This is a genomic window from Salmonella sp. 32070601201500089SM, from assembly GCF_017573605.1.
Lineage (GTDB): Bacteria > Pseudomonadota > Gammaproteobacteria > Enterobacterales > Enterobacteriaceae > Salmonella > Salmonella enterica.
In genome coordinates this window covers 1-56867 of the sequence record NZ_JAGETK010000018.1, presented here as the reverse complement: position 1 = coordinate 56867, position 56867 = coordinate 1, and the positions used below count along the sequence as shown (strand labels likewise).

General features: G+C 53.0%; 58 protein-coding genes, 6 tRNA genes, 1 rRNA gene and 3 pseudogenes (1 of these 68 running past the window's edge). 18 read left to right on the top strand and 50 right to left on the bottom strand.

Annotated features, from left to right (window positions below; all coding sequences use genetic code 11):
- Positions 1-340: the 5' end (the start) of a phospholipase A gene (gene pldA, locus J4728_RS21570; RefSeq protein WP_001201692.1), read on the bottom strand. 530 nt of this gene lie to the left of the window's left edge; 340 of the gene's 870 nt are visible here — the first part of the coding sequence; it begins with the start codon at positions 338-340; its stop codon lies beyond the left edge, outside the window.
- 164 nt (positions 341-504) lie between these two features.
- On the opposite strand from pldA, the gene yigI reads away from it, so the two are divergent.
- Genes yigI through yigF form a run of 4 tightly spaced genes read left to right on the top strand, consistent with a single transcriptional unit; the run spans position 505 to position 2789 of the window.
- The gene (gene yigI, locus J4728_RS21565) at positions 505-972 is read left to right on the top strand and encodes an acyl-CoA thioesterase YigI (protein ID WP_001277136.1); all 468 of its coding nucleotides are present in this window, start codon (positions 505-507) and stop codon (positions 970-972) included.
- 43 nt (positions 973-1015) lie between these two features.
- A complete protein-coding gene (gene rarD, locus J4728_RS21560) occupies positions 1016-1900 on the top strand; it encodes an EamA family transporter RarD (protein ID WP_208212377.1) in 885 nt (294 codons plus the stop codon).
- A gap of 34 nt (positions 1901-1934) precedes the next feature.
- On the top strand, positions 1935-2393 hold the full coding sequence (locus J4728_RS21555) for a membrane protein (RefSeq protein ID WP_001538085.1): 459 nt from the start codon (positions 1935-1937) through the stop codon (positions 2391-2393).
- A gap of 15 nt (positions 2394-2408) precedes the next feature.
- Entirely contained in the window at positions 2409-2789 is a 381-nt protein-coding gene (yigF, locus tag J4728_RS21550) for an inner membrane protein YigF (RefSeq protein WP_000356594.1), read from the top strand.
- A 48-nt stretch (positions 2790-2837) separates the two neighbouring features.
- On the opposite strand, the gene corA is transcribed toward yigF, so the two are convergent.
- The 8 genes from corA to lptM form a co-directional block, all read right to left on the bottom strand.
- A complete protein-coding gene (gene corA, locus J4728_RS21545) occupies positions 2838-3788 on the bottom strand; it encodes a magnesium/cobalt transporter CorA (protein WP_000947139.1) in 951 nt (316 codons plus the stop codon).
- A gap of 155 nt (positions 3789-3943) precedes the next feature.
- Positions 3944-4000 carry a YsgD/CorL family protein gene (ysgD, locus tag J4728_RS24045; RefSeq protein ID WP_212723238.1) on the bottom strand — a complete coding sequence of 19 codons (57 nt, stop codon included), beginning with the start codon at positions 3998-4000 and terminating at the stop codon, positions 3944-3946.
- 259 nt (positions 4001-4259) lie between these two features.
- Positions 4260-6422, bottom strand: a complete 2163-nt coding sequence (gene uvrD, locus J4728_RS21540; protein WP_208212375.1) for a DNA helicase II — start codon at positions 6420-6422, stop codon at positions 4260-4262.
- 133 nt (positions 6423-6555) lie between these two features.
- Complete coding sequence (yigB, locus tag J4728_RS21535) at positions 6556-7272, bottom strand: 5-amino-6-(5-phospho-D-ribitylamino)uracil phosphatase YigB (protein ID WP_001213560.1); 717 nt, start codon at positions 7270-7272, stop codon at positions 6556-6558.
- On the bottom strand, positions 7272-8174 hold the full coding sequence (gene xerC / locus J4728_RS21530; RefSeq protein ID WP_000132874.1) for a tyrosine recombinase XerC: 903 nt from the start codon (positions 8172-8174) through the stop codon (positions 7272-7274). Before xerC ends, yigB begins: the two co-directional genes overlap by 1 nt.
- On the bottom strand, positions 8171-8878 hold the full coding sequence (locus J4728_RS21525; RefSeq protein ID WP_208212373.1) for a DUF484 domain-containing protein: 708 nt from the start codon (positions 8876-8878) through the stop codon (positions 8171-8173). Before J4728_RS21525 ends, xerC begins: the two co-directional genes overlap by 4 nt.
- Complete coding sequence (gene dapF, locus J4728_RS21520; protein WP_001160671.1) at positions 8875-9699, bottom strand: diaminopimelate epimerase; 825 nt, start codon at positions 9697-9699, stop codon at positions 8875-8877. The genes J4728_RS21525 and dapF overlap by 4 nt, the downstream gene beginning before the upstream one ends.
- 36 nt (positions 9700-9735) lie before the next feature.
- Positions 9736-9939 carry an LPS translocon maturation chaperone LptM gene (gene lptM / locus J4728_RS21515; RefSeq protein ID WP_000799903.1) on the bottom strand — a complete coding sequence of 68 codons (204 nt, stop codon included), beginning with the start codon at positions 9937-9939 and terminating at the stop codon, positions 9736-9738.
- A gap of 185 nt (positions 9940-10124) precedes the next feature.
- On the opposite strand from lptM, the gene J4728_RS21510 reads away from it, so the two are divergent.
- The 4 genes and pseudogenes from J4728_RS21510 to cyaY all read left to right on the top strand — a co-directional run bounded on the left by J4728_RS21510 (position 10125) and on the right by cyaY (position 11415).
- Positions 10125-10376 (top strand): hypothetical protein, encoded by a 252-nt coding sequence (locus tag J4728_RS21510; protein ID WP_001621231.1) that lies wholly within the window; start codon positions 10125-10127, stop codon positions 10374-10376.
- Positions 10346-10648: pseudogene (locus J4728_RS21505) on the top strand (hypothetical protein); the annotation flags it as partial. The gene J4728_RS21510 and the pseudogene J4728_RS21505, both read left to right, overlap by 31 nt.
- Positions 10636-11025: a DUF3021 family protein gene (locus tag J4728_RS21500; protein ID WP_079825823.1), complete on the top strand. Its 390-nt coding sequence runs from the start codon at positions 10636-10638 to the stop codon at positions 11023-11025. The pseudogene J4728_RS21505 and the gene J4728_RS21500, both read left to right, overlap by 13 nt.
- 69 nt (positions 11026-11094) lie before the next feature.
- Positions 11095-11415 carry an iron donor protein CyaY gene (gene cyaY, locus J4728_RS21495; RefSeq protein ID WP_000999922.1) on the top strand — a complete coding sequence of 107 codons (321 nt, stop codon included), beginning with the start codon at positions 11095-11097 and terminating at the stop codon, positions 11413-11415.
- Between the two features lie 70 nt (positions 11416-11485).
- On the opposite strand, the gene J4728_RS21490 is transcribed toward cyaY, so the two are convergent.
- The 4 genes from J4728_RS21490 to cyaA form a co-directional block, all read right to left on the bottom strand.
- Positions 11486-11848, bottom strand: coding sequence for a hypothetical protein (locus J4728_RS21490; RefSeq protein WP_031607578.1), 363 nt, complete (start codon positions 11846-11848; stop codon positions 11486-11488).
- 11 nt (positions 11849-11859) lie between these two features.
- The gene (locus J4728_RS21485) at positions 11860-12402 is read right to left on the bottom strand and encodes an STM3941 family protein (RefSeq protein ID WP_001727010.1); all 543 of its coding nucleotides are present in this window, start codon (positions 12400-12402) and stop codon (positions 11860-11862) included.
- 185 nt (positions 12403-12587) lie between these two features.
- Positions 12588-12941: a membrane protein gene (locus tag J4728_RS21480; protein ID WP_000752579.1), complete on the bottom strand. Its 354-nt coding sequence runs from the start codon at positions 12939-12941 to the stop codon at positions 12588-12590.
- Between the two features lie 107 nt (positions 12942-13048).
- A complete protein-coding gene (cyaA, locus tag J4728_RS21475; RefSeq protein WP_000281718.1) occupies positions 13049-15595 on the bottom strand; it encodes a class I adenylate cyclase in 2547 nt (848 codons plus the stop codon).
- 376 nt (positions 15596-15971) lie between these two features.
- Here cyaA and hemC point away from each other — a divergent pair, with 376 nt between their 5' ends.
- Genes hemC through hemY form a run of 4 tightly spaced genes read left to right on the top strand, consistent with a single transcriptional unit; the run spans position 15972 to position 20040 of the window.
- The gene (hemC, locus tag J4728_RS21470) at positions 15972-16913 is read left to right on the top strand and encodes a hydroxymethylbilane synthase (RefSeq protein WP_001521319.1); all 942 of its coding nucleotides are present in this window, start codon (positions 15972-15974) and stop codon (positions 16911-16913) included.
- Complete coding sequence (hemD, locus tag J4728_RS21465) at positions 16910-17650, top strand: uroporphyrinogen-III synthase (RefSeq protein WP_000025498.1); 741 nt, start codon at positions 16910-16912, stop codon at positions 17648-17650. The genes hemC and hemD overlap by 4 nt, the downstream gene beginning before the upstream one ends.
- A 21-nt stretch (positions 17651-17671) precedes the next feature.
- On the top strand, positions 17672-18841 hold the full coding sequence (gene hemX / locus J4728_RS21460) for a uroporphyrinogen-III C-methyltransferase (RefSeq protein ID WP_000138962.1): 1170 nt from the start codon (positions 17672-17674) through the stop codon (positions 18839-18841).
- A gap of 2 nt (positions 18842-18843) precedes the next feature.
- Positions 18844-20040 (top strand): protoheme IX biogenesis protein HemY, encoded by a 1197-nt coding sequence (gene hemY / locus J4728_RS21455; RefSeq protein ID WP_208212383.1) that lies wholly within the window; start codon positions 18844-18846, stop codon positions 20038-20040.
- A 581-nt stretch (positions 20041-20621) separates the two neighbouring features.
- Here the strand turns inward: hemY and J4728_RS21450 are convergent.
- The 20 genes from J4728_RS21450 to trxA form a co-directional block, all read right to left on the bottom strand.
- Positions 20622-20698, bottom strand: a tRNA-Pro gene (locus J4728_RS21450).
- A gap of 42 nt (positions 20699-20740) precedes the next feature.
- Positions 20741-20827 (bottom strand) — tRNA-Leu (locus J4728_RS21445).
- A 20-nt stretch (positions 20828-20847) separates the two neighbouring features.
- Positions 20848-20923, bottom strand: a tRNA-His gene (locus tag J4728_RS21440).
- Between the two features lie 54 nt (positions 20924-20977).
- Positions 20978-21054 (bottom strand) — tRNA-Arg (locus J4728_RS21435).
- A 102-nt stretch (positions 21055-21156) separates the two neighbouring features.
- Positions 21157-22542 carry a bifunctional threonine/serine APC transporter ThrP gene (thrP, locus tag J4728_RS21430; RefSeq protein ID WP_000818378.1) on the bottom strand — a complete coding sequence of 462 codons (1386 nt, stop codon included), beginning with the start codon at positions 22540-22542 and terminating at the stop codon, positions 21157-21159.
- A 206-nt stretch (positions 22543-22748) separates the two neighbouring features.
- Positions 22749-23489, bottom strand: a complete 741-nt coding sequence (gene wecG, locus J4728_RS21425) for a lipopolysaccharide N-acetylmannosaminouronosyltransferase (protein ID WP_000183623.1) — start codon at positions 23487-23489, stop codon at positions 22749-22751.
- Positions 23486-24844: an ECA oligosaccharide polymerase gene (gene wzyE / locus J4728_RS21420; RefSeq protein ID WP_000055605.1), complete on the bottom strand. Its 1359-nt coding sequence runs from the start codon at positions 24842-24844 to the stop codon at positions 23486-23488. Before wzyE ends, wecG begins: the two co-directional genes overlap by 4 nt.
- Complete coding sequence (locus J4728_RS21415; RefSeq protein WP_017442080.1) at positions 24841-25920, bottom strand: TDP-N-acetylfucosamine:lipid II N-acetylfucosaminyltransferase; 1080 nt, start codon at positions 25918-25920, stop codon at positions 24841-24843. Before J4728_RS21415 ends, wzyE begins: the two co-directional genes overlap by 4 nt.
- The gene (gene wzxE, locus J4728_RS21410; RefSeq protein WP_208212371.1) at positions 25917-27167 is read right to left on the bottom strand and encodes a lipid III flippase WzxE; all 1251 of its coding nucleotides are present in this window, start codon (positions 27165-27167) and stop codon (positions 25917-25919) included. The genes J4728_RS21415 and wzxE overlap by 4 nt, the downstream gene beginning before the upstream one ends.
- Position 27168: 1 nt before the next feature.
- Positions 27169-28299, bottom strand: coding sequence for a dTDP-4-amino-4,6-dideoxygalactose transaminase (gene rffA / locus J4728_RS21405; RefSeq protein ID WP_001749238.1), 1131 nt, complete (start codon positions 28297-28299; stop codon positions 27169-27171).
- A gap of 4 nt (positions 28300-28303) precedes the next feature.
- Positions 28304-28981, bottom strand: coding sequence for a dTDP-4-amino-4,6-dideoxy-D-galactose acyltransferase (rffC, locus tag J4728_RS21400; RefSeq protein ID WP_001145154.1), 678 nt, complete (start codon positions 28979-28981; stop codon positions 28304-28306).
- A complete protein-coding gene (locus J4728_RS21395; RefSeq protein WP_225321145.1) occupies positions 28959-29273 on the bottom strand; it encodes a sugar phosphate nucleotidyltransferase in 315 nt (104 codons plus the stop codon). The genes rffC and J4728_RS21395 overlap by 23 nt, the downstream gene beginning before the upstream one ends.
- Entirely contained in the window at positions 29216-30283 is a 1068-nt protein-coding gene (gene rffG, locus J4728_RS21390; RefSeq protein WP_000822154.1) for a dTDP-glucose 4,6-dehydratase, read from the bottom strand. Before rffG ends, J4728_RS21395 begins: the two co-directional genes overlap by 58 nt.
- Positions 30283-31545, bottom strand: a complete 1263-nt coding sequence (gene wecC, locus J4728_RS21385; protein ID WP_000011225.1) for a UDP-N-acetyl-D-mannosamine dehydrogenase — start codon at positions 31543-31545, stop codon at positions 30283-30285. Before wecC ends, rffG begins: the two co-directional genes overlap by 1 nt.
- Positions 31542-32672: a non-hydrolyzing UDP-N-acetylglucosamine 2-epimerase gene (gene wecB / locus J4728_RS21380; RefSeq protein WP_000866685.1), complete on the bottom strand. Its 1131-nt coding sequence runs from the start codon at positions 32670-32672 to the stop codon at positions 31542-31544. The genes wecC and wecB overlap by 4 nt, the downstream gene beginning before the upstream one ends.
- 55 nt (positions 32673-32727) lie before the next feature.
- A complete protein-coding gene (gene wzzE / locus J4728_RS21375; RefSeq protein WP_000193413.1) occupies positions 32728-33774 on the bottom strand; it encodes an ECA polysaccharide chain length modulation protein in 1047 nt (348 codons plus the stop codon).
- A gap of 11 nt (positions 33775-33785) precedes the next feature.
- The gene (wecA, locus tag J4728_RS21370) at positions 33786-34889 is read right to left on the bottom strand and encodes a UDP-N-acetylglucosamine--undecaprenyl-phosphate N-acetylglucosaminephosphotransferase (protein ID WP_000771937.1); all 1104 of its coding nucleotides are present in this window, start codon (positions 34887-34889) and stop codon (positions 33786-33788) included.
- Between the two features lie 229 nt (positions 34890-35118).
- Positions 35119-36378, bottom strand: a complete 1260-nt coding sequence (gene rho, locus J4728_RS21365) for a transcription termination factor Rho (protein ID WP_001054532.1) — start codon at positions 36376-36378, stop codon at positions 35119-35121.
- 87 nt (positions 36379-36465) lie between these two features.
- Positions 36466-36549: a rho operon leader peptide gene (locus J4728_RS21360; RefSeq protein WP_134820045.1), complete on the bottom strand. Its 84-nt coding sequence runs from the start codon at positions 36547-36549 to the stop codon at positions 36466-36468.
- Between the two features lie 247 nt (positions 36550-36796).
- On the bottom strand, positions 36797-37126 hold the full coding sequence (gene trxA / locus J4728_RS21355) for a thioredoxin TrxA (RefSeq protein ID WP_001280776.1): 330 nt from the start codon (positions 37124-37126) through the stop codon (positions 36797-36799).
- Positions 37127-37269: 143 nt separating this feature from the next.
- Here trxA and rhlB point away from each other — a divergent pair, with 143 nt between their 5' ends.
- On the top strand, positions 37270-38535 hold the full coding sequence (gene rhlB, locus J4728_RS21350; protein ID WP_000047525.1) for an ATP-dependent RNA helicase RhlB: 1266 nt from the start codon (positions 37270-37272) through the stop codon (positions 38533-38535).
- 136 nt (positions 38536-38671) lie between these two features.
- Positions 38672-40153, top strand: coding sequence for a guanosine-5'-triphosphate,3'-diphosphate diphosphatase (gene gppA, locus J4728_RS21345; RefSeq protein ID WP_208212369.1), 1482 nt, complete (start codon positions 38672-38674; stop codon positions 40151-40153).
- Between the two features lie 39 nt (positions 40154-40192).
- On the opposite strand, the gene rep is transcribed toward gppA, so the two are convergent.
- The 3 genes and pseudogenes from rep to J4728_RS24220 all read right to left on the bottom strand — a co-directional run.
- Positions 40193-42217 carry a DNA helicase Rep gene (gene rep, locus J4728_RS21340; RefSeq protein ID WP_208212367.1) on the bottom strand — a complete coding sequence of 675 codons (2025 nt, stop codon included), beginning with the start codon at positions 42215-42217 and terminating at the stop codon, positions 40193-40195.
- A gap of 99 nt (positions 42218-42316) precedes the next feature.
- A pseudogene (locus J4728_RS21335) lies at positions 42317-42454 on the bottom strand (nicotinamide riboside transporter PnuC); the annotation flags it as partial.
- Positions 42406-42561: pseudogene (locus J4728_RS24220) on the bottom strand (Crp/Fnr family transcriptional regulator); the annotation flags it as partial. The pseudogenes J4728_RS21335 and J4728_RS24220, both read right to left, overlap by 49 nt.
- A gap of 193 nt (positions 42562-42754) precedes the next feature.
- Here J4728_RS24220 and ppiC point away from each other — a divergent pair.
- Positions 42755-43036, top strand: coding sequence for a peptidylprolyl isomerase PpiC (ppiC, locus tag J4728_RS21330; protein ID WP_001096806.1), 282 nt, complete (start codon positions 42755-42757; stop codon positions 43034-43036).
- 91 nt (positions 43037-43127) lie between these two features.
- Here the strand turns inward: ppiC and ilvC are convergent, their stop codons facing one another.
- Entirely contained in the window at positions 43128-44603 is a 1476-nt protein-coding gene (gene ilvC / locus J4728_RS21325; RefSeq protein ID WP_000024946.1) for a ketol-acid reductoisomerase, read from the bottom strand.
- Positions 44604-44767: 164 nt separating this feature from the next.
- Here ilvC and ilvY point away from each other — a divergent pair, with 164 nt between their 5' ends.
- Complete coding sequence (gene ilvY, locus J4728_RS21320) at positions 44768-45655, top strand: HTH-type transcriptional activator IlvY (RefSeq protein WP_208212365.1); 888 nt, start codon at positions 44768-44770, stop codon at positions 45653-45655.
- 2 nt (positions 45656-45657) lie between these two features.
- On the opposite strand, the gene J4728_RS21315 is transcribed toward ilvY, so the two are convergent.
- From J4728_RS21315 to ilvL, 9 genes are all read right to left on the bottom strand, one after another.
- On the bottom strand, positions 45658-45999 hold the full coding sequence (locus J4728_RS21315; RefSeq protein WP_000560824.1) for a helix-turn-helix domain-containing protein: 342 nt from the start codon (positions 45997-45999) through the stop codon (positions 45658-45660).
- The gene (locus tag J4728_RS21310) at positions 45996-46313 is read right to left on the bottom strand and encodes a type II toxin-antitoxin system RelE/ParE family toxin (protein ID WP_000535852.1); all 318 of its coding nucleotides are present in this window, start codon (positions 46311-46313) and stop codon (positions 45996-45998) included. The genes J4728_RS21315 and J4728_RS21310 overlap by 4 nt, the downstream gene beginning before the upstream one ends.
- Positions 46314-46595: 282 nt before the next feature.
- Positions 46596-48140 (bottom strand): threonine ammonia-lyase, biosynthetic, encoded by a 1545-nt coding sequence (ilvA, locus tag J4728_RS21305; protein ID WP_001518457.1) that lies wholly within the window; start codon positions 48138-48140, stop codon positions 46596-46598.
- Positions 48141-48142: 2 nt separating this feature from the next.
- A complete protein-coding gene (ilvD, locus tag J4728_RS21300) occupies positions 48143-49993 on the bottom strand; it encodes a dihydroxy-acid dehydratase (RefSeq protein WP_001127428.1) in 1851 nt (616 codons plus the stop codon).
- Positions 49994-50152: 159 nt separating this feature from the next.
- Positions 50153-51082 carry a branched-chain-amino-acid transaminase gene (ilvE, locus tag J4728_RS21295; protein WP_000208532.1) on the bottom strand — a complete coding sequence of 310 codons (930 nt, stop codon included), beginning with the start codon at positions 51080-51082 and terminating at the stop codon, positions 50153-50155.
- Between the two features lie 17 nt (positions 51083-51099).
- On the bottom strand, positions 51100-51363 hold the full coding sequence (ilvM, locus tag J4728_RS21290; RefSeq protein ID WP_000983260.1) for an acetolactate synthase 2 small subunit: 264 nt from the start codon (positions 51361-51363) through the stop codon (positions 51100-51102).
- A complete protein-coding gene (ilvG, locus tag J4728_RS21285; protein WP_001012561.1) occupies positions 51360-53006 on the bottom strand; it encodes an acetolactate synthase 2 catalytic subunit in 1647 nt (548 codons plus the stop codon). The genes ilvM and ilvG overlap by 4 nt, the downstream gene beginning before the upstream one ends.
- A 2-nt stretch (positions 53007-53008) precedes the next feature.
- Entirely contained in the window at positions 53009-53059 is a 51-nt protein-coding gene (ilvX, locus tag J4728_RS21280; RefSeq protein WP_192930503.1) for a peptide IlvX, read from the bottom strand.
- 86 nt (positions 53060-53145) lie between these two features.
- Positions 53146-53244 (bottom strand): ilv operon leader peptide, encoded by a 99-nt coding sequence (gene ilvL / locus J4728_RS21275; protein WP_001311244.1) that lies wholly within the window; start codon positions 53242-53244, stop codon positions 53146-53148.
- A gap of 351 nt (positions 53245-53595) precedes the next feature.
- Here ilvL and J4728_RS21270 point away from each other — a divergent pair, with 351 nt between their 5' ends.
- Complete coding sequence (locus J4728_RS21270) at positions 53596-55116, top strand: YifB family Mg chelatase-like AAA ATPase (RefSeq protein ID WP_208212363.1); 1521 nt, start codon at positions 53596-53598, stop codon at positions 55114-55116.
- Positions 55117-55140: 24 nt separating this feature from the next.
- Here J4728_RS21270 and maoP read toward each other — a convergent pair whose 3' ends face one another.
- Complete coding sequence (gene maoP, locus J4728_RS21265) at positions 55141-55479, bottom strand: macrodomain Ori organization protein MaoP (RefSeq protein ID WP_000840996.1); 339 nt, start codon at positions 55477-55479, stop codon at positions 55141-55143.
- 106 nt (positions 55480-55585) lie between these two features.
- On the opposite strand from maoP, the gene hdfR reads away from it, so the two are divergent.
- Positions 55586-56434: an HTH-type transcriptional regulator HdfR gene (hdfR, locus tag J4728_RS21260; protein ID WP_001541181.1), complete on the top strand. Its 849-nt coding sequence runs from the start codon at positions 55586-55588 to the stop codon at positions 56432-56434.
- Positions 56435-56535: 101 nt separating this feature from the next.
- On the opposite strand, the gene J4728_RS21255 is transcribed toward hdfR, so the two are convergent.
- From J4728_RS21255 to rrf, 3 genes are all read right to left on the bottom strand, one after another.
- Positions 56536-56611, bottom strand: a tRNA-Trp gene (locus J4728_RS21255).
- Positions 56612-56619: 8 nt separating this feature from the next.
- A tRNA-Asp gene (locus J4728_RS21250) sits at positions 56620-56696 on the bottom strand.
- 53 nt (positions 56697-56749) lie between these two features.
- Positions 56750-56865 (bottom strand): 5S ribosomal RNA (rrf, locus tag J4728_RS21245).
- Positions 56866-56867 lie beyond the last annotated feature (2 nt).

The following is a 56867-nucleotide window of genomic DNA, read 5'->3' as shown; positions in this document are numbered from 1 at the left end:
GCGTATAGGAAGCGCCCAGTACCGAGTTCGGCCCCAGTATTCCGCGCCACAGCGGAAACGCCAGGCTCAACTGAAATTTCACTTCATCTTTACGTGCGTTTTCAGACCAGTTGTAGGTACTTATGGCCTCTTTGTTCAGATCGCTGGTGTTCGTGTAGATCAAGTAGTTCGTGTCATAAGGGTAAAGCGTAAAAGGGTTATCATGCTCCTGTAGCATGTTAGCGATGATACTTCCCCGTACTGCAGGCGCATCATGAACCTCTTTTATCGTAGCTTCTTGTGCATATGCCGCTAATGGCAGTAGCGTGGCTGGCAACAACCCTCTCAAAATCGCCCGCATTCTTGACGTTCTCCTGACGAAGTATTTTCAGCTTGAATCATTCTCTGCCAACCATTTTTACATATTTACACACATAGCCGTTAGTTATCCCTTCTTAAAGTAGAAAACAACAATTAAGAAGCATAATATCAACATTTCATTAACCAATGAGGTGTCAGGAATCTATGTCCGCTGTACTTACCGCTGAACAAGCTCTGAAATTAGTGGGTGAAATGTTTGTCTACCACATGCCGTTTAATCGGGCGTTAGGGCTGGAGCTGGAACGCTATGAAAAAGCGTTCGCCCAACTGGCCTTCAACAACCAGCCGATGATGGTCGGCAACTGGGCGCAAAGCATTTTACACGGCGGCGTGATCGCCTCTGCGCTGGATGTCGCCGCCGGACTGGTATGCGTCGGCAGCACGCTAACTCGCCACGAAACCATCAGCGAAGATGAACTACGCCAGCGCCTGTCGCGGATGGGAACGATTGACCTGCGCGTCGATTACCTGCGTCCGGGCAGAGGCAACCGCTTTACGGCCACCAGTAGCCTGCTGCGCGCAGGGAATAAAGTGGCCGTCGCCCGCGTGGAATTACACAATGAAGATCAGCTGTACATCGCCAGCGCCACCGCTACTTATATGGTGGGATAAAAGCAGGTAAACTGTTGTTACACTTCAGATACGAGTTTTCCGGATGGACGCAAAACAAACACGGCAGGGCGTATTACTCGCTCTTGCCGCCTATTTTATTTGGGGGATCGCCCCCGCGTATTTCAAGCTGATCTATTACGTTCCCGCAGATGAGATCCTGACGCACCGCGTGATTTGGTCATTTTTCTTTATGGTGGTGCTGCTTAGCGTCAGCCGGCAGTGGCGACAGGTTAAGCGCTTACTGAAAACGCCAAAGAAGATTTTCCTGCTGGCCCTGTCCGCCGTACTGGTCGGCGGTAACTGGCTATTGTTCATTTGGGCGGTAAATAATCACCATATGCTGGAGGCCAGCCTGGGTTATTTCATTAATCCGCTGGTTAACATCTTGCTGGGGATGATTTTTCTTGGCGAACGCTTCCGTCGAATGCAGTGGCTGGCGGTGATTCTGGCGGTGTGCGGCGTGCTGGTGCAACTCTGGACCTTTGGCTCGCTGCCGATTATCGCGCTGGGGCTGGCGTTTAGTTTTGCGTTTTACGGCCTGGTGCGTAAGAAGATCGCCGTTGAAGCGCAGACGGGTATGCTGGTCGAAACGCTATGGCTGTTGCCGGTCGCCGCGATTTATCTGTTTGGCATCGCCGATAGCGCCACCAGCCATATGGGGCAAAACGCACTATCGTTGAACTTGCTGTTAATGGCGGCGGGTGTGGTCACTACGATTCCGCTGCTGTGCTTTACCGGAGCGGCTATGCGTCTGCGTCTTTCTACACTGGGCTTTTTCCAGTATATCGGCCCAACGCTGATGTTTTTACTGGCGGTGACGTTTTATGGCGAAGTGCCGGGCGCGGATAAGATGGTGACATTTGCGTTTATATGGGTCGCGCTGGCGATTTTCGTGATGGATGCGATTTATACGCAGCGTAAAAAATAACGCGACTATTATTCTAAATATAATCTGAAAAAATATGCCTCCCCTTGTAAGGGGGGTAGCATATTGTCATGCTAACGACGTAACCCAACATATGGATGTGAAATTAATGTTAAGTGTTTTTATTCCTTCATCTGAGAGATGTGTTTCCAGATGTCGTTATTTATTATCATTCGCGCTAATAAATATAATATTTTCCATTTTGGTTGGGGTTTTATTACATTTAAGCTTTGTGATACTGGCAATTTTATTCACAATTTTACTACATTATCTCGTCATTAATTTAAACTGTCAGCGATTCAGAGACAGTGGCTTTGAATATATAAAATTCTATGTATGGGGTACGCTTGTAATCTATATTGCCTCCTTCGTGATAATGGTTGCTGAAGATTTCGCTTGCGATGGCTTTGGTATGCCTCTTTTTCTAATCTGGTATTTTGCAACCTTTTCTCTGCTACTTCTGGCCCCCCCGGATTCGAATTCACTCAACAAGTAATTTAATGGAGTTTACATGGACAAGGATTATATTAATGATGGTTCGCTATCTGAAAAATGGAAATACCGTTTTTCATTTTACGATCAACATGGTTTCCCTGGATTTTGGAAAGTAAGCCCAGAATATAAACAGGCATTTAAAGCATTAAAGCCCCGACAACGGTTGACTATTCAAATAAACTTTATTGCCTTTTTCTTCTCATGGATTTATTTGTTTGTACTGGGTCTGTGGAAAAAAGCAATTATAGTTATTTTATTAGGGATCGTTGCAATATTTATTGGAGCATTAATCGGCGTTAACATACTTGGACTTGTTGTCGCAGCTTATGTCGGCGTCAATACAAATAAGTGGTTCTATGAAAAAGAGGTTAAAGGTATCAATACCTGGAGCCTGTAACTTTTCAGGGTGGTTCAGCCGCAGCTGAATCACCCTGGCCTTAATGCTTTACAACCAGTTCTTGCGCTTAAAGTACAGATACGGCGCAAGCCCCGCCAGAATCATAAAGATAATCGCGCCTGGATAACCAAAGCTCCACTTCAGTTCCGGCATAAACTCGAAGTTCATCCCATAGCTGGAAGCGACCAGCGTCGGCGGCAGGAACACCACGGAAACCACCGAGAAGATTTTGATAATGCGGTTCTGCTCGATGTTGATGAACCCCATCGCCGCCTGCATCAGGAAGTTCACCTTCTGGAACAGCGATTCATTGTGCGGCAGCAGAGACTCGATATCGCGCAGGATCTCACGCGCCTGCTCCAGCTGTCCGCCCGGTAAGCGCGCCTTGCGCACCAGGAAGTTCAGCGCGCGCTGGGTATCCATCAGACACAGGCGTACCTTCCAGCCGATATCTTCCAGCTCCGCCAGCGTGGAGAGCGCTTCGTCGTATTCATCGCCCTGATGCCCTTCCATAATGACGCGGCTCAGTTTTTCCAGATCGCTGTAGATGTTTTCGATTTCATCCGCCAACTGTTCAATTTTGGTTTCGAACAGATCGAGCAGTAGTTCGTAAGCATTACCATCGACCATCGCCTGGCTGCGGGCGCGCATACGATACAAACGGAAGGCGGGCAGTTCGCGTTCACGCAGCGTAAACAGACGGCCATCGCGAATAGTGAATGCCACCGTAGAGTTACCGGCATGATCTTCCGCATCTTCGAAGAAGAAGAAGGAGTGGATATGCAGTCCGTCTTCGTCTTCAAAGAAGCGCGCGGATGCTTCGATATCTTCCAGTTCAGGACGCGTCGCCAGACTCTGGCCCAGCTCAGATTGTACGCGCAATCGCTCGTCGTCGTCCGGTTCGACCAAATCGACCCATACGGCATCAATCAGGCTTTGTGACTCCTCGACTTCCAGCCGGGTCAGTCGGTTTTTTTCCAGTTGAAATGCGCTCAGCATGACCGGGACTCCCAATGCGTAAAAATATCGGACAGTTCAGATGGGCACACAGAAACAAATTGGGTTTCAGACCATTAAACAGCCTGACTCAACGCGACGGGAAAAAATGAAAGGTCGCTGACAACCGCTAAGGCTATCAGCAAAAAGGGATAGCCTTAGGAGTTGATCCTGGATGACAGGATAATGAGCCAGTATCTACTGGGTGTGTCCAAGGCGAATGTCCTCTTAGCGTAATCGTGGGCGCATGTTACGCCAGCAAAAATTTGCCGTCAACACGCAACGAAACGCGAAAAAGCAATAATTTCCCCTTATGCAGAAAGGTTAGCAGAGTGAGAGTATTTATCTATGATTTCAGAATATTAACATCAATATATCGCCGGATGGCGGCTTCGCCTTATCCGGCCTACAAATCAAAATGTTAGCCAGCGCGTAGGCCGGATAAGACGCGCCATCCGGCACTATGAGAGTCGGTCAAACCGTTTCCAGCTTCGCATACGCGGCAACCAGCCATTTGATCCCTTGCCCCTGAAAAGCCACCTGCAACCGGCTATGCTCGCCGCTGCCCTCCAGGTTGACAATAGTTCCCTCGCCGAACTTCGCATGGCGCACGCGTTGGCCGAGTTTGTAGCCTGTGTCGTTTTCCGCCAGCGGCGTTCCCATTCGTTGATGGCTCACCGGACGGCTGACGGTGGCGCGCAGACGTACCTCTTCCACGCACTCTTCCGGCAACTCGCCGATAAAACGCGACGGGCGATGGTAGACCTCTTTACCGTACAGACGACGCGTTTCCGCATAGGTTAGCGTCAGTTTCTGCATGGCACGGGTAACGCCGACGTAGGCCAGACGACGCTCCTCTTCCAAACGCCCGCCCTCATCCAGCGACATCTGGCTGGGGAACATGCCCTCTTCCATGCCGACAATAAACACCTGCGGAAACTCCAGGCCTTTGGCCGAGTGCAGCGTCATCAGCTGTACCGCATCCTGCCAGGTATCCGCCTGCCCCTCGCCCGCTTCCAGCGCCGCGTGAGAGAGGAAGGCCTGCAACGGCATCAAATCTTCATCTTCGTCGTTGTAGCTGAACTGCCGCGTTGCCGTCACCAGTTCCTCTAAGTTTTCGATGCGCGTCTGGCCTTTCTCGCCTTTTTCTTGCTCATACATGGTGCGCAGGCCGGAATCTTTGATCACCCGGTCAGTCTGCACATGCAGCGGCATGTCGGCGGTTTCCTGCGCCAGGGCGTCGATCAGTTCCATAAAGCGTTGCAGCGCGCTGGCCGCACGCCCGGCCAGGGCTTTTTCCTGTAACAATTCACGGCACGCCTGCCACAATGTTAGCTGGCGATCGCGCGAGGTCTGACGCACCACGTCCAGCGTGCGGTCACCGATGCCGCGCGTTGGGGTATTCACCACGCGTTCAAAGGCGGCATCATCGTTGCGATTGGCAATCAAACGCAGATAAGAGAGCGCATCTTTGATCTCCTGGCGTTCGAAGAAGCGCATACCGCCGTAAATGCGGTACGGCATACTGGCCTGTAATAACGCTTCTTCCAGCACGCGCGACTGGGCGTTGCTGCGATAAAGGATGGCGCATTGCGCAAGCGCGCCGCCGTTGTCCTGCCAGGTTTTGATACGGTTAACCACAAAGCGCGCTTCATCCAGTTCGTTGAAAGCGCAGTACAGCGATATCGGTTCGCCGTCAACGCCGTCAGTCCACAGCTTTTTACCCAAACGCCCATTGTTATTCTCAATCAGAGCGTTCGCCGCGCTAAGGATGTTGCTGGTCGAGCGGTAATTCTGCTCCAGACGAATGGTCTGCGCGCCGGGGAAATCATTGAGGAAGCGCTGGATGTTCTCTACCTGGGCCCCGCGCCAGCCGTAGATCGACTGGTCATCGTCGCCAACGATCATCACCTTACCGGTATCGCCCGCCAGCAGACGAACCCAGGCGTACTGAATGTTGTTGGTATCCTGGAATTCGTCCACCAGGATGTTAGTAAACCGCTCGCGATAGTGTTGCAGGATGTGCGGCTTGTTCAGCCATAGTTCATGAGCGCGCAGCAGTAGCTCGGCAAAATCCACCAGACCAGCGCGATCGCACGCTTCCTGATAGGCCTGATACACCTTCTGCCAGGTCTGCTCCACCGGGTTGCCATAGCTTTGGATATGGTGCGAGCGTAGCCCTTCGTCTTTCTGGCTATTGATGTACCACATCGCCTGACGCGGCGGCCACTGCTTCTCATCAAGATTCATCGCCTTAATCAGGCGTTTAAGCAAACGCATCTGATCTTCGCTGTCGAGAATCTGGAAATCCTGCGGCAAATTAGCGTCCATATGATGCGCGCGCAGCAGGCGGTGCGCCAGACCGTGGAACGTCCCTACCCACATTCCGCCCTGGCTGGTCCCCATCAACTGGCCAATACGATGGCGCATTTCCGCCGCCGCTTTGTTGGTAAAGGTCACCGCCATGATGGAGTATGGCGAGTTGTTTTCTACGCTCAGTAACCAGGCGATACGGTGCACCAGCACGCGGGTTTTCCCGCTTCCCGCGCCCGCCAACACCAACATGTTGCTACGTGGCGCGGCCACCGCTTCGCGCTGTTTATCATTAAGGCTGTCGAGCAGGTAAGAAACGTCCATTGGCACCGCCGCGTAAAAACATGAAAACTAAAAACGCCCGGGGGCTTCGCTTACCGGGGCTACTTATCGTAGGGCGGATAAGCATAGCGCCATCCACCAGAATAACTGGGAATTTATACAGAACTACTGGTGATTATATCAGCGAGGTGAGAGATGCCAACCGCGAAATTTCGATATGCGGCAGTAAACGGCTGTCCTGCGTCCGCATCAGGTCGGCATTTTCAGGTTTAATCCAGCAGGCCTGCATCCCACAGCGAATAGCGCCAGCCACATCGGTAGTCAGATCGTCGCCGACATGCAGGATCTCGCCGATCGGCACATGCAGCTTTTCCGCCGCCAGGAAATACATGTCGCTAAACGGCTTGGAACGTCCATCCGGGCCGGCGCGCAGTACAAACTTAAAGTAATCGCCGAGGCCAAACAGTTCCGGCTGGGCGTTGCCGTTAGTGATCGCCACCAGCGGCCATTTTTTCGCAAGCTGCTGTAACGTCTCATGGGTAGCCTGCGGAACCTCAATCTGGCTGCGCCATTTGGCAAAATGCATCATCGCCGCATTCGCGCCGGCAATGGCCTCCTGCGCCGATAATCCCGCATCCCGCATGGCCTGCTCTATCGCACGATGGCGCCAGCGGGTAACGTCATGATAGATTTCCGGCTCCGCTTCACGCACCGCCTGCCGTATCCGCTGTAAATCGACGTTTTGAAACGAACGTAGCGACGGGTGATAATTTTGCATAAAAGCGAGCGCTTCCTGCTCAGTACGCAAAATCACCGGACGGTTATCATAAAGGGTATCATCCAGGTCAAAGGTGAGCGCGGCAATACGCCCCAAAGGCCGGTAAAAACGCATTATTTCCCCCGTTTAGCGCGCGGATGCGCCGCGTCGTACACTGAAGCAAGATGTTGAAAATCAAGATGAGTATAAATTTGGGTGGTGGAAAGGTTGGCATGACCCAGCAGCTCTTGCACGCCGCGCAGATCGCCGCTCGATTCCAGCATATGGGTCGCGAACGAATGGCGCAGCTTATGTGGATGCACGTGGCTGTTTAGCCCCTGCTTTATGCCCCATTCGGCGAACCGTTTTTGGACATTGCGCGCGGAGATACGCTTGCCGAGCTTCGACAGGAATAACGCCTCTTCGTCGCTGGCGAACAGGCCGCGCAGATCCAGCCAGTGCTCAATCCACGTCACCGCGTTACGGCCAATCGGCAGGCGTCGCTCTTTGCTGCCTTTACCCATTACCCACACTTCGCCGGTATCAAGATCGAGGTGCTTTATATCCAGGCCAACCAGTTCGGATAAACGCAGTCCCGCGCCGTACATGACCTCCAGCATCGCCCGGTCACGTACGGCGAGCGGATCGTTAAGATCGATGTCCAGCAGGCGGTTAACGTCGTCGACATCAATATTTTTCGGCAGATGACGCGGCGCTTTCGGTGCGGAGACGCCCTTCGCCGGGTTAGCTTTCAATTCGCCCTGACTGACTAACCAGTCAAAAAAGCTTCGCAATGCCGAGAGACGTAGCGCCAGACTGGCAGGGCCAAGCCCTTTGCGCCGACTGCGCACCGCAAAACTGCGCACAATCGCAGCGTCACATTGTTGCCAGCTTTTCAGCCCGGTTTCTCCGGCTAAAGCGATAATGGCATCAAGCTGACGCTGGTAGTTCAGCAGGGTAATGGGGCTAAGCTGGCGCTCCACGCCTAAATAGCGCAGGAACCGCGAGACGTCCTGAGAAAGCGCGACATCCGTCATACGCGTTTAATCCAGCGTTCCAGCAGTTCCGGCAGCATCAGCGCAATCTCCTGTAAAAGCTGCGTCCCCTGTCCCGGCTGATAGTGGTGCGGGTCACGGCTGCTGAAGAGAATCACCCCGAGGTCGCCATCGCTGCCCATCATCGACATGGCTACCGAGCCCACAGCCTTCGCCTCCGGCAAGACCACCAGCAGTTCCGGGCCGTTTAGCGGGCCAAGATAATGCTGCGACTGTCCCAGTCGTTGAATACGCAGCGGCTCGAAGGCCTGACGGTTTAAAGCCAGATGCGTATAGCGCGATGGCGCGCCAAGACGCCACCGATCCGGGAACAAACGCAGCGTCGCGCCGGCAAGCTCCAAATCGCGCGCCCAGCGGTGAAACCGCATCAGCATCTCATCCAGACTATCCGCGGCGACCAGACGGCTTTGCAGATGCAGCAAGCGATAAAACAGGCTTTCATTGGCATGAGCCTGTTCCATCAGCAGCGTCATATTTTCTTCAAGCACATTGATGTGATTACGCGCGCGGGCCATATGCCACTCAACGAGCGAAACCGTTCCCCGCACGGGATGTGGAACACGCATCGCTTCCACGGCATGGGCGTTACGGATAAAAAACTCAGGGTGATGGCGCAGGTAATCGACGACCGCTCGATCGTCCAGTTCCGTGAGCGTTTCCTGTAGTTCTTCCTCTGGTTGCTTCATAAATGGATAAATCCGTCGTAGATATGTGCCGCCGGACCAGTCATGTATAACGGATGACCCGGACCTTTCCAGGCGATATCCAGCCGACCGCCCGGTAATTCCACGCGTACTTCTTCAGCCAGCAGCCCCTGCTGAATCCCCACGGCAACGGCAGCGCACGCGCCGCTGCCGCACGCGCGGGTCTCCCCTGCGCCGCGTTCATAGACTCGCAGCCGGATATGCTCACGTCTTACAACCTGCATAAAACCAATGTTGGCACGTTCCGGAAAACGCTCATGGCTTTCCAGAACCGGCCCCAGTGTTTCAACGGCCGCCGTGTCGACGTTATCAACCTGAATGACACAGTGCGGATTACCCATTGAAACCACGCCGCACAATATGGTCTGTTCCGCCGCTCGCATAATATACGTCTTTTCCGCTTTGTTGGCGCGAAAAGGCACCTGCGCGGGTTCAAAGTTTGGCTCGCCCATATTGACGCGTACCAGTTCATCTTCCGTGACGCTCAGTACCATCCGGCCATTCGCGGTACTGACCCGAATGTCGCGTTTATTGGTTAGCCCTTTCAGGCGAACAAATCGCGCGAAACAGCGCGCGCCATTGCCGCACTGCGAGACTTCACTGCCGTCGGCGTTGAAGATGCGGTAATGAAAGTCCAACTCAGGATCATAGGGCGGCTCAACCACCAGCAGCTGATCGAACCCTACGCCCAAGTGTCTGTCGGATAGCCGACGAATCAGTTCCGGCGAAAAAAAGACATTCTGCGTTACCGCGTCGACGACCATAAAATCGTTGCCAAGGCCATGCATTTTAGAGAATTGCATCATTCACTCCGTTCACGCGGGGACAGAAAACTATCCTCAGTAATTGACCTGGGACGGGCCATCTCCCGTTGCGCGATCGTTCTTATCGGGCATCGTGGACTGCGTTTGCGAATCGACTTTTTTCGTCGGCGGCGGCGCATTTTTATCGGCTGGCGGGAAATAAAGCGGCCCTTTCAAACCGCAGCCCGTCAGGCTGAACAGAGTCAGAAGTACAGCGAGTGTCTTAAACACGTTTTTCATTATGGATTGCCTGTAAGTTCATGCTTTCTATTTTCTATCATCGCAGGAGAAGGCGTAAAAGCAAGCGTTTAGGGGCTCTTTATAAAATCTGAAAAGCGGCGCGTTGCCATGATTATTGCGCATTTACATCAGGAAACATGCTTTGCTCATCACTTTAGGTTTACGTACCACGTCCGGATGACCTTATGCAATATCGTAATTTGTTTTGCCTTTTTTCGCTTTCACTTCTGCTACCTCCCGCCTGGGGATGCCGGCTGAGTGAATCTCCGCACAATGTTTATCAACGGCAAGGCAGCGGCGTGGTTTATCTCCAGCCAGAAGAGGAGAACAATCTTTCGTTGCCGGAGGTGAATTTCAAACGCCTGCGTCGGTTACCCAATTCATTGATTAACCCGGCAACTCAGGGCTGGAACTGGATAGCCCAGCCCCCTTCCTGAACCGGGAAATTAACGCCGGAAAAGAGCATGGCTATTTTATGCGTGATAGCCAGCAAGGTCAGGGTATTCATGTCTTTAGCATCAATGGGCCGCTAAAAGTCACCGAGCGTTTTGCGTATGACAACCGCTATGTTTATACGTGGATTGGCAGCCAGCTTTACCGAACAGCATCCCCCTGCCCGGATAAGACGCATACTCTGAATAGGAACGTCATGTACACCAACAATAAAGACATCATCATCATAACGCAGGCACCGGAATGCCAAAAATGACGCCGCTAAACCGTTTTGCGCGCTTGATTAAACATTTGAAAAACGCCCTTCGGGGAGTGGGGATCGGTTCATGCATTTACGTCATTATTGAAAGCATTATGCACGGCACGATAAACGGTGTTGAAGCTGCCGGAGTCCTGACGATAAGCGCGGTACTCGGTCTGCTTAGCGCTCTTTTGGATATCAAAGCAAAGCCGCGCGCCCCCTTAATCCTGTTGCATTTTCTCCTCTGCGGCGGCTGCGTCGCACTGATGGTGGCAATGCTGTCGGCTCTGAACCATTTCCCGGTTAATGCGTCCGTCATACTTATCACCAGTGCGCTATTTATCGTCATTTATCTACCGCTGAGTTTTATCCTTTACCGCTCACAACGGTAATTCGTATCGGTTCCAGAAGCTGACGCTTCCCCTTATACTGGCGCTATCACTCAATAGCGAGATAAAACAATGAACGACAGTGAATTTCATCGCCTGGCTGACGCCCTGTGGCTCACCATTGAAGAACGCCTCGATAACTGGGACGGCGACAGCGATATCGACTGCGAAATCAACGGCGGCGTGCTGACCCTCAGCTTTGAGAACGGCAGTAAGATCATTATTAACCGCCAGGAGCCGTTGCACCAGGTATGGCTGGCGACCAAACAGGGCGGCTATCACTTTGACCTGAAAGATGACGAGTGGGTTTGCGATCGCAGCGGCGAAACCTTCTGGGAGCTGCTGGAGCAGGCGGCGACGCAGCAAGCGGGTGAAAAGGTGAGTTTTCGCTAAGTTTTAATTCCGCAGGAGAGCCAGAAGAATAGCGCTTTCCTGCGTATATTTAACGAGATATGCGGTCGTATTACCAACCCCGAAATGTGAAATACAGCCAGGTTGCCAGAAACAGCGCGGGCCATACACTCAACCAACCAACCCAAAAGCCGTAGCGTTGCCAAAAGGTTAGGTTAAATAGTGGCTTCTGCTCGTTAAAAAGTTGACGTAACGCTGGTGACCAACGTTTTTCCTTGATTTCATTGCTGCAATGCTTGCATATCGCTAAACCAAACTTATCTCTTTTTCTCGCTTGAGACAAACCACATGTACGGGTCCTTTTTTGGCGAATAATCAACCATACATCCTGATTATTACAATAAGGGCATGTTTCATGTGTGGGTAGGGTTGCCAGAGGCAGCACATCAATATGGTGAGTAATAACAAAAAACATATATCTCTACCCTATTGTTCCAGGTTTCTGGCAACAGCCATTTTAAAAATATCCTGTAACTCATCCGAGTCATAATCGAGATCGTTTAGAGAGATATTCATCACGCGATTACTTTCATGCTTATTCAATAATGACAGAAAATTATTACGCATTTTCTCATTAGTAATTCGCTGACAATAAAGCTCAACATCTTTGACAAAAACGGCCAGCACAGGCGTATTATCGCTAACACGCTCACCAACATAGTCGATTTCATGCCAGTAAACTATTGGTAGCCTGGTTGTGTGTAATGTTACTCCCTCCTGGTTCAACGTTAGCTGTGGCTTTCCTGAAAAGGCGGAGTACCAGTAAGCACTTGCGCCTGCTATCATGAGGAGTATTAAAAAAACACACACCATCTTTAGCATAATACTATAATTTAGAAAGAGGCTCATCATAAGAGCTATAGCTACCACTGAATAAAACAGAGCTAATTTTATTTGTCGTTTCTTATTCACGTAAATAAGAATAGGGTTGTTTATTGACATATAATATCCTTTTATAAAAACATCCATAAGAAACCATTAAAGAGCTTTTGTTTCTAATATGGTTTTTCAAAACATATTTACGAAAACAATGAAAGACGCGATAGCGTTTTGAACGGTCTGGATATTACTACATAAATTGTATAAGAAAAAATATTGTCTAAACCTTGTTCCGCTCAATGAGCATTCTTCGAATGTAGGCTGGATAAGGCGTATTAGCGCCGCCATCCGGCACAGTATCGCTCTAAAGCCATAATCATATTGATAAGAATAATGGCCGCACATGTGAGCATTAACGCGGTAAAGAACAAAAAGGCGATACCGTACAATTCCCATCCCAGATCATAGAGAAAATGGTAATTGTCGCAGGAGATGATCACATCCAGACCGGGACATACTTTTCCCCATCGCCCCCAGTAAGACGCATCCCAGAGTTGAAAACTGGCCATGCTGGCGCATAGCGAGAGCAGGCACCCAGCAGATATAAAACAGAATAACTTATTTATAAGAATGAAGCCGAGGCTGACCATCGCCATGACTATCCCTAACAAAATGAACGCATCTGCCACCTCAAACCTCCTCCTGTAAACCAAATGCGGAGGTCACGGTAACGAAGTTGGGTGAAGTTAATGTGAAGCGGTGAACGCCGGCCGGGCAGCTTTGCCCGGCGCAGCACTTACGAAAAATACTGCTGCAATAGCGGCGCGTCATGATCCTGGTTTGCTGGCGGCACGGTGTTGATAGGCTGCGTACGGAATGGGATCACCTGCGCGCGGCCATCGGTTTTCACTATCTGGTAGAACTGCGGCAGGTTAAAGTTGATAAAACTGGAGCCATACGTGAAGCGATCGTGCGATGACGAATAGAAGCGACTGACGTCGCGCACCAGTTCTTCCTTGCTACCCTCGCAGTGGTGATACACTTCCGCCCGGTTACTTTCATCCAGAATATAAATATTAAAGCCTTTCTCATCGCCCGTTTCTTCAAAGAAGAACTGGATAATCCCTTCGCTGGCGAAGCCATCCACCACTGACGGCAATTTCACCTGGTTGGTTTCCACCTGTACCGACAGCCCGTGCAGCTTGTTATGCGAAATCGCGCCGTAGAATTCGATAGCGTTCTCCAGCTTCTGCACCGAGACATTCAAGCGTTCGAAGAATAGCCCCCACGTCTGCCCGGAAACCCGCAGCGCCTTGAAGCGACCGGTCTCCTGACGGGTGCTGGAAAGACGTAGCTCGATACATTCGGAGACCAGTTGCTGCACGCGGGTGCGAATCAGACCGCGAAGATGTTGACTGTAGCAGAACACTTCGACGCTATCCGGCGGCGCGGCATCCTGGTGCATTTTCCCCAGAATCGTTTTCAGCGCTTCGATCATCGCCTGCTCGCCGTTAAAGTGCAGAGTACGCACTTCGTTCCACGAGTTGCGATATAACAAGTCGATACTGCCTATCAGACAGTTTTGCTCTTCGCCAAAGCTGAAAACGTCCAGCTTACGGAAGTCAAAATGAACCACTTTATTGCGAAACGCCGCCGTCGGGTCATATTCGAGGTTAACGATAATCGCCAGATGGCGAATTTCACAGGGGCTGTAGAGCGCTTTCGGCGTCGGAGCAGGCAAGCGCAGCGGGAAATGGTGCGAAACATCGGCGACCATCTCCTGCAACTTAGGCAGGTCGACAATACCGTTGCCCTTAATAAACAGATGCGTTCGCGACGTCAGCAGGCCGTTGAACCACGCCCACGCGACCAGCTTATTAAGATAACGGTTATATTCCAGCGGCTGATGGCTGATGATGGAATCCATGTTCGGCGCGCGGTTGTAGAGATACCAGCCTGAACGGTTGGCGCGTCCCGGCGGCACATGGATAAAGGTTAAATTCGGCTCGGACAGATCCGGCGATATCTGCGGGTTCACCAGCGTGACTTTACCCGGCAACGCTTCAAAAGCCGCGTACAGCTTACGCGTCAGTACGCCGATATCCTGCGGGCTGGCACTCACGCTGAGGTTGTTGCGCCGCGCAAAGCGAATCAGATTACGATAGCTCTGCATCATGGCGTCGAGCAATTCGTTGTGAGCTTCCCGCACCTGATCGATTTTCCAGTTTGCGCGATTATCGAGCATGGTCAGACGCGCGTCGTCCCATCCCCACTCGCTGACTAACTGGCTTAATACTTCCCGACGCCAGCCTACGCAGGCACGCTCGCGACTTAATTTCTCGCACACTTTCAGGTAAAAGCAGCGGCGGACTAAATCCAGCCGCGTCGGATCTTCAATCGCCGTCAGGTATTCAGTGACCCGTTCCAGCATCATGCAGTAGGGATCGAGTCCAAACGATACGATTTCACCGTCATGCAGACGTTGTTTAATATCTTTCGCCAGCAGACGTGGGTTGGGATATTCCCATGAGTAGGCTTCCAGCAGCAGCGTTTTCAGCACCGCTTTGTACGGCGAGTCAATGCTCTTGTATAGCTGCCACAGGCTGGCGCCAAAGTACTCTTCGGCGGAGAGCGAGCTTAAGCCCCCCAGATCCAGCCATTCGTTTGGCGTTAATACGCCCTGCGCGTAGAGCGTCATGACATAGTCGTCGTAATGCTCTTCTTCGTCGCACGGCACCATGCTCCACAGGATACGCTTCCCGGCCAGGCGCACAGCGGTACGATAAAACTCATCAAGCAACAGGATATGCTGCGTAGAACCACAGTCTTCCCCGCCCAGACTGCCGCTTTCGTTATGGCGGAAACGGTTCTCGTCGATCAGGAAGAAGCTCACCTCAACGCCAAGCGAGGCGGCCCAGCTTTCCAGCAGGCTACACTTACGTTGCAGCAACTGACGCTCTTCGCCGTCGAGCCAGGACTGATGGCACACCCAGATATCCAGGTCGGACGAGCAGCTCTGCCCGACCGAGGAGGTGCTGCCCATGGTGTAAACGCCGGTAATCGGCAACTCGCCCTTCGGCGGATCCTGCGGCGTCATACCGCGGTACAGCTCAAGTTCGTTCAGATAGTGGCGTTGGGTTTCATCAGGCGTGTAGAAGCAAATACCGCTGGGAACGTTACCATCAAGGTAACCCGGCATCAGTGGATGGTGATAGTGCAATAATGTCGGCAGAAGACTGTAAACCTGCTGAAAAGCGGGTCCCATGGCAGCAAGCGCGCGATCCACACGCAGTTGATTTATGGCATCCAGTCTCTGTTTCAGAGTCTCAATATAGAGGTACAAGACGTATCGCCTGATGTTGCTACCCGTCATGGTGCAGGTCAGTACTTGACCGTCGCCATTCGGGATAAACCGTATGTCAAAAATAACCGTTACCCTTTCTCGTCTGCATATTTTTATCTAATACCGACGAAAAAATGGTCTAAAACGTGATCAATTTAACACCTTGCTCATTGACCGTAAAGAAAGATGCGCTACATACAAGTGTAGCACCGTTCGCTGCGTGTAAATTCTTAAATACGGGCTGGCGGTTTCTCGTCATTATTCACTGTCCTTGACGACACTGCGCCTTATCCTCTCACTCACGGTGACCGGAAAACTAACATACTCTCTATAAGGATGTTAGGATGGTCAATGATTGATAATGACGGTAACAAGCATGTTAGACAATGTTTTAAGAATTGCCACACGCCAAAGTCCCCTTGCGCTTTGGCAGGCACATTATGTCAAAGACGCATTGATGGCAACCCATCCGGGACTGACGGTAGAACTGGTGCCGATGGTCACACGCGGCGACGTGATTCTCGATACTCCCCTGGCGAAAGTGGGCGGTAAGGGACTGTTTGTTAAAGAGCTTGAAATCGCGCTGCTGGAAAAGCGCGCTGATATCGCCGTGCACTCTATGAAAGACGTTCCGGTGGCCTTCCCGGACGGTCTCGGTCTGGTGACCATTTGCGAGCGCGAAGATCCGCGCGACGCGTTTGTCTCGAATAAATATCACAGTCTGGACGATCTGCCCGCGGGTAGTATCGTCGGGACGTCCAGTTTGCGTCGTCAGTGTCAACTGGCGGAACGCCGTCCGGACCTCATTATCCGTTCGTTGCGTGGCAACGTTGGCACACGTCTCGGCAAGCTGGACAACGGCGACTATGACGCCATTATCCTGGCCGTGGCCGGTCTGAAACGCTTAGGTCTGGAGTCGCGCATTCGCACAGCCTTGCCGCCCGACGTTTCACTTCCTGCCGTAGGCCAGGGCGCCGTCGGGATTGAGTGTCGTCTTGACGACGCGCGAACACAGGCGCTGCTCGCACCGTTGAATCACTCGCAAACCGCGCTACGCGTAACGGCGGAACGCGCTATGAACACCCGCCTGGAAGGCGGATGTCAGGTGCCGATTGGCAGCTATGCAGAAATCATCAACGGTGAAATTTGGCTACGCGCGCTGGTTGGCGCGCCGGACGGTTCGGTGATGGTGCGCGGCGAACGTCGTGGTTCTCCCGAGCAGGCGGAGCAAATGGGCATCTCGCTTGCAGAGGAACTGCTGGAAAACGGCGCGCGCGCGATTCTGACGGAAGTTTATAACGGCGAGACGCCCGCATGAGTATTCTGATCACCCGCCCCTCTCCCGCAGGGGAAGCGTTAGTGAGCCGTCTGCGCGCACTGGGGCAGGTGGCCTGGAGTTTTCCACTGATTGAATTTGTCGCCGGTCGGGAGCTACCCACCCTAGCCGACCGCCTGGCGACGCTGACGGAAAACGATCTAGTTTTTGCCCTTTCACAGCACGCCGTCGCCTTTGCTCACGCCCAGCTCCAGCGGGATGGTCGAAACTGGCCTGTGGCGCCGCGCTATTTCGCGATTGGCCGCACCACGGCGCTCGCCCTTCATACCGTTAGCGGGTTCGATATTCGTTATCCATTGGATCGGGAAATCAGCGAAGCCTTGCTACAATTACCTGAATTACAAAATATTGCGGGCAAACGCGCGCTGATTTTGCGTGGCAATGGCGGCCGCGAACTGCTGGGCGAAACCCTGACAGCGCGCGGAGCCGAAGTCAGTTTTTGTGAATGTTATCAACGATGTGCGAAACATTACGATGGCGCGGAAGAAGCGATGCGCTGGCATACTCGCGGCGTAACAACGCTTGTTGTTACCAGCGGCGAGATGTTGCAACGGCTCTGGTCGCTGACTCCCCAGTGGTATCGTGAGCACTGGTTACTACGCTGTCGGCTATTGGTCGTCAGTGAGCGTCTGGCGCACCTCGCCCGGGAACTGGGCTGGCAAGATATTAAGGTCGCTGATAACGCCGACAACGATGCGCTGTTGCGCGCATTACAATAACTCTCATAATGGGATGCCATAATGACGGAACAAGAAAAATCCTCCGCCGTGGTTGATGAGACCAGGGAGAGCGTGGAAACCACGCCACAGCCAGTTAATACCGAGAAAAAAAGTAAGAACGGCGCCGCGCTGGTATTAAGCGCGGTGGCGATTGCGATTGCCCTGGCGGCAGGTATTGGGCTTTATGGCTGGGGAAAACAGCAGGCAACCGCGCAAACGGAAACCAGCGATGCGCTGGCGACGCAACTAACCGCCTTGCAAAAGGCGCAGGAGAGCCAAAAAGCGGAGCTGGAAGGGATTATCAAAAAACAAGCGGCGCAGTTAGATGACGCAAATCGCCAACAGGCGGCGCTGGCGAAACAGCTTGATGAAGTACAACAAAAAGTCGCCACCATTTCCGGCAGCGATGCTAAAACCTGGCTGCTGGCGCAGGCTGATTTCCTGGTGAAACTCGCCGGACGCAAGCTATGGAGCGATCAGGACGTCACTACCGCCGCTGCGCTGCTCAAAAGCGCTGACGCCAGTCTGGCGGACATGAACGACCCCAGCCTGATTACCGCACGACGCGCGATTACTGACGATATCGCCAGCCTGTCATCCGTTGCGCAGATCGACTACGACGGCATTATTCTCAAGCTCAATCAGCTCTCTAACCAAATCGATAACTTGCGTCTGGCGGATAACGATACCGATGGTTCGCCGATGGATTCTGACAGCAGCGAGCTGTCCAGCTCGCTAAGCGAATGGCGCGTTAACCTGCAAAAAAGCTGGCAGAACTTTATGGACAGCTTTATTACCATTCGCCGCCGCGATGATACCGCCGTACCGCTGTTGGCGCCCAACCAGGACGTCTATTTACGCGAAAATATTCGCTCCCGCCTGTTAGTCGCCGCGCAGGCCGTGCCACGCCATCAGGAAGAAACATACCGTCAGGCGCTGGATAACGTTTCGACCTGGGTTCGCGCTTATTACGATACTGACGACGCCGCGACAAAAGCCTTCCTGGAGGAGGTCGATAAATTAAGCCAGCAAAATATTACGATGGATCTGCCGGAAACCCTGGGAAGCCAGGCGATTCTTGAAAAACTGATGCAAACCCGCGTGCGTAATCTGCTGGCGCAACCGACAGTCTCTACGGCAGCGCCTGCCACGCAGACAGACGCTCCGGCAGCCGCGCCGCAAGGAGAATAATGATGCTAAAAGTATTATTGCTCTTTGTGTTGTTGCTCGCGGGTATCGTGGTCGGCCCGATGATAGCCGGTCACCAGGGCTATGTGTTAATCCAGACCGATACCTACAACATTGAAACCAGCGTCACCGGCCTGGCGATCATTCTCATCGTCGCTATGGTGGTGCTATTCGCCATTGAGTGGTTACTACGCCGTCTGTTTCGTACCGGCGCGCACACCCGCGGTTGGTTTGCCGGCCGTAAACGCCGTCGCGCCCGCAAGCAGACCGAACAGGCGCTGCTGAAGCTGGCGGAGGGCGATTATCAGCAGGTTGAAAAGCTGATGTCAAAAAATGCCGACCATGCTGAACAACCGGTGGTAAATTATCTGCTGGCGGCAGAAGCGGCGCAGCAGCGCGGCGATGAAGCGCGCGCTAATCAGCACCTTGAACGTGCGGCAGAGCTGGCGGGGAACGACACCATCCCGGTCGAGATCACGCGCGTGCGCTTACAGCTGGCGCGCAATGAAAATCACGCAGCGCGTCACGGCGTGGACAAACTGCTGGAGGTCACGCCGCGTCACCCGGAAGTTCTGCGTCTGGCGGAGCAGGCCTATATTCGCACCAGCGCATGGAGTTCGTTACTGGATATCATCCCATCCATGGCGAAAGCGCACGTCGGCGATGAAGCGCATCGCGCCATGCTCGAACAACAGGCGTGGATAGGACTCATGGATCAGGCGCGTGCCGAGCAGGGCAGCGAAGGATTACGCACCTGGTGGAAAAACCAAAGCCGTAAAACCCGCCATCAGGTGGCGCTGCAGGTCGCGATGGCCGAGCATCTAATCGAGTGTGACGATCATGATATGGCGCAGCAGATTATCATCGACGGTCTGAAACGCCAGTATGACGATCGGCTGGTGCTGCCCATTCCTCGCCTCAGAACCAATAATCCGGAACAACTGGAGAAAGTGCTGCGCCAGCAAATCAAGACGGTAGGCGATCGCCCGCTGTTATGGAGCACGCTCGGCCAGTCGCTAATGAAACACAGTGAATGGCAGGAGGCGACCCTGGCTTTCCGCGCCGCGCTGAAACAACGCCCGGACGCGTATGATTATGCCTGGCTTGCCGATGCGCTTGATCGACTGCATCAACCGGAAGAGGCCGCCGCCATGCGGCGCGACGGCCTGATGCTGACATTACAGAACAATCCCCCGCAGTAATTCCCTCTTGCCCGGTGGCGCTTCGCTTACCGGGCTTACCGCCTACACAAAATCATTCGGGATGCATAAAAAAACGCCTGCCCGGTTAAGGGGCAGGCGTCAAAACAGGTCTGTATGACAACATAAAGGGGTGCTTCACTCAACGTTGTGTCCAGGGTGTTTGATGAGACGTAAGCGACATCTGTCAGTGGACGATAAGCACCGTAAACGGCTCTGCATCATTCCTGAGTTTATGAGGCCAGAAGGCGAACATAAGAGATGGAATGAGCATCTACCCGTACATTATTGCACATAACGTGCCATCTTTGCACCGCTAAAAAACAGGCGCAGGCATTAAAAAAACGTAGAGAATTCACGCGATTGTCATCCCCCCGCCGCTGGCGAGGTTTTAGCGTGTCGCCCGGTGGAGACAGAACAGGATGCTTTTTACAAAGTGATTATAAATCAATAGATTACTCGTCACCGAATAGCGACAAATGAAGCCTGGGATATCGCCAACAAATCATAATGGCAACACGTGCGGGATAAGGGGTTGAAAAGGAACAGAAAACAAAAAACCCCGCCGAAGCGGGGTTCAAAATTGGTCGGCGAGAGAGGATTCGAACCTCCGACCCACTGGTCCCAAACCAGTTGCGCTACCAAGCTGCGCTACTCGCCGATATACTGCTTTTTTGAATTTTTAGTTCAATTCATTGAGTCGTGGTGCGAGGGGGGGGACTTGAACCCCCACGTCCGTAAGGACACTAACACCTGAAGCTAGCGCGTCTACCAATTCCGCCACCTTCGCGTTTCACAACTCTATATTAATGGGGTGGCTAATGGGATTCGAACCCACGACAACTGGAATCACAATCCAGGGCTCTACCAACTGAGCTATAGCCACCACTGAAACTTTTTACGCGGTATTAAACCACCGCAGCTCAAGCACCTAAATAAATGGTACGCCCGACAGGATTCGAACCTGAGACCTCTGCCTCCGGAGGGCAGCGCTCTATCCAGCTGAGCTACGGGCGCTTAGCGCCGTTGCGGGGGTGGATAATACGGACTTCACACCCCGCTGTCCAGTGCCTTTTTAAATAAAATGCGCGTTTGGTTATGCTTTGCGCATTTTGGCGCTTATTCCCCCACCTTGTGGGCGGTTCCGTGACGATTCAGACCGAAAACTTTGTAGACCAGCGTGACGGCCAGCAGGAAGATGACGCCGACAAACAGCGACATGCGCGTATCTTCATTAAAGTACATGCCGATTAAAACGCAAACCAGAAACGCCATCGTCAAATAGTTCGCCCACGGAAACATAATGGAACGAAAAGGATGATCCGCAATCGCTTCTTTATGCGCCCGACGAAAGCGCAGTTGGCTAATCAGAATGACAAACCACGGCACCATCCCCGGCAGTACGCTGGCGCTATAAACGTAAACAAAGACGCGCTGCGGATTGGGGATAATGTAGTTCAGGCAAGAACCTACCAGCAAAATCAAAATAGAGAGCGCCACGCCCGCGACCGGCACGCCGTGGCGAGAGACTTTCGCGACTGCCGCCGGCAGTTGACGGTTTTTCGCCAGCGCGTAAAGCATACGCCCACAGCTATACATTCCGCTGTTACAGCCGGAGAGCGCCGCCGTCAGCACGACAAAGTTGATAATGCCTGCCGCGGCGGTGATGCCGATTTTCGCGAAGGTGAGCACAAAGGGACTGCCGTTGCTGCCAATCTCATTCCACGGGAAAATGGTGACGATCACGAAAATCGCGCCAACATAAAAAATCAGGATACGCCACAGCACTTTACCCACCGCGCTACGCAACGTCACCTGCGGATTCTTCGCTTCACCGGCGGTAATACCGATCAACTCAACCCCTTGATAAGAGGCCACTACAATACATAATGCGGTCAGAAAGCCTTTCCAGCCGCCGGCAAAAAAGCCGCCATGCTCGGTCAGATTACCAAAGCCAATCGCCTGGCCGCCGTTACCAAAGCCGAAGAAAATCACCCCCAGACCGATGATGATCATCACAATAATCGTGGTGACTTTGATCATCGCAAACCAGAACTCTATTTCACCATACAGGCGCACCGCAGCCAGATTCGCCAACGCGACCAGTCCGACGGCAATCAGCGCCGGTATCCACTGCGCCATCTCCGGAAACCAGAACTGGACGTAGACCCCAATGGCGGTAATTTCCGAGATCCCGACCGCCATCCACATAAACCAGTATGACCAGGCGGTAAGATAGCCAAAAAAAGGACTCATATACCGGTGGGCGTACACGGCAAAGGAGCCGGTAACAGGTTCCAGAAAGAGCATCTCCCCCATCGAGCGCATGATGAAAAAGACGAACAATCCGGCGATGATATACGCCAGCAGCACTGACGGGCCCGCCCATTTCAGCGTACTGGCGGCGCCCATAAAGAGTCCGACGCCGATGGTGCCCCCGAGGGCAATCAATTCAATATGACGAGCTTCCAGCCCACGCTGTAGCTCCGGTTTTTTCTCTGCCATAAATCCTCATGTCGTGTTTGCAACGGTTCCGGTAGTACCGGTTATTGTTATGGGTACATCGATTGTTGCGAATATTTTCTTAAATTTGGACAAATGGCAAATGGAGCATTAAAAAAATGCATTTATTGTGTAAGAAATCATCGATTATGTTGTAAATGAGCAGCGCCATAAGCACAATCCGCTGCTCAAGTCATCAGAAGGGAGAATTAGAGATCGCCAGTATAGTGCCAGCGAAGGTAGCGCAGCAGACGCATCTGGCGGGTAATACGCTTCGGTTGCGAAAGCAGACGATACAACCACTCCAGCCCCAGGTTCTGCCATATTTTTGGGGCGCGTTTGACGTGACCGGTAAACACATCATAGGTCCCGCCCACCCCCATATATAACGCATGGGGATGTACTTCCCGACAATCGCGCATGAGTAATTCCTGTTTTGGCGATCCCATCGCGACGGTGACAATTTTCGCGCCGCTGACATGGATACGCGCAAATAGCGCCTGACGCTGCTCCGGCGTAAAGTAACCATCCTGGCTACCCACAATATTGACGTTCCACTGCGTCCGCAGTTTTGCTTCCGTCTGCGCCAGCACCTCAGGCTTGCCGCCGACAAGAAATACCGGCGTGCCTTCTTTCCCCGCGCGCGCCATTAACGCTTCCCAAAGGTCGGCGCCAGCCACACGAGAAACCTGCGCCTGCGGAAATTTTTTACGTATTGAACGCACCACGCTGATGCCATCGGCATATTTAAATTCCGCCGCCGCTATCAACGCGCGGACTTCCGGATTATCTTCCGCCGTCAGCAGCTTTTCGGCGTTGATCGCCACCAACGTGCCTTGCTTCAGTTGACCATCGGCAAACAGATAATTCAGCGCATGTGACATGTCGCGCCAGCCAATCAGAGGTAACCCGCGCAGCGAGTAAAGGGGCGCAGCGGCATTATTGGTCATAGTTTTCCTTCCACCTGTGCCTGAGGGAGCGAAGTTGTACGTTTATGAATCAGTCCGGCGCTATCAAATAACCAGAACAGAAGCTTAGCGACCAGCAGGCTGGCGCCAAAAACCACCAGGAAGAAAACCACGCGCGAAACAAACGAATCCAGCCCTTCTCGCGCCAGCACAATCATATTAAAGATGGCACCAAAGCAGAAACTGTGCAGAATCGCCGCCTTATAGCGATTGGGCTCCCGGTTACCCAGCTCATACAGCCAGTCGAACCATTTGATAATCAGCCCGACGACGATCGCGCCGAGCGGAATAAACAGCGCCCCGCCCATGACCACCAGCGATCCGATAAGCGTTGGCGATATCGCCAGGCCAGAATGGTTGTTCAGGACTTCCCAGGTGAAGTAATTCGCAGAGTTCAGCACAATACTGGGTCGTCCCGGCCATAACCAGGTAGGAATAAAGACGTAGAAATCACGCACGATAGGGGCCAGCCCCTGAAAATCGATATTGTGGTAATTTTGCAACAGCAGCGCCAGATTCTCCCACGGCGAAAAGGTATCGCGCGTCAGATAAAGAAACGTATAGAACGCCTCATCGCCGCTCACATTTAATCCGTAGCGTTTGAGCGCCAGCCAGAACATACCGACAATCCCCAGCACGCCCGCCGCCGCCAGCATCCACAGGCTGATCCAGCCCCGAATAATGCCGATAAACAGGAAGATAGCAAACGCAATAATGATGTTAGCGCGCGTGCCGCCGACAATCATGTAGGTCAACAGACCAAACGCGACGGTGCTCACCAGAAAGAACAGCCACGCTTTGCTGTCCTGGCGCAGGAAATAGACCACCAGCATCGCCGGAATGAAGAAATAGAAGAACCGTTTTAACGCCACGCCGGAGACTTCGCTGGAAAAGATCTGGCTGTAGGAGTGCAGCCGGAACAGCAAAAAGCCGTTATGCATAAAGAAAATCGCCACGCTCACCAGCGCGATGCCCATCAGGATCACCCAGGTAAGGTGGGTTTCCACCCGGTTCATGGTAAATAGCGGCTTGCGTGGTACATCCACAACGCGTTTGCGTAAACGCGTTTTATAGGTCACGTAATACACGCCGTAGAAACAGGCGGCGGATAATAGAGCCTGCAATAAGATTTCCGGCGGCGCGACGCCAACGTCGAAACGAAATACCAGCACGCTGGTTAGCGGAAAACCAAAAAAGAAGGTCAACAAAAACAGCAACGAAAAGAAAACGTTGAAGTTAAAACGCACGCGGCGGAATTCAAACCAGGTCAGCGTGGCGATAAACAGCGTAGAGAGCAGCCAGACCACCAGCAGCCCGCTGAATTGCATTAAACTCATTCGGCTTCTCCTGCGGCGATTCTCAACGCATTATGCCACGGTTGCAGGTAGTTGGGGCTAAAGAAGGTGATGCCGCTTTTATCTACCGATGCGAGCTGACGCTGCGCCTCGCGCACGACCTGCTCATTAAGATCGTCCGTGGTAAACAGGACGGGCAGATGCTGTTCCGCCATATCCTGCCAGAAAGGATTGTCGCGGTTCAGTACGCACGGGATATCGGCCTGAATTAGCAGACACAACGTCCCGATCCCCTGTTGGCGGGCAAAAATAAAATAACCGAGGTCGCACTGGCGCAACAGCGCAAGATAGGTATCAAATTCCATTTTTTCGCTAAGAATTTGTAGATTTTCGGCGCTAAATAGCGCCAGACCGGCCTGACGAACCTCATCAATATAGGCCTGGTTATTGGCCGGATAGCCCATCGGCACCACCACGTTTACCGTGTCGCCAAACTGCTGATACACCGCCCGTAACGCCGCAATATGTTGGTTACTGCGATCGCCGGAGTTCCCTACCAAAATGGTCAATTTCCCCGCACGTTGGCGCTCTTTTGCCATAGCATTCAGGGAAGGATCCATGCGCGTCGGGAAATAGAGCAACTCGCCGCGTACGTCCGGATGCTGACGCGCAAAATAGCTGAGATCGCCGCGCGTCGCGAATACGCACCCTACTCGCCCCTGCGCGATACGACGAAGCGGATAGAAAAGGCGGAATTTCAGCCCGTGGGACACTTCGTAGAGATCCGCGCCCCAGATATGCCAGTAAAACTGAGCTGGCTTAATACCGCCGCTTAACAGCGCCAGCCACAGGCTGGTGTTGAACTGACCGTGAAAGAAGAATCTCTGTCGACGATTTGCTTTCGCTTTGGCGATAACCGCCTGCGCCAGCGCTTTCTTACTGCCATAAAAACGAAGCGAGAGCGCCGGGCAGCTTTCCGTGAAGCCGTTATCTTCACCGGCAACCATAAATTCGCGCGCGTGCTCGCTTGTGGCAGCCAGCGTATCATTGAAAAACCGCAGCACGGTGTGGTTATGGTGAGGGATATCCGATCCCAAGACGTGAATCAGTACAGTCATGCTCGCCTACGCCAGAGTAAAAATACGCCGCAACAAAGTGAAAAATAGACAATATAGGTGGCCATATAAGCCTGTGCCGCACCCAGCGCGCCGTGAGCGGGAATCAGCCAGTTAGCGAACGCCGTTAACAGAATGAACTGGCTAATTTCAGCCAGAATGTAAAATCGCAACGACGCTTTGGCAATCACCAGATAACCGAAAACATAGGCGCCAACTTTCAGCACGTCGCCCACTAACTGCCAGGCGAACAGATCGCGCATCGCGGTGAATTTGGCGGAAAAAAGCAGCCAGATAGCAAAATCGCGCAGTAGCCAGACGGTAAAACTCGCCGCCGCAACCGCCGGTAAAACAAATTTCAGCGCTTTTACCACTTCACGCGTAATGTCCTGTTTTTCCGTCAGGCGTGAGAGCGTGGGTAACAGGTAAACGCTGAAGGAGGCGGTGATAAATTGCAGATAGGCGTCAGAAATACTGCTTACGCCCTGCCAGATCCCGACATCGCTCCAGCTATAGTGCGCGGCCAGTTGGTTTCGCATCATCACATAGGCAACCGGCATCGTAACGGAGGTAATCAGCGCCATCAGGGTAAATTTACTGAGCTGCCCTGCCAGACCGTTGTCCCAGGAGGGCTTGAGATAGCGTAGCGGGACGGTGCCGCGCTTAATCAGTATTATACCGGCTGGCACTACCACCAGCGCCGGCACCAGCGCCAGGCCAAGCAGAGCGCCTTCATAGCCGCCGACACGGTAGCAGAGATACCAGGCGGCGACGCCCAAAAAGCTGCCGACAATTAACGATAAGGCATTACCCGACGCGTCACGAAAGCCCTTCATTAGCGCCAGCAGCAGGTTCGCCCAGGCGATCCCCATTTGTACCAGCGCAACCAGACGCACCAGCCCTTGATAGTCCGTATGACCGAACAATCCCTGGCTAATCGGCGCCGCCGCCAGCAAGAAGACCAGCGCCAGCAGCGTAGAGAACCCCAATACCATCGCGGAGGAGGTTCCCACCACGGTACGTAACTGCGCCGGGTTATCATGATGTTGTGCGACAAGTTTGGTAACGCCGTTAAATATCCCGGCGCCAGCCAATACGCCCAGCACGGTAATCATCTGGCGGAAGTTACCCGCTTGTCCGACGCCAGACGGACCAAAAGAGACGGCCAGTAGTTTCACCACCAGCAGTCCGGCGCCAATTTTTACCAGCGTACTGACCGCCGTCCACAGGGAGGCTTTAGCAAGCGACATATCAGGAGAAATAATTTAGCAAGGTAGTAATCACCGTTCGTTGATCGACGGGCGCAAGGTTATAAAACAGCGGCAGACGCAGCAAACGTTCGCTCTCTTTTGTGGTGTAGACATCGTCCCCGATAAACTCGCCGAATTTATCGCCCGCCGGACAATCATGCAGCGGAATGTAATGGAATACCGCCATGATTTCCGCCTCTTTCAGGAAATTAATCAGCGCGCTGCGATCGGCGATATCCCGCAGTTTGATGTAAAACATATGGGCATTATGCCCGCAGTTTTCCGGAATAGAAGGCAGCTCGATACGCCCGGCGCGCGCCAGCGGCGTTAACGCATCGTAGTAAGTCTGCCACAGCGACAGACGCTGTTGATTGATACGATCGGCGGCCTCCAGTTGCGCCCACAGATAGGCAGCCTGCAGATCGGACATCAAATAACTGGAGCCGATATCCCGCCAGGTGTATTTGTCCACCTGACCACGGAAGAACTGGCTACGGTTGGTGCCTTTTTCGCGGATGATCTCCGCGCGTTCAATTAGCGTACGATCGTTGATCAGCGTCGCGCCGCCTTCGCCGCCAGCGGTGTAATTTTTGGTTTCATGGAAGCTAAAACAGCCGATGTGACCGATCGTCCCTAACGCGCGCCCTTTGTACGTGGACATCACACCCTGGGCGGCATCCTCGACAACGAACAGATTATACTTATCCGCCAGCGCCATGATGACGTCCATTTCACAAGCGACGCCAGCGTAGTGTACCGGCACGATAGCACGGGTTTTATCAGTAATCGCCGCCTCAATCAGCGTTTCGTCAATATTCATCGTATCCGGACGAATATCGACAAATACAATTTTCGCGCCGCGCAGGACAAAAGCGTTAGCGGTGGAGACAAACGTAAAGCTCGGCATGATCACTTCATCGCCGGGCTGAATATCCAACAACAGAGCCGCCATCTCCAGCGATGCGGTACAGGAAGGCGTCAGCAACACCTTCACGCTGCCGAAATGTTGCTCCAGCCACTGCTGGCAACGACGCGTAAAGCCGCCGTCGCCGCACAGTTTGCCGCTGCTCATTGCAGACTGCATGTATTCGAGTTCGGTTCCCACCACCGGCGGCGCATTAAAAGGAATCATGTTGTCACCTGTATAACCAGTACGCAGTGCTTTCGATGTTGGCACCGCTTTGTATGTAACGTTTAAGCGCGGCGGTGTTGCCCAACTGGGTCGCCACCCGCAATGTTGCTTTGCCGCGACTCTGCGCCCAACAGATCGCCGCCTGCATAAGTTCCGCTCCCGCGCCGCGTCCGGCCAACAGACCGATGCGCGCGTCGGTATCATTCAATTCCCGCAGCGAGACGTAACCGCGGATAGCGCCTGTTTCCGTGCGAAGCACCAGGCATTGGTGATCAAACGTGCCGCGTACCGCATTCTCAATCCACTGGGCGTAAAAACGAGCGCTGGCGTCGGGCGCATACCACGGCGCGCGAAAACGACTCTGCGTAAACGCCTCTCCGGCCAACTGACGCAAAGCAGGAATGTCTTTAAGGTGTGCAATTTCCGCGCCATGCTGGTCGCGATGCCCTTTTACCGGCAACGCAAAATCCACCTCGCCTTCAACCAAAGAGAATCCCAGCGATTGCAACGCCGACAGCCAGGCGATGTTTTCAGCCGGCACTTTTACCTGCACGCGTTGCCACGCCTGCAGCGCTTCTGGCGTTAATTCGGGCGCTGAGGCATCGATACGCACAATGCCGCTATTCACGCCAAAAAACGTATTTTCCCAGAGTAACGGTTCAATACTGGCGCGGACGGGCACGGAGCAACTCCAGTAAATATTGGCCATAGCCGGTTTTTTCAAGCTGACTGGCGGCGCGTTTCAAACCATCATCATCCAGCCAGCCGTTGCGCCAGGCAATCTCCTCCAGACAGGCAATTTTGAAGCCCTGGCGCTTTGATACGCCGCGCGTAATGGAATGCAACCGGGTACCGGAACCTCCCGCCAGAATGATGCCTTTCATTCGTTTCTCCTCCAGGAGTAAGAACCTGTCGTTTAGCGTTTCAGTCCTAAGCGTTCGCCCTGATAACTGCCATCCTGCACGGGTTTCCACCAGGCCTCATTGGCGAGATACCACTGAACGGTTTTTCGCATCCCACTTTCGAAGGTTTCCTGCGGCGTCCAGCCCAGCTCGCGGGCGATTTTCGACGCGTCGATGGCATAGCGTAAGTCATGGCCGGGTCGATCGTCGACGAAGGTAATCAGATCGTGATAATTCGCCACACCCTGCGGTTTTTGCGGGGCCAGTTCCTCCAACAGAGCGCAGATCGTCCTGACCACATCCAGATTTTTACGTTCGTTATGACCGCCGATATTATACGTTTCGCCCACCGCACCGTTCGTCACCACGTGATACAACGCACGGGCATGATCCTCTACATACAGCCAGTCGCGAATTTGCTGACCGTTGCCATAGACCGGCAATGGTTTACCCGCCAGCGCGTTCAGAATCATCAGCGGGATCAGTTTTTCCGGGAAATGGTAGGGCCCGTAGTTATTAGAGCAGTTGGTGACAAGCGTAGGCAGACCGTAGGTACGTAACCAGGCGCGTACCAGATGGTCGCTGCTGGCTTTGGAGGCGGAATAAGGACTGCTTGGCGCATATGGCGTGGTTTCGGTGAAGAAATCGTCTGCAGTATGCAGATCGCCATACACTTCATCGGTGGAGATATGGTGGAAGCGGAACGCCGCTTTAGCGTCCGCGTCAAGCGCGGACCAGTAAGCGCGAGCGGCTTCCAGCAAGGTGTAAGTACCAACTATATTCGTTTCAATAAACGCCGCCGGGCCGTCGATGGAACGGTCTACATGGCTTTCCGCCGCCAGGTGCATCACGCTATTGGGCTGATACTGCTGGAAGACTCGCTCCAGTGATGCCCGATCGCAGATATCCACCTTCTCAAAGGCGAAACGGTCGCTTTGCGTCACCGATGCCAGAGACATCAGGTTGCCCGCATAGGTGAGTTTATCCACCACCACCACCGCGTCTGCCGTTTCATGGATGATATGCCGCACCACCGCAGATCCGATAAAGCCTGCGCCGCCGGTCACCAGAATGCGTTTCATCAGCGCCAGACCCCTTTGGTATCAACCACATAACGTTGATGAACCGCATCGCCGGGAATCGCTTTAAATTCGTCGTGATCGACCAGCATCACCAGCACATCGGCGGCGGCCAGCGCCGCGTCCAGTTTCGCCAGCGTGCAAAGTCCGTCCAATTTTTTCGGCAACTGACGGATATTCGGTTCGACGACCAGGGTTTCGCCGCTGTGCCAGCGGGCGATACTTTGCGCGATCCCCATCGCCGGGCTTTCGCGCAGATCGTCGATATTCGGCTTAAAGGCCAGCCCAAAACAGGCGATTTTCACTTCGCTGGCGCGTTTATCGGTGGCCGCCAGGTAATCTGCGACCGCGGCTTTTACCTGATCGACCACCCAGTGCGGTTTGCCGTCATTCACTTCACGCGCGGTGCGAATCAGTCTCGCCTGCTGCGGATTTTGCGCCACAATAAACCACGGATCGACCGCAATGCAGTGCCCGCCAACGCCTGGGCCCGGCTGCAAAATATTGACGCGCGGATGGCGGTTCGCCAGACGGATCAATTCCCAGACGTTAATCCCCTGTTCGGCGCAAATCAGCGACAATTCATTCGCAAAGGCGATATTCACATCACGGAAGCTATTTTCCGTCAGCTTGCACATCTCTGCGGTGCGCGAGTTGGTGACAACGCATTCGCCCTCAAGGAAAATTTTGTACAGCGCGCTGGCGCGAGCCGAACATACTGGCGTCATACCGCCAATCACGCGGTCATTTTTAATGAGTTCCACCATCACCTGACCCGGCAGCACACGCTCCGGACAATAGGCGATATTCACGTCGGCCTGCTCGCCCGCCTGCTGGGGAAAGGTCAGATCCGGGCGCATCCCGGCCAGCCAGCCAGCCATTTGCTCCGTTGCGCCGACCGGCGATGTTGATTCCAGAATCACCAGTGCCCCTTTTTTTAATACCGGCGCAATGGATTTTGCCGCGGCTTCCACATAGGCCATGTCAGGGTCGTGCTCGCCTTTGAATGGCGTCGGCACGGCAATCAGGTACGCATCGGCCTCGACAGGTGTCGTCGTCGCACGCAGAAAGCCACCCTCCACCGCCATCTTCACCACATTGCCCAACGCCGGCTCCACGATGTGAATTTCACCGCGATTTATGGTGTCTATCGCATGTTGGTTGATATCCACGCCGATAACCTGCTTCTGGCGGGAAGCAAAAGCGGCCGCAGTCGGTAATCCGATATACCCCAGCCCAATAACAGAAATGGTCGTAAAACTCATAACGATACCCGATAACTTTTTAACGCCTGTAAAATGCGCGCGCATGATTGCCCGTCACCATAAGGATTATGGGCGCGGCTCATGGTTTGATATTCATTTTCGTCGTGCAGCAGACGCATAACTTCCGCCACAATGCGCCGGGAGTCCGTGCCGATCAGTCTTACCGTACCAGCGGTAATGGCTTCCGGACGCTCTGTGGTTTCACGCATGACCAATACCGGCTTACCTAATGACGGCGCTTCTTCCTGAATACCGCCGGAATCGGTCAGAATGAGCCAGGCGTGATTCATCAGCCAGACAAAAGGTAAGTAGTCCTGCGGCTCAATCAGTACCACGTTTTCAACATGGCCGAGGATACGGTTGACAGGTTCGCTGACGTTGGGATTGAGATGCACCGGATAGACAATTTGCACATTCTGGTTCGCGGCGGCGATTTCCGCCAGCGCCTGGCAGATATGCTCAAAGCCCTGACCAAAGCTTTCACGCCGATGACCGGTCACCAAAATCATCTTCTTATTCGCGTTGAGGAAAGGATACTGCTCGGCCAGTTCAGCCTGTAATGTATCGCTCGTCAGAACGCGATCGCGTACCCAGATCAGCGCGTCGATAACGGTATTGCCAGTGACAAAAATGCGCTCATCCGGAATGTTCTCCCGCAACAGATTCTGCCGCGAGTTTTCCGTCGGCGCAAAGTGGTACATCGCCAGATGTCCGGTCAGCGTGCGGTTTGCCTCTTCCGGCCAGGGGGAATAGAGATCGCCGGTTCGCAACCCGGCTTCTACGTGCCCTACCGGAATTCGTTGATAGAAAGCCGCCAGGCTGGTAGCAATCGTAGTGGTGGTATCGCCATGAACCAGCACCACATCAGGTTTAAAATCTGCCAGGATCGGCTTTAATCCCTCCAGAATTCGGCAGGTAATTTCCGTCAACCCCTGTCCCGGCTGCATAATGTTGAGATCGTAATCAGGCACAATAGAAAAAAGAGTTAATACCTGATCAAGCATCTCCCGATGCTGCGCAGTAACGCATACTTTGGCCTCGAAATGAGGATCTTTTTCCAGCGCATGGACCAGAGGCGCCATCTTAATGGCCTCCGGTCGTGTACCAAATACAGTCAGTACTTTCACATCGATTCTCTTCGAATAGACAGTAGGGGCCCAGCCCCCTACTGCAGAGGTGTTGCTAAATCGTGCGGCGACGGGTTAAGGCAACGCCCGCACCGATTAGCGCCCCAACGATACCCCACATGATCATCAGGAAGGCTCGGCGTGGGCTATCACGTTTTACCGGTTCTTCCGGCGTACGCAAATAACGATAGGTCTGAAAACGAGGGTCCAGGGTCGGCCCCACATTAAGCGTATTCAACATTGCCCGATTTTGAAAGTAGTCCAAATCGAACGCAGGGCCAACCGCTTGCAGATTTTCAAGACGCGCCTGCAACATAGGGCGACCGAGTAAAAAAAGCTCTGAGTCCGGTAATTCATCCGCCGGGACATCCGTCGCGCTACGAGAAATATTATGTTGTTCCGCAATTTTGAGCGCCTGCTCAATACTGTTTACACGACGCGAATAGATCGCTTTCGCAACCTCCTCCTGCCGTTTGACCTGGGCTTTCATCTGCACGGTACGCGCAGCCCAGGCACCTTTTAATTCATCATTCAGATGGCTCGCCGCCCGCTGGCTGGCGAATGCGACATACTGACGCAGCAGATTATTGGCGTCCGGCGCAGTTTCAGCAATCAGCTTCACATTGTCGTTGATGGCGCGTGTAAAATCGCCGGGCGTAAACTGTATGTTATTGATCAGTTCATCAAGCATCGCCGCATCAGCTTTGCTATTCCCGACCATTCGCTGCTTGTAATAGTCCGTCTGTAACCAGAAATCGCGACGCGTATCCCAGGAGGCAAGTTGCATGATGAACTCTTTATACGCTTCATCCATCACTGAGGGTTTATCGGAAGAAGCAGGATCGGTCTTAATATCCAGGTTGCGCAGAAACTGCTGCTGGGAGTAATAACCGCCCAACATATTTACGGTTGGGCGATCGGTGATCGCCGTCGCACTCCACTCCTGACGAGCAAAAAAGGTATAGGCTAACGCGATAAGGGCAAATAGCAGGCCAATGCCGATAATCCAGAATTTGCCAGCCCATAAAGTACGAAACAACCCGCGAATATCCAGTTCATTTTCAGCGCTCACCGCGCGTGCCCCCGGTAATGGTTGTGTCATCGTATCCTCATTTACTTGGTTAAGTTTGGCCGGTTCTCACGTTGCCTGCGCAGGCGACGCTTCACACGCTTAATAAATCTCGCCACCTTCCAGGCCCGCTTAATGCAGTAGCCATAGAGGAAGAATGCTAGCAAAAAGAGCACCAACATAACCCATTCAGGAACAAAATGAGAGTATTCTGCCGTTACGCCTACTCCCGCCAGAATCGCCGCTGCGAGCGTAATAAGAACAAATGCCTGGCGGGAAGTAAACCCTGCTCGCATAACCAAATGATGAATATGTTGGCGATCAGGGGAAAAGGGGCTCATCCCTTTACGCAGACGGCGATACATAATCGCCACCATATCCATCAATGGAATAGCGATAATCCATAGCGCGGTAACCGGGCTGATAGAGTGAGTTTTCCCCTGCGTCGTTTCCAGTAAGAGCCAGATGACGGTAAAGCCAATCAGTGTACTACCGGCATCGCCCATAAAGACTTTGTAACGCCGCCCCAAAATACCGAGATTAAGCATAATGTAAGGCAGAATCGCGGCGATCATGGCAAAGCACCACATTGCCAGACTAGTCTGACCATCAAACCATAAAATCAGCCCCATCGCCGCAAATGAGACGCTGGATAACCCACCCAGCAGGCCGTCAATACCGTCCACCATATTGAAAGCGTTGATCGCCGCCCATACCGCAAACAGAGTAAGGAAATAGCCAAAGGGGCCAAGCACTAACTCCCAAGGCCCAAAGATGTAACCAAGGCTACCTAAGTGAAGTTTTGCGATAACCATCATTACAACCGCAATAACAGCCTGAACCACAGCACGAATTTTTACACTGATATCAAAACGGTCATCCATCGCACCAACAAAAACCAATACACCAGCGCAAATAAGATATAGCGATAAGTGCGGTATGTAGTAATCCGAGAGGCCAAACATAAAGCAGATTCCTGCAAACACAGAAATCCCGCCGACTAATGGGATAACGCCCTGATGTCGTTTACGAAAGTTTGGTTTATCCACTAAACCAATTTTTATGGCTACTTTTCGCGCAAGAAAAATAAAAATGGTCGTGAATAAAAAAATACTGATTAGCTCAGATAAAGCGGTGAGTAACTTCACAGTGTATGTGCTCTCAGCATATATCATTTCCTTAAAGTATAATGCGTTACGCCAGCTCCTAGAAGAGACCTGTTAGAACATTACACTTTTTACCGCAAACAATGTGTATTGTGCATGGTGTTACTCTGTAGCGCATATCCCGATGACCAGTTTATATGACATGACGCCAGGATGAATCGCAAAACAAAAACGCCACGTAAAAACGTGGCGTTTTCAGGTAAAGACCAGGTTATGAGCGCTTCATCATCTCGAAAAAGTCGTCATTAGTTTTGGTCATCGCCAGTTTGTTAATGAGGAATTCCATCGCGTCAATCTCACCCATCGGATGGATGATTTTACGCAGGATCCACATTTTCTGCAGCTCTTCCTGAGTGGTGAGCAGCTCTTCTTTACGGGTACCGGAACGGTTGTAGTCGATAGCCGGGAAGACACGTTTTTCAGCAATCTTACGCGAGAGATGCAGCTCCATGTTACCGGTGCCTTTAAACTCTTCGTAGATAACTTCGTCCATCTTGGAACCGGTATCGATCAGCGCCGTCGCGATGATAGTCAGGCTACCGCCCTCTTCCACGTTACGCGCCGCACCGAAGAAACGCTTCGGACGATGCAGGGCGTTAGCGTCCACACCACCGGTCAGTACTTTACCGGAAGCCGGCACCACGGTGTTGTAGGCACGCGCCAGACGGGTGATGGAGTCGAGCAGGATGATAACGTCTTTCTTGTGTTCAACCAGACGTTTCGCCTTCTCGATAACCATTTCGGCAACCTGAACGTGGCGGGATGCCGGTTCGTCAAAGGTAGACGCAACCACTTCGCCTTTCACCAGACGCTGCATCTCGGTTACTTCTTCCGGACGTTCGTCAATCAGCAGCACCATCAGCACGCAGTCTGGGTGGTTATACGCGATGCTCTGCGCGATGTTCTGCAGCAGCATGGTTTTACCCGCTTTCGGCGGCGCGACAATCAGACCGCGCTGGCCGCGACCGATCGGCGAAGCCAGATCCAAAACGCGCGCCGTTAAGTCTTCGGTAGAACCGTTACCACGCTCCATACGCAGACGAGAGTTTGCGTGCAGCGGGGTTAAGTTCTCAAAGAGGATTTTGTTACGGGCGTTTTCCGGTTTGTCGTAGTTAACTTCGTTAACTTTCAACAGCGCAAAATAGCGTTCACCTTCTTTCGGCGGGCGAATCTTACCAGAAATGGTATCACCAGTGCGGAGGTTGAAACGGCGGATTTGGCTGGGGGAAACGTAGATATCATCAGGACCGGCGAGGTAGGAGCTGTCTGCAGAACGGAGGAAACCAAATCCATCCTGCAATATCTCCAGCACACCGTCGCCAAAGATATCTTCGCCACTCTTTGCGTGCTGCTTCAGGATGGCAAAAATAATGTCCTGCTTGCGCATACGGGCCAGGTTTTCCAGCCCCATACTTTCGCCGAGAGTGATCAGCTCAGAAACCGGCGTATTCTTTAATTCGGTAAGATTCATAATGGTGTGAGTTCTTAAACTTGGGGTAAATCTCGAACTTAATGTTGTGAATGGTATGGCAGGGTCATCCATGCCTGTTTACGGCTATCAACTCATGTCTGTTCGCTGTCTGGTCACAGGAAAGTACGCAGAACTGAAACGACAAGACGGAATGAGCGAAGAGCCAGGAATCTTTCCACTTCTCGTGCGAGAAAAAACGGGAAGTGACGGATAAAACCAGATTCAAACTTAATAAGGTATGTTTAATTCGAAGTCAATACTAACTTAGCACGACTCAGACCGGGCGTCCAGAGATCCTGACAATTTAAGAATAACGTAAGGACAACAGACGCCACGAAACTGCCTGATACCTTAATCATTCGTCGAATGACAGACGCCTGACCATACAGCGCCTTTGTCATTCGACGTATAAAAGGTATTACGCCAGATTGGCGTCGAGAAACTCTTTCAACTGACCTTTAGACAGTGCGCCTACTTTGGTTGCCGCCACTTCGCCGTTTTTAAACAGCAGCAGAGTCGGAATACCGCGGATGCCATATTTAGGCGCAGTACCAGGGTTCTGGTCAATGTTCAGTTTGGCAACGGTCAATTTGCCCTGATATTCGTCAGCGATTTCATCCAGAATCGGAGCGATCATTTTACACGGCCCGCACCACTCTGCCCAGAAATCAACGAGGATAGCCCCGTCCGCTTTGAGTACATCCGTGTCAAAACTGTCGTCAGTCAGGTGAATAATTTTATCGCTCATATATAACTCCACAGGAATAAGCCTGGCGTGTTGGTGTAGCATTAACCAACGAGGTGCTGATGTTAACTTCGCCAACAAAGGTTGACTTTATTTCACCGGATACGCTTTCGTAAAGCAATAGTAAGCTGATATTCTACCACACTATGAGCAAAACACATTTAACAGAACAGAAGTTTTCCGACTTCGCCCTGCACCCACAGGTGGTTGAAGCCCTTGAAAAAAAAGGGTTTTATAATTGTACGCCCATTCAGGCACTGGCCCTTCCGCTAACGCTGGCGGGTCGTGACGTTGCAGGGCAGGCGCAAACCGGTACCGGGAAAACGATGGCGTTTCTGACGTCAACGTTTCATTATTTACTTTCTCATCCCGCGATCGACGATCGCAAGGTGAACCAGCCGCGCGCGCTGATCATGGCGCCGACGCGTGAATTAGCCGTACAAATTCACGCAGACGCGGAGCCGTTGGCGCAAGCGACAGGCTTAAAATTAGGCCTGGCTTACGGCGGCGATGGTTACGACAAGCAGCTTAAAGTGCTGGAAAGCGGCGTTGATATTCTTATTGGTACGACGGGCCGACTGATCGACTACGCCAAACAAAATCACATTAACCTCGGCGCCATTCAGGTCGTCGTACTCGATGAAGCCGATCGCATGTACGATTTGGGCTTTATTAAAGATATCCGCTGGCTGTTCCGTCGTATGCCGCCGGCTGCGCAGCGTCTGAACATGTTGTTCTCCGCCACCCTGTCTTATCGGGTTCGCGAACTGGCGTTTGAACAGATGAACAACGCCGAATATGTTGAAGTGGAACCGGAGCAAAAGACCGGCCACCGCATTAAAGAAGAGCTTTTCTATCCCTCTAATGAAGAGAAAATGCGTTTACTGCAAACGCTGATCGAAGAAGAGTGGCCGGATCGCGCCATTATTTTCGCCAACACCAAGCATCGTTGCGAAGATATCTGGGGACATCTGGCGGCAGATGGCCATCGTGTTGGTCTGCTGACCGGCGACGTCGCGCAGAAAAAGCGCCTGCGGATTCTGGATGAGTTCACCCGCGGCGATCTGGATATTCTTGTGGCGACCGATGTCGCGGCGCGCGGGTTGCATATCCCCGCCGTAACGCACGTCTTTAACTACGATCTGCCAGACGATTGTGAAGACTATGTTCACCGTATCGGTCGTACCGGTCGCGCTGGCGCCAGCGGGCATTCCATCAGCCTGGCTTGCGAAGAGTATGCGCTGAATCTGCCCGCCATTGAGAGCTATATCGGCCACTCGATTCCGGTCAGCAAATACAATCCGGAAGCGCTCATGAACGATCTACCCAAGCCGTTGCGCCTGACGCGTTCGCGTCCTGGCAATGGTCCGCGTCGTGCTGGCGCTCCGCGTAATCGTCGTCGTTCAGGTTAAGAAAAGTTATGCCATACACAAAATCATTTAGCCTGTATCAAGGCGGCAAGAAAACAAATCCCGATGAGCGTACTTTAGTAAATGATTCAGGGGAGTGTACGCAGCCAACACGGATACAGGTTGAAGGATGAAGTGTATGAATTCCACCTCGTTGTATGCCGCCATTGATCTCGGTTCCAATAGTTTTCATATGCTGGTCGTGCGCGAGGCGGCGGGAAGCATCCAGACGCTGACCCGAATAAAACGCAAGGTGCGTCTGGCCGCGGGTCTGAACAACGACAACCACCTTTCAGCCGAAGCGATGGAACGCGGCTGGCAATGCCTGCGTCTGTTTGCTGAACGTTTGCAGGATATCCCGCAGCCGCAAATCCGCGTGGTTGCCACCGCAACATTGCGTCTCGCCGTCAATGCGGGTGAATTTATCGCGAAAGCGCAGACTATCCTTGGTTGTCCGGTGCAGGTTATCAGCGGCGAAGAAGAGGCGCGGCTGATTTATCAGGGGGTCGCTCATACCACCGGCGGCGCAGATCAGCGACTGGTGGTGGATATCGGCGGCGCCAGCACTGAACTGGTTACCGGCACTGGCGCGCAAACCACGTCGCTATTTAGCCTGTCGATGGGCTGCGTAACGTGGCTTGAACGCTATTTTAGCGATCGTAATCTGGCGCAAGAAAACTTTGATGATGCGGAGAAGGCCGCGCGCGATGTACTGCGTCCGGTCGCCGATGAACTGCGTTTTCATGGCTGGAAGGTCTGCGTGGGTGCCTCCGGCACCGTACAGGCATTGCAGGAAATCATGATGGCGCAGGGGATGGACGAGCGCATTACGCTCGCCAAACTGCAGCAGCTAAAACAACGCGCGATACAGTGCGGGCGTCTGGAAGAGCTGGAAATCGAAGGCCTGACGCTGGAGCGCGCGCTGGTTTTCCCAAGCGGGCTGGCTATTCTGATCGCGATATTTACCGAGCTGAACATCCAGAGCATGACGCTGGCAGGCGGCGCGTTACGCGAAGGGCTGGTGTATGGGATGTTGCATCTGGCGGTAGATCAGGATATCCGCAGCCGCACGCTGCGAAACATTCAGCGTCGGTTTATCGTCGATACCGATCAGGCAAATCGCGTGGCGAAGCTGGCAGATAACTTCCTCAAACAGGTAGAAAATACCTGGCATATTGAGCCTATTAGTCGTGAACTGTTGCTGAGCGCTTGCCAATTGCATGAGATCGGTCTGAGCGTTGATTTTAAACAGGCGCCCTATCATGCCGCCTATTTAGTACGCCATTTGGATCTGCCTGGCTATACGCCCGCGCAGAAAAAATTGCTCGCCACCCTCTTACTGAATCAGACCAATCCGGTCGATCTCTCTTCGCTTCATCAGCAAAACGCGGTACCGCCCCGTGTTGCGGAACAGCTATGCCGTTTGCTGCGCCTGGCGATTCTTTTTGCTGGTCGCCGTCGTGACGATCTGGTACCAGAAATTACGCTACAGGCGCTAAATGAAAATCTGACGTTAACCTTGCCTGGCGACTGGCTGGCACATCACCCGCTGGGTAAAGAGTTGATTGATCAGGAAAGCCAGTGGCAAAGCTATGTACACTGGCCGCTGGACGTTCGCTAACCGTAGTCTGATTGCCGGATGACGCTTCGCTTATCCGGCCTACGATTTCGCTCGCTTTGCCGCCATCATGGCTTTCAGATTAGCCAGGTGACTTTGCCCTTTTTGCATTCGCTCCTCAGCGCTTACCACTTTGCGCTCCTGCTCCCAGATTAAATCATCCTGCGGGAGTTCTAACAGGAAGCGGCTGGGTTCCGGGCGCACCAGTTCCCCATACTGACGGCGCTCTTTACATAATGTAAAGGTGAGCTCTTTCTGCGCGCGAGTGATCCCGACATAGGCCAGCCGACGCTCTTCCTCAATATTGTCTTCGTCAATGCTGCTTTGATGCGGCAAAAATCCTTCTTCCATTCCCACCATATAGACATACGGGAATTCCAGTCCTTTCGACGCATGAAGCGTCATCAACTGTACCTGATCCAGCTCTTCTTCGCTCTCGCCACGCTCCATCATATCGCGCAGCGTAAAGCGTGTAACCACCTGGGTCAGCGTCATCGGCTCATCGAGTTCGTTGCCTTCCAGCATCTCAGTCATCCAGCTAAAGAGCTGATTAACGTTTTTCATACGCATTTCCGCCGCTTTGGGGCTCGGCGAGGTTTCGTACAACCAGGATTCATAGTCAATACCGTGGATGAGATCGCGCACGGCGGCGACAGGCTCGCGTTCGGCCAGACGCTGGATTTCCCCCAGCCAGTGGGTAAAACGCGTCAATGAATCGTAACCACGTCCGGTCAGCTTTTGGCTAAGTCCCATATCAAAGCTGGCGGTAAACAGGCTCTTATTACGCGTCATTGCCCATTCACCCAGCTTTTGCAGAGTGGCCGGACCGATTTCGCGTTTTGGCGTATTCACGATGCGCAGGAAAGCGCTGTCATCATCCGGGTTGGTCAACACCCGCAGGTAGGCCAGCAGGTCTTTAATCTCCGGACGGGAGAAAAATGAGGTGCCGCCGGAAATTTTGTACGGAATGCGGTTCTGCATGAGGAATTTTTCAAATACCCGCGACTGATAATTCCCGCGATACAGAATGGCGTAATCCTTGTACTGGGTCTTGTTCACAAAGTGATGGGCAATCAGTTCGCCGGTAACGCGCTCAGCTTCATGCTCTTCATTGTTTGCGCTTAACACTTTGAGTTCCGCGCCGTAACCGAGCTCGGAAAAGAGGCGCTTTTCAAAGACGTGCGGATTGTTGGCGATGAGAATATTCGCCGCTTTCAGGATGCGGCCCGAAGAACGATAGTTTTGCTCCAGTTTAATCACCTGCAGCGCCGGAAAGTCCTGGCTCAGTAACACCAGGTTTTGCGGACGCGCCCCGCGCCAGGAGTAGATAGACTGGTCGTCATCGCCCACGACCGTAAAGCGCGCGCGTTGCCCGACCAGCAGCTTAACCAACTCATACTGGCTGGTGTTAGTATCCTGATATTCATCCACCAGCAGATAACGAATTTTATTCTGCCAGCGCTCGCGCACCTCGTCATTGCGTTGCAGCAGCAGCGTCGGCAGCAAAATCAAATCATCAAAATCGAGAACGTTGCATGCCTTCATATGGGCGTCGTAAAGCCCGTAGCAGTGGGCAAAAATACGATCGCGTTCGCCTTTCGCCCCCGCCGCTGCCTGCGCAGGCGTTTTGAGATCGTTTTTCCAGTTGGAGATCGTGGAGATCAGCTGTTGCAACAGAACCTTGTCGTCTTCGATCAGGCCTTCGGTCAGCTCTTTGAGCAAGGCGACCTGGTCGGTATCGTCAAACAATGAAAAGTTCGATTTCATCCCCAGCGCAGCGTACTCGCGCTTAATAATATCCAGCCCTAATGTATGAAAGGTGGAGATCATCAAACCGCGCGCTTCCTTACGGCCGAGCGTCTGCCCGACGCGTTCTTTCATCTCACGCGCAGCCTTGTTGGTAAACGTCACCGCCGCAATATGCCGGGCCTGATAGCCGCATCCGCGGATCAGGTGGGCGATTTTATTGGTAATTACGCGAGTTTTACCAGAACCCGCTCCTGCCAGCACCAGGCAGGGTCCGGTGACGAATTCGACAGCGTGTTGTTGGCCGGGATTTAAACGCATGGGAATAGTGCTCAATCTTCGAACGGGGGAGGGATTGTAGCAGAAAGCGAGGCCCAGAGAAGACCTGGCTGCCTTTTCAGGCAGCCAGGAAAAGGTCAATCAGCAGGCTCTGGCGGCAAGCGGCGTATAGCCATTACGCTGTGCGCTCTTGATCCAACTGAAAGAACCCATTAGCGCGATCGCCGTCAGCAGAACATACTCAAGCGACATCGCATAAACGCCCTGTACTGCATGATTTCCAACGGGCAGTATTTGAGTAATTCATAGAGCACTGGGTCGCGTACGACCTGGCGTAGCCCTAAAAGCCAGTCGTCTGGAAATTCTGCGTTTTTCATTATGTTCATGGTATCTCGCCCCTTGTCAGAAAGGACAGGACCGCCGTCCCGCACATCCGAAATACGCCTGCTAAAAATGCCGCTTATCTCCCGGTTCATTAAATCAGGCGGGACATCTGTCCTGTAATGGCGAAGAGTATATGTCTGACGGCCTAAGGAGTGATAAAGTGACGGCCAATCTTTGCGACGTGAGAACACAATAATGGCAAAAATGGCAGCAGCACTGCATATTCTTGTAAAAGAAGAGAAACTGGCTTTAGATCTTCTGGAGCAAATTAAAAACGGCGGCGATTTTGAGAAGCTGGCGAAGAAGCATTCTATCTGCCCATCCGGTAAAAAAGGCGGTCATTTAGGCGAATTTCGTCAGGGCCAGATGGTTCCGGCATTCGATAAAGTAGTCTTTTCCTGCCCGGTACTGGAGCCAACCGGCCCGCTGCATACCCAGTTCGGTTACCACATCATTAAAGTATTGTATCGCAAATAAAAAACCGGGTGGCGGCTACGCCTTACCCGGCCTACATCGTCTGCTTGATTTTGTAGGTCGGGTAAGCGCTAGCACCACCCGACAAGGTATATCAACCCGCTACCGCAATACGCTTCATATCCGTCATATAGCCGCGCAGTTTCTTACCTACCTGCTCAATCGCATGGCTACGAATCGCGTCGTTCACGTCGCGAAGCTGTGCGTTGTCTACCGCGCCTTCCGGGATAGCACTACCCAGATCGCCCGGTTGCAATTCCGCCATAAATGGTTTCAGCAGCGGTACGCAAGCGTAAGAGAACAGGTAGTTACCGTATTCTGCGGTATCGGAAATAACCACGTTCATTTCGTACAGGCGCTTACGGGCGATGGTGTTGGCGATCAGCGGCAGTTCGTGCAGTGATTCGTAGTAAGCGGATTCTTCGATGATGCCGGAATCGACCATGGTTTCGAACGCCAGCTCAACGCCCGCTTTCACCATCGCAATCATCAGCACGCCTTTATCGAAGTACTCCTGCTCGCCGATTTTACCTTCAAACTGCGGCGCGGTTTCGAACGCGGTTTTACCGGTCTCTTCACGCCAGGTCAGCAGTTTCTTATCGTCGTTAGCCCAGTCAGCCATCATGCCGGAAGAGAATTCGCCAGAGATGATGTCGTCCATGTGTTTCTGGAACAGCGGCGCCATGATCTCTTTCAGCTGCTCAGACAGCGCGTAAGCACGCAGTTTTGCCGGGTTAGACAGACGGTCCATCATCAGGGTGATGCCGCCCTGCTTCAGCGCTTCGGTGATGGTTTCCCAGCCGAACTGAATCAGTTTTTCGGCGTATGCCGGGTCGGTGCCTTCTGCCACCAGCTTGTCGAAACACAGCAGAGAACCGGCCTGCAGCATACCGCACAGGATGGTCTGCTCGCCCATCAGGTCGGATTTCACTTCCGCCACGAAAGAAGACTCCAGTACGCCCGCACGGTGACCGCCGGTCGCCGCCGCCCAGGCTTTCGCAATCGCCATGCCTTCGCCTTGCGGATCGTTTTCCGGGTGAACGGCGATCAGCGTCGGTACGCCGAAACCACGTTTATACTCTTCGCGCACTTCGGTGCCCGGACACTTCGGCGCTACCATCACTACGGTGATGTCTTTACGGATCTGCTCGCCCACTTCCACGATATTGAAGCCGTGGGAGTAGCCCAGCGCCGCGCCGTCTTTCATCAGCGGCTGTACGGAGCGCACCACGTCGGAGTGCTGTTTGTCTGGCGTCAGGTTAACCACCAGGTCCGCCTGCGGGATCAGCTCTTCGTAGGTACCCACTTTGAAGCCGTTTTCGGTCGCTTTACGCCAGGAGGCACGCTTCTCAGCAATGGCTTCTTTACGCAGGGCGTAGGAAATATCCAGACCGGAGTCACGCATGTTCAGGCCCTGGTTCAGCCCCTGAGCGCCACAGCCGACGATGACCACTTTTTTACCCTGCAGGTAGCTCGCACCGTCGGCGAATTCGTCGCGGCCCATAAAGCGACATTTACCCAGCTGCGCCAGCTGCTGGCGCAGATTCAGTGTATTAAAGTAGTTAGCCATGATGGTGTACTCCGTGATGTTGTGTTGTCGCGCTTATTGTTCGGTTTACAGATTGCTATCTGTGTGAATGAACCCACATTACAACAGGAAATTTATTGCGGAAATTGATATATTCACAACGTTATGTTGCGGTTTATGCAACGTCAAAAACCGGAGGTCTGTCTGTGGATTTACGCGATCTAAAAACCTTCCTGCATCTGGCGGAAAGCCGCCATTTTGGCCGCAGCGCGCGGGCGATGCATGTCAGTCCTTCCACCCTTTCCCGACAGATTCAGCGGCTGGAAGAAGACCTCGGCCAGCCGCTGTTTGTGCGCGATAACCGTACGGTCACGCTGACCGAAGCGGGTGAAGAGCTGCGAGTGTTTGCCCAACAGACGCTTTTGCAGTACCAGCAGCTGCGCCATACCCTCGATCAGCAGGGGCCGTCCCTTTCCGGCGAACTCCATATCTTCTGTTCAGTGACCGCGGCATACAGCCACCTGCCGCCAATCCTCGACCGTTTTCGCGCCGAGCATCCCTCGGTGGAAATTAAGCTCACCACCGGCGACGCCGCCGATGCGATGGAAAAAGTAGTCACCGGCGAGGCCGATCTGGCAATCGCCGGAAAACCAGAAACGCTGCCCGGCGCAGTGGCGTTTTCGATGCTGGAAAATCTGGCGGTGGTGCTGATCGCCCCGGCGCTGCCCTGCCCGGTGCGTAATCAGGTTTCGGTCGACAAGCCAGACTGGTCGACGGTGCCGTTTATCATGGCCGACCAGGGGCCGGTACGCCGTCGCATTGAGCTATGGTTCCGCCGGCATAAAATCAGCAATCCGCAGATTTACGCTACCGTCGGCGGTCACGAAGCGATGGTCTCAATGGTGGCGCTGGGCTGCGGCGTGGCGCTGCTGCCGGAAGTGGTGCTGGAAAACAGCCCGGAGCCAGTGCGCAACCGGGTGATGATTTTAGAACGCAGCGATGAAAAAACGCCGTTTGAACTCGGCGTCTGCACGCAAAAAAAGCGGCTGCATGAGCCGCTAATTGATGCGTTCTGGAAGATTTTACCGAATTAGTTTTACGGCCCTACCATTACCCGAACAGGCTTCCCAATACGGCTAAGCATATTCACCAGAGCATCAATGGTGAATTTGCTGCATTTCTTGTTGACGACATCCGAAACGCGCGGTCGGGATATATGCAAAACTGTAGCAACCTCGGCTTGCTTCATCTGGTTTTGCGTAATCCAGAGGGTAATTTCTTCCATTAGCTGTTGTTTAATGGCTAACGTGTTTTCGATTTCATTCAGGGAATCAGCGTAAAACTTTTCTGCGTCCTGCTTATGAAACCCCAAATCAGCAAAAACATTACCGCCAGATGGCGTCACATGGCGAATATCACTATCAGTTTTGGCAATCACAAGCTGTTTCTCCGTTGTTGCACCACCCGGTTATAACGCGTTCTGGCGATGTTTTTATCATGCTGACTGGTTTGTTGCGTCTGTTTTTGGAAACTATGCAAAACGTAGAGTGCTTCTTCAAACTTAGCGACATACATAACGCGATAGATACCATTGTTGTCACGAATACGAATTTCATTTACCCCAGCCCCAATTTCTGAAAACGGTTTCCAGTCATCGGGTTCAATTCCATACTGAATTTTGTGAAGCTGATAACCGACTGCTTTACGTACCGTTATGGGAAAAGCCAGGAGATCCTCCAGAGAAGATCCCACTCATCGAATTTCTTTTTCATTGGAGAGAGCTCGGGTGAGTAACATAACATCCTTTTGTATAAAATTTTATACATTGTTTTTAGCAGGTGCAAGTGATGGCGGTGCTAACGATATGGTGAGCCGAGTTTCACCACAAGCAGATTGGGCGCCTTCTGGAAAACGTCTCGCAAAATGAAATGAGTGGATGCTCCGGGCTGGCAGAAAAGCCCAATAACTGAGGGAAGATAATATCTGGATATCAGGCCCACTTTACTTTGTGGGCCCGAAAAACTAAACGCTGAATTAACCCGCCAGAAAGAACCGGAACGCCGGGTTATTGCTCTCATCATGGCATTCATAGCCCAGCTCATGCAGCCGGGTTTCGAAATCCGGCTCATGATCGCCTAACTCGAACGCCGCCAGCACGCGGCCATAATCGGTACCGTGGCTACGGTAATGGAATAGCGAAATATTCCAGTGCGTGCCAAGCGTATGCAGGAATTTGAGCAACGCGCCGGGCGACTCCGGAAATTCGAAACTATACAAACGCTCCTGTAATGGCTTGGAGGGGCGTCCGCCGACCATATAGCGCACATGCAGCTTCGCCATTTCATCGTCGGAGAGATCCACTACGCTATAACCGCCGTCGCAAAGTTGGGTGATAATCTCTTTTCGCTCCTCCAGCCCCTGACTGACGCGTACGCCGACAAAAATACAGGCATTTTTCGCGTCGGCAAAACGGTAGTTAAATTCGGTGACCATACGCCCGCCAAGCAACTGGCAGAATTTGAGAAAGCTCCCCTTTTCTTCCGGAATGGTCACCGCCAGTAACGCTTCGCGCTGTTCCCCCAGCTCGCAGCGTTCAGACACATAGCGCAAGCCGTGGAAGTTGACGTTGGCGCCGGAAAGGACGTGCGCCAGGCGTTCGCCGCGAATATTGTGCTGGGCGATATATTTCTTCATCCCCGCCAGCGCCAGCGCGCCGGACGGCTCCGCCACCGCACGCACATCTTCAAACAGATCTTTCATCGCCGCGCAGATAGCGTCGCTATCGACTGTAATAATGTCGTCGAGATATTCCTGGCACAGGCGGAAGGTTTCGTCGCCGATGCGTTTTACCGCTACGCCTTCAGCAAATAACCCAACGCGCGGGAGATCCACTGGATGACCGGCTTCCAACGCCGCTTTCAGGCAGGCGGAATCCTCCGCTTCGACGGCAATTACTTTGATTTGCGGCATCAATTGTTTGATCAGTACCGCTACGCCCGCCGCCAGGCCGCCGCCGCCAACCGGCACAAAGACACGATCGAGATGCGAATCCTGCTGAAGCAGCTCCAGCGCCAGCGTGCCCTGCCCGGCGATCACCATTGGGTGATCAAACGGCGGCACCCAGGTAAAACCCTGCTGCTGCGCCAGTTCAATAGCTTTCGCTTTCGCTTCATCAAAATTAGCGCCGTGCAACAGCACTTCGCCGCCAAAACCGCGTACCGCATCGACTTTAATATCCGCCGTTGCTTTTGGCATGACGATCAGCGACTTCACGCCAAGCCGCGCAGAGGAAAACGCCACGCCCTGTGCATGGTTCCCCGCCGACGCAGTAATCACGCCGTGGGCTTTTTGTTCTTCGGTCAATCCGGCCATCATCGCGTAAGCGCCGCGCAGCTTAAAGCTATGTACCGGCTGCCGGTCTTCGCGTTTGACGAGAATAACGTTATCCAGACGTGACGAGAGCTTTTCCATTTTTTGCAGCGGCGTCACCTGCGCCGCTTCGTATACTGGCGCGCGTAGCACCGCGCGCAGATACTCCGCCCCTTCCGGCGCGACTGACAGTGGTTGAGATTCCGCCATCATCAACCTCCCAGTTTCGATTTATCGCGCACCGCGCCTTTATCGGCGCTGGTCGCCAGGCTGGCGTAGGCACGCAGGGCAAACGAAACCTGACGCTGACGATTTTTCGGCGTCCAGGCTTTGTCGCCACGAGCCTCCTGCGCCTCGCGGCGTGCGGCGATTTCAGCCTCGTTCAACTGCAACTGAATGCTGCGGTTCGGGATATCAATCGCAATGGTGTCGCCATCTTCAATCAGCGCAATAGTGCCGCCGCTGGCCGCTTCCGGCGAGACGTGGCCGATGGAAAGACCCGAAGTACCGCCGGAGAAACGCCCATCGGTGATGAGCGCGCAGGCTTTGCCCAGCCCCATCGACTTCAGGAAACTGGTCGGATAGAGCATTTCCTGCATTCCCGGCCCGCCTTTCGGCCCTTCGTAGCGGATCACAACTACATCGCCTTCCACTACTTTGCCGCCGAGAATCGCCTCTACCGCGTCGTCCTGGCTTTCATACACTTTAGCCGGGCCGGTAAATTTAAGGATGCTGTCATCCACGCCTGCGGTTTTCACAATGCAGCCGTTTTCGGCGAAGTTGCCATACAGCACCGCCAGACCGCCGTCTTTGCTATAGGCATATTCCAGCGAGCGGATGCAACCCGCTGCGCGGTCGTCATCCAGCGAATCCCAGCGACAATCCTGAGAGAACGCCTGGGTAGTACGGATACCGGCAGGGCCAGCACGGAACATTTTTTTAACCGCTTCGTCCTGCGTAACCGTGATGTCGTACTGTTCCAGCGTTTGCGGCAGCGTCAGGCCTAATACGTTTTTCACGTTGCGGTTCAGCAGCCCGGCGCGATCCAGCTCGCCTAAAATACCCAGCACACCGCCGGCACGGTGAACGTCTTCCATATGGTATTTCTGGGTACTTGGCGCCACTTTACACAGCTGCGGCACCTTGCGGGACAGCTTGTCGATATCACTCATGGTGAAGTCGATTTCCGCTTCCTGCGCCGCCGCCAGTAGATGCAGAACGGTATTGGTCGAACCGCCCATCGCAATATCCAGCGTCATGGCGTTTTCAAACGCGGCTTTGCTGGCGATGTTACGCGGCAGTGCACTTTCGTCATCCTGCTCGTAATAGCGTTTAGTCAGTTCAACAATCCGCTTACCGGCATTGAGGAACAACTGCTTCCGGTCAGCGTGGGTTGCCAGCAGTGAGCCGTTGCCCGGCTGCGACAGGCCCAGCGCTTCGGTCAGGCAGTTCATGGAATTAGCGGTAAACATGCCGGAGCAGGAGCCACAGGTTGGACAGGCGGAACGCTCCACCTGGTTACTTTGATCGTCAGAGACTTTCGGGTCCGCGCCCTGAATCATGGCATCAACCAGATCCAGCTTGATAATTTTGTCTGAAAGCTTGGTTTTCCCGGCTTCCATCGGTCCGCCGGAGACAAAGATCACCGGAATATTCAGGCGCAGCGAGGCCATGAGCATCCCTGGGGTGATTTTGTCGCAGTTGGAGATACACACCATCGCGTCAGCGCAGTGAGCGTTCACCATGTACTCCACGGAGTCGGCGATCAGCTCGCGCGACGGCAGTGAATAGAGCATACCCCCGTGCCCCATGGCGATCCCGTCATCCACGGCAATAGTGTTGAACTCTTTCGCCACCCCGCCGGAAGCTTCAATCTGTTCGGCGACCAGCTTACCGAGATCGCGCAGATGAACGTGACCCGGCACAAACTGAGTGAATGAGTTCACCACGGCGATAATCGGTTTGCCAAAATCACTGTCGGTCATTCCGGTGGCGCGCCACAGCGCGCGGGCACCCGCCATATTACGACCATGGGTGGTGGTGGCGGAACGGTACTTAGGCATGCTTTATTTACTCCCCATCTTTTCCCTTCATACTTCACGCCACAGGTGCGTTGGCTGCCTCACTCACCCCAGTCACTTACTACAGTAAGCCCTGGGGATTCGCTGCGTTACCGCCTTCCTGTGACGCAAATTATTTTGGGAAAATATTAATTTTATTTATTATGAATTTACCGGATCCAACCAGCCCCATTTATCCTCGGTTTCTCCAGTGAAGAGACCAAAGAAGGCTTGTTGAATACGCTTGGTAACAGGGCCGCAACGGCCTTCACCTACCTGGATACCATCAACGCTGCGTACCGGAGTAATTTCTGCCGCGGTTCCGGACATAAACACTTCGTCGGCCAGATACAGCGATTCACGGGACAGCACCTGCTCGCGCACTTCAATACCCAGCTCTTTCGCCAGTTTGATAATCGCGTCGCGAGTAATGCCTGGCAGCGCGGAAGAGGTAAACGGCGGAGTAAACAGCACGCCATCTTTCACCTCAAACAGGTTTTCGCCTGCGCCTTCGGAGATATAGCCGTTTACATCCAGGGCGATGCCTTCCTGATAGCCGTGGCGGCGCGCTTCGCTACCCACCAGCAGTGAGGAGAGGTAGTTACCGCCCGCTTTCGCAGCGGTTGGAATGGTGTTCGGCGCAGCGCGATTCCAGGAAGAAACCATCGCATCGATCCCCTGATCCAGCGCTTCGGCGCCCAGGTATGCCCCCCACGGGAACGCGGCGATGATGACGTCAGTGGTGTATCCCGGGGGCGGGTTAACGCCCATACCGACATCGCCGACAAATACCAACGGACGGATATAGGCGCTGGTCAGGTTGTTTTTGCGGATCACTTCGCGGCAGGCTTCCATCAGCTCATCAATACTCTGGGAAACCGGAAAACGATAAATTTTTGCTGAGTCGCGCAGGCGCTGCATATGTTCACGATGACGAAACACTACCGGGCCTTTGTGAGAGTCGTAGCACCGAATCCCTTCAAATACCGACGTACCGTAGTGCAGCGCGTGAGACATTACGTGAACCTTCGCGTCTTCCCAGCGCACCATCTCGCCATTGAACCAAATGTAATCAGCTTTTTTCGTCGTCATTTTTCTTCCTTTTGCGCTCAGGCGCGGATTTGTTGTGATGTGGCAGCGCTCTGGCAGATTGCGACATGCGCAACATCTACCAGTTTACTTAACTGACTAAACAGTAAGTCGACCGACCGGGGACTGGCAACGGTCAATTCAATATTTATATTCTGCGCATCGGTCGCGGCTTCCATATTCATGGAGCACACCTGAAAACCACGATGGCGCACCACGCGTAAAACACGTTCTAAGGTTTCTGGATTAAAGCGTGCCGATACATTGACCTGATGTTGCATCATGATAATTTCTCCAGCATTTCAGAGTTACTGGCGCCAGGCGGCACCAACGGCCAGACATTTTCAAGTTCGTCGATTGAGACGTGAAGCAGGTACGGCCCTTCGCTTGCCAACATCGTGTCGAGTGCCGCTTCAACCTGGTCTTTACGAGTAATGTGCTGGCCTGGAATGCCGAAGGCGCTGGCCAGCATGAGGAAATCGGGGTTATCGGTCAGGGTGGTTTCGCTATATCGCTCCTGGAAAAACAGTTGCTGCCATTGTCGAACCATCCCTAACCGCTGGTTGTCGAGTAAGACTATCTTCAACGGTAACTGCTTGCGTTTTACGGTGCCCAACTCCTGAACATTCATCATGAAGGAACCGTCACCGGAGATACAGATAACGGTATCATTCGGTCGCGCTACCTGCGCGCCAACGGCCGCCGGTAAGCCGAATCCCATCGTCCCCAGACCGCTGGAAGTGATGAAATTTTCCGGGCGGGTGTAAGTCATATGCTGGGCTGACCACATCTGATGCTGCCCCACATCCGTCGTCACCACACTGTCTGCGGGTTTGCGTTCCGACAATTGCTTCAACAACAACGGCGCATAGATAGTCTCGCCAGGATGATCATAGCGCCAGGCGTGTTCTGCGCGCAGCTCTGCACAGGACTGACGCCATGCGTCGATCTTCAGCGGTTGCTGTAATGCCGACAACAGCGAATTTAAATCGCCCTGCAACGCGACGTGTGCCTGACGCAGTTTGTTCATTTCCGCCGGGTCTATATCCATATGGATCACGCTGGCATTCGGCGCAAACGTATTCAGCTTACCGGTCACCCGGTCATCAAAACGTGCACCCACTGCGATCAGTAAATCACACTCTTGCACCGCGAAATTAGCCGCTTTAGTACCGTGCATTCCTAGCATGCCCAGATAGTACGGATAATCAGCTTCAACAGCGCCCAGCCCTTTCAGCGTGCAGGTAACTGGCATTTGCGTTACCGCGATAAATTTACGCAGCGCCGGAACCGCCTTCGCCATACCAACTCCACCGCCGACGTACAGCATGGGTTTTTTCGCCTGTTCCAGCATCTGGCGCGCTTGTTCCACATCAGCCTGCGGGAAAGTCGCTTCGTTATCAACGGTAGTAAACCAGGGTTCCAGCTCACCGCTGGCCAACTGGATATCTTTCGGGATATCCACCAGAACGGGTCCGGGACGGCCAGCGTTGGCGACTTCAAAAGCCTCCGCCATGATGCGCGGCAACTCTGCCAGCGACTGCACCAGGAAGCTGTGTTTGGTGCAGGCCAGCGACAGCCCTAACACATCCACCTCCTGGAACGCATCGGTGCCGATGAACGGGGCGGAAACCTGACCCGTGATCGCGACGACGGGGACCGAATCTAACAACGCATCCGCCAGGCCAGTGATCAGGTTAGTGGCGCCAGGGCCGGAGGTGGCGATACAAACGCCGGTTTTGCCGGTAGAACGGGCATAACCGATTGCCGCCATTGCGGCACCCTGTTCGTGTCGGCACAACAAATGCTCCACACCACCGTCATACAACGCGTCGTAAACCGGCATAATTGCGCCGCCAGGATAACCAAATACGGTTTTCACCCCCTGCGCTCGCAAAGCATGTACCACCCACTGTGCCCCGTTCATAGTTACATCCCCGTCGTAAATCTTGAGAAACAGAATTTTATGCTGTTATTCACGCTCTGCTCCTCGCTTAAGTTTTTCAGGCCAAAAAAAACCCCCGGACCTTTCGGTGCGGGGGTCTTAGTTCGTTAAGGCTTGATTTCTAAGCCTTTCCTCGTCCAAGTGCAGCCCCGCACGGTGGGATAATAATCACCACCACGCTAATCACGACCAGGCTAATCACTCGTAGAAGGGCTGTCATTTTTGTCTATTCTTGCATCTTGTTCGAAGGAATACCTAAAGAGTTACCATAGGTTTTGCCAATAGCACAAGATATTTTTTTAACCACGTTTCAGATAATGCAGGTGAATGCCTAAAAGTGCTTTGTTTTTTATAAGAAAAATTAGCAACTGAAAAATTTTCACGTTTTCCTCCCCCTTTTGGCGCACTCTACATCCTGTTTTCCTTCTTTTCGCTTCTGCGAGCGTTCTTCCAGTTTGATGTTTCTTACCTGAAAATGACGCCAAAATTCAGGAAGCAGTCGCTAAAAAACAAAAAGTCAGTAATTCGATTTTCTCTTCTATTCCGCATAATCCACGTAACAGGAGGGATTATGTCACTGGCGATTGTTCATACCCGCGCCGCACTTGGCGTCAATGCGCCGCCTATCACTATAGAGGTGCATATCAGTAATGGATTACCGGGATTAACCATGGTTGGCCTACCGGAAACCACGGTAAAAGAGGCGCGTGACCGGGTACGTAGTGCGATCATTAATAGCGGATATGAATTTCCGGCTAAAAAAATAACCGTTAACCTTGCTCCCGCCGATCTACCGAAAGAGGACGGAAGGTATGACCTGCCTATTGCTGTTGCGCTTCTGGCCGCGTCTGAGCAGCTTACAGCGTCGAATCTTGAGGCATATGAGCTGGTGGGTGAGTTAGCGCTTACAGGCGCATTACGCGGCGTTCCTGGCGCAATATCAAGTGCAACGGAAGCCATCAGGGCCGGCAGAAATATTATCGTCGCAACAGAGAACGCGGCGGAGGTTGGGCTTATCAGCAAAGAAGGATGTTTTATCGCCGATCATCTACAAACCGTCTGCGCCTTTCTGGAAGGGAAACACGCCCTGGAAAGACCTTTAGCTCAGGATATGGCATCGCCTACCGCAACTGCCGATCTTCGCGATGTGATCGGTCAGGAGCAGGGTAAACGCGGCCTGGAGATTACAGCGGCAGGGGGACATAATCTGCTATTGATCGGCCCGCCGGGTACGGGTAAAACCATGCTGGCCAGTCGACTGAGCGGGATTCTTCCACCATTAAGCAATGAGGAGGCGTTGGAAAGCGCCGCGATCCTCAGTCTGGTTAATGCCGATACGGTACAAAAACGATGGCAGCAACGCCCCTTTCGCTCACCTCATCATAGCGCCTCACTTACTGCTATGGTCGGCGGCGGCGCAATACCCGCCCCGGGAGAGATATCGCTGGCGCACAACGGAATTTTGTTCCTTGATGAATTGCCTGAATTTGAGCGACGCACACTGGATGCGCTACGTGAACCTATAGAATCCGGCCAAATTCATTTATCCCGTACCAGAGCGAAAATAACGTACCCTGCCAGGTTCCAGTTAATCGCCGCAATGAATCCGAGCCCGACCGGACATTATCAGGGAAACCATAATCGCTGCACGCCAGAACAGACACTACGTTACCTTAATAGGTTGTCAGGCCCGTTTCTTGATCGTTTTGACCTTTCGCTTGAGATACCGCTTCCTCCGCCCGGGATTCTTAGCCAACACGCCTCAAAGGGTGAGAACAGCGCTACGGTAAAAAAGCGGGTCATCGCCGCCCATGAACGGCAGTACCGACGCCAGAAGAAGTTAAACGCGCGTCTGGAGGGTCGCGAAATCCAAAAATACTGTGTTTTGCATCACGATGACGCCCGCTGGCTTGAAGACACGCTGGTGCATCTTGGATTATCCATTCGCGCCTGGCAGCGTTTACTAAAAGTGGCCAGAACCATTGCCGACATAGAACTGGCTGACCAGATCTCACGTCAGCATTTACAGGAGGCGGTAAGCTATCGGGCGATAGACAGGTTGTTAATTCATTTGCAAAAGCTGTTGGCGTAAAAAAAGGGCATTACGCCCTTTTTATTAATCATCAGCTTCGGTGTAGTCTTCTGCGCCTTCAACTTGCGGCTTGCCGCCAGACAAGGTGTGGAAGCGTTTTGGACGCTTGATACGCGTCATATACTTGGACCAGACGCGTTCTGCATCCGTTACCGGCTCGCGTTCACCGCGACATACCGCTACAAACAGCTTCTCTTCTTCAGTCACAGGCTCACGCTTGCCAAGATCCAGATCATTAAAGGCATGACCATGACGCTCAAGCAGTTGTGCCTCTTTAATCGTGAAATCACCGTGACGAGAGAATCCACGTGGATAATGTTTATTGTCAAAATATCGATTAGTCGTCGTAAAGCTTTCCGCCATCCTGCACGCTCCTAATTCTTTGTCTGAGCTATTTATGGCGCGGAGTATTAGTTACGCTTGACAGAGTGTAAAACAAAACATTTAAATCATAACGACAAATAATTTTGTGGAGAGCACAGTGGATACGGAATTGTTAAAAACTTTCCTGGAAGTTAGCCGGACACGCCATTTCGGGCGGGCCGCAGAAGCACTTTACCTGACGCAATCCGCGGTGAGCTTTCGTATCAGGCAACTGGAGAATCAACTGGGCGTAAACCTTTTTACGCGGCACAGAAACAATATCCGTTTAACCACGGCTGGCGAAAAACTTTTACCGTATGCGGAAACGCTGATGAATACGTGGCAGGCAGCACGTAAAGAGGTGGCGCATACCTCACGCCATAACGAGTTTTCCATCGGCGCCAGCGCGTCTTTATGGGAGTGTATGCTTAACGCCTGGCTGGGGCGACTGTACCAACTACAGGAGCCGCAAAGCGGCCTGCAATTCGAAGCCAGAATCGCTCAACGGCAATCGCTTGTGAAGCAACTTCATGAACGCCAGCTTGATCTCCTCATTACTACCGAAGCGCCCAAAATGGATGAGTTCAGCAGTCAGCTGTTAGGGCACTTCACTTTGGCGTTATATTGCAGCAGCCCTGCCCGTAAGAAATCAGAACTCAATTATCTGCGGCTGGAGTGGGGACCAGACTTCCAACAGCATGAAACAGGGCTGATCGCAGCAGATGAAGTGCCGGTATTAACAACCAGCTCAGCCGAACTCGCCCGACAGCAGCTTAGCGCATTAAATGGCTGTAGCTGGCTTCCTGTAAACTGGGCAAATGAAAAGGGCGGATTACATACCGTTGCCGACAGCGCAACGCTTTCACGGCCACTATACGCTATTTGGCTGCAAAACAGCGATAAATACTCGCTGATCTGCGATCTGTTAAAAACGGATGTGCTGGATGAACAATGAAAATGATGAAAAGAAAAAGAAGGGAACTTACGATTACCTGATCAGATAATCAGGTAATTTTAGGCAAAAAAAAATCCTTAGCAGATGCTAAGGATTATTTCTGGCAGGGGCGGAGAGACTCGAACTCCCAACACCCGGTTTTGGAGACCGGTGCTCTACCAATTGAACTACGCCCCTAATTAGGGTGGCGGAACGGACGGGACTCGAACCCGCGACCCCCTGCGTGACAGGCAGGTATTCTAACCAACTGAACTACCGCTCCACCGAATTTTTTTACAACCACCAGTCTATGACCGGCTTACTGCTTAATTTGATGCCTGGCAGTTCCCTACTCTCGCATGGGGAGACCCCACACTACCATCGGCGCTACGGCGTTTCACTTCTGAGTTCGGCATGGGGTCAGGTGGGACCACCGCGCTAGTGCCGCCAGGCA

Bases quoted from the DNA above. Each gene is read 5' to 3' on its own strand.
- yigI (WP_001277136.1), top strand. From the start codon at position 505: ATGTCCGCTGTACTTACCGCTGAACAAGCTCTGAAATTAGTGGGTGAA.
- rarD (WP_208212377.1), top strand. From the start codon at position 1,016: ATGGACGCAAAACAAACACGGCAGGGCGTATTACTCGCTCTTGCCGCC.
- J4728_RS21555 (WP_001538085.1), top strand. From the start codon at position 1,935: ATGCCTCCCCTTGTAAGGGGGGTAGCATATTGTCATGCTAACGACGTA.
- yigF (WP_000356594.1), top strand. From the start codon at position 2,409: ATGGACAAGGATTATATTAATGATGGTTCGCTATCTGAAAAATGGAAA.
- corA (WP_000947139.1), bottom strand. From the start codon at position 3,788: ATGCTGAGCGCATTTCAACTGGAAAAAAACCGACTGACCCGGCTGGAA.
- uvrD (WP_208212375.1), bottom strand. From the start codon at position 6,422: ATGGACGTTTCTTACCTGCTCGACAGCCTTAATGATAAACAGCGCGAA.
- yigB (WP_001213560.1), bottom strand. From the start codon at position 7,272: ATGCGTTTTTACCGGCCTTTGGGGCGTATTGCCGCGCTCACCTTTGAC.
- xerC (WP_000132874.1), bottom strand. From the start codon at position 8,174: ATGACGGATGTCGCGCTTTCTCAGGACGTCTCGCGGTTCCTGCGCTAT.
- J4728_RS21525 (WP_208212373.1), bottom strand. From the start codon at position 8,878: ATGAAGCAACCAGAGGAAGAACTACAGGAAACGCTCACGGAACTGGAC.
- dapF (WP_001160671.1), bottom strand. From the start codon at position 9,699: ATGCAATTCTCTAAAATGCATGGCCTTGGCAACGATTTTATGGTCGTC.
- lptM (WP_000799903.1), bottom strand. From the start codon at position 9,939: ATGAAAAACGTGTTTAAGACACTCGCTGTACTTCTGACTCTGTTCAGC.
- J4728_RS21510 (WP_001621231.1), top strand. From the start codon at position 10,125: ATGCAATATCGTAATTTGTTTTGCCTTTTTTCGCTTTCACTTCTGCTA.
- J4728_RS21500 (WP_079825823.1), top strand. From the start codon at position 10,636: ATGCCAAAAATGACGCCGCTAAACCGTTTTGCGCGCTTGATTAAACAT.
- cyaY (WP_000999922.1), top strand. From the start codon at position 11,095: ATGAACGACAGTGAATTTCATCGCCTGGCTGACGCCCTGTGGCTCACC.
- J4728_RS21490 (WP_031607578.1), bottom strand. From the start codon at position 11,848: ATGTTTTTTGTTATTACTCACCATATTGATGTGCTGCCTCTGGCAACC.
- J4728_RS21485 (WP_001727010.1), bottom strand. From the start codon at position 12,402: ATGGATGTTTTTATAAAAGGATATTATATGTCAATAAACAACCCTATT.
- hemC (WP_001521319.1), top strand. From the start codon at position 15,972: ATGTTAGACAATGTTTTAAGAATTGCCACACGCCAAAGTCCCCTTGCG.
- hemD (WP_000025498.1), top strand. From the start codon at position 16,910: ATGAGTATTCTGATCACCCGCCCCTCTCCCGCAGGGGAAGCGTTAGTG.
- hemX (WP_000138962.1), top strand. From the start codon at position 17,672: ATGACGGAACAAGAAAAATCCTCCGCCGTGGTTGATGAGACCAGGGAG.
- hemY (WP_208212383.1), top strand. From the start codon at position 18,844: ATGCTAAAAGTATTATTGCTCTTTGTGTTGTTGCTCGCGGGTATCGTG.
- thrP (WP_000818378.1), bottom strand. From the start codon at position 22,542: ATGGCAGAGAAAAAACCGGAGCTACAGCGTGGGCTGGAAGCTCGTCAT.
- wecG (WP_000183623.1), bottom strand. From the start codon at position 23,489: ATGACCAATAATGCCGCTGCGCCCCTTTACTCGCTGCGCGGGTTACCT.
- wzyE (WP_000055605.1), bottom strand. From the start codon at position 24,844: ATGAGTTTAATGCAATTCAGCGGGCTGCTGGTGGTCTGGCTGCTCTCT.
- J4728_RS21415 (WP_017442080.1), bottom strand. From the start codon at position 25,920: ATGACTGTACTGATTCACGTCTTGGGATCGGATATCCCTCACCATAAC.
- wzxE (WP_208212371.1), bottom strand. From the start codon at position 27,167: ATGTCGCTTGCTAAAGCCTCCCTGTGGACGGCGGTCAGTACGCTGGTA.
- rffA (WP_001749238.1), bottom strand. From the start codon at position 28,299: ATGATTCCTTTTAATGCGCCGCCGGTGGTGGGAACCGAACTCGAATAC.
- rffG (WP_000822154.1), bottom strand. From the start codon at position 30,283: ATGAAACGCATTCTGGTGACCGGCGGCGCAGGCTTTATCGGATCTGCG.
- wecC (WP_000011225.1), bottom strand. From the start codon at position 31,545: ATGAGTTTTACGACCATTTCTGTTATTGGGCTGGGGTATATCGGATTA.
- wzzE (WP_000193413.1), bottom strand. From the start codon at position 33,774: ATGACACAACCATTACCGGGGGCACGCGCGGTGAGCGCTGAAAATGAA.
- rho (WP_001054532.1), bottom strand. From the start codon at position 36,378: ATGAATCTTACCGAATTAAAGAATACGCCGGTTTCTGAGCTGATCACT.
- trxA (WP_001280776.1), bottom strand. From the start codon at position 37,126: ATGAGCGATAAAATTATTCACCTGACTGACGACAGTTTTGACACGGAT.
- rhlB (WP_000047525.1), top strand. From the start codon at position 37,270: ATGAGCAAAACACATTTAACAGAACAGAAGTTTTCCGACTTCGCCCTG.
- gppA (WP_208212369.1), top strand. From the start codon at position 38,672: ATGAATTCCACCTCGTTGTATGCCGCCATTGATCTCGGTTCCAATAGT.
- rep (WP_208212367.1), bottom strand. From the start codon at position 42,217: ATGCGTTTAAATCCCGGCCAACAACACGCTGTCGAATTCGTCACCGGA.
- ppiC (WP_001096806.1), top strand. From the start codon at position 42,755: ATGGCAAAAATGGCAGCAGCACTGCATATTCTTGTAAAAGAAGAGAAA.
- ilvC (WP_000024946.1), bottom strand. From the start codon at position 44,603: ATGGCTAACTACTTTAATACACTGAATCTGCGCCAGCAGCTGGCGCAG.
- ilvA (WP_001518457.1), bottom strand. From the start codon at position 48,140: ATGGCGGAATCTCAACCACTGTCAGTCGCGCCGGAAGGGGCGGAGTAT.
- ilvD (WP_001127428.1), bottom strand. From the start codon at position 49,993: ATGCCTAAGTACCGTTCCGCCACCACCACCCATGGTCGTAATATGGCG.
- ilvE (WP_000208532.1), bottom strand. From the start codon at position 51,082: ATGACGACGAAAAAAGCTGATTACATTTGGTTCAATGGCGAGATGGTG.
- ilvM (WP_000983260.1), bottom strand. From the start codon at position 51,363: ATGATGCAACATCAGGTCAATGTATCGGCACGCTTTAATCCAGAAACC.
- ilvG (WP_001012561.1), bottom strand. From the start codon at position 53,006: ATGAACGGGGCACAGTGGGTGGTACATGCTTTGCGAGCGCAGGGGGTG.
- ilvL (WP_001311244.1), bottom strand. From the start codon at position 53,244: ATGACAGCCCTTCTACGAGTGATTAGCCTGGTCGTGATTAGCGTGGTG.
- J4728_RS21270 (WP_208212363.1), top strand. From the start codon at position 53,596: ATGTCACTGGCGATTGTTCATACCCGCGCCGCACTTGGCGTCAATGCG.
- maoP (WP_000840996.1), bottom strand. From the start codon at position 55,479: ATGGCGGAAAGCTTTACGACGACTAATCGATATTTTGACAATAAACAT.